The 57,671-nt window shown below is 29.8% G+C and carries 46 protein-coding genes (1 of these 46 running past the window's edge); 34 read left to right on the top strand and 12 right to left on the bottom strand.

Annotated features, from left to right (window positions below; translation table 11 throughout):
• The 22 genes from QMG30_RS19945 to QMG30_RS19840 all read left to right on the top strand — a co-directional run.
• Positions 1–322, top strand: partial view of an AraC family transcriptional regulator gene (locus tag QMG30_RS19945; RefSeq protein ID WP_281818544.1) — the 3' portion only. Its footprint begins 572 nt before the window's first position; only the last 322 of its 894 coding nucleotides appear in the window; its start codon lies off the left edge, out of view; it ends in the stop codon at positions 320–322.
• A 407-nt stretch (positions 323–729) separates the two neighbouring features.
• Positions 730–2,433: an extracellular solute-binding protein gene (locus tag QMG30_RS19940; RefSeq protein ID WP_281818542.1), complete on the top strand. Its 1,704-nt coding sequence runs from the start codon at positions 730–732 to the stop codon at positions 2,431–2,433.
• A gap of 106 nt (positions 2,434–2,539) precedes the next feature.
• Complete coding sequence (locus QMG30_RS19935; RefSeq protein ID WP_281818539.1) at positions 2,540–4,249, top strand: extracellular solute-binding protein; 1,710 nt, start codon at positions 2,540–2,542, stop codon at positions 4,247–4,249.
• A 387-nt stretch (positions 4,250–4,636) separates the two neighbouring features.
• The gene (locus QMG30_RS19930) at positions 4,637–6,340 is read left to right on the top strand and encodes an extracellular solute-binding protein (RefSeq protein ID WP_281818538.1); all 1,704 of its coding nucleotides are present in this window, start codon (positions 4,637–4,639) and stop codon (positions 6,338–6,340) included.
• A 387-nt stretch (positions 6,341–6,727) separates the two neighbouring features.
• The gene (locus QMG30_RS19925) at positions 6,728–8,428 is read left to right on the top strand and encodes an extracellular solute-binding protein (protein ID WP_281818536.1); all 1,701 of its coding nucleotides are present in this window, start codon (positions 6,728–6,730) and stop codon (positions 8,426–8,428) included.
• 17 nt (positions 8,429–8,445) lie between these two features.
• Positions 8,446–10,608 (top strand): helix-turn-helix domain-containing protein, encoded by a 2,163-nt coding sequence (locus QMG30_RS19920; protein WP_281818533.1) that lies wholly within the window; start codon positions 8,446–8,448, stop codon positions 10,606–10,608.
• A 76-nt stretch (positions 10,609–10,684) separates the two neighbouring features.
• Positions 10,685–11,632: an ABC transporter permease gene (locus QMG30_RS19915; RefSeq protein WP_281818531.1), complete on the top strand. Its 948-nt coding sequence runs from the start codon at positions 10,685–10,687 to the stop codon at positions 11,630–11,632.
• A 70-nt stretch (positions 11,633–11,702) separates the two neighbouring features.
• A complete protein-coding gene (locus QMG30_RS19910; RefSeq protein ID WP_281818529.1) occupies positions 11,703–12,644 on the top strand; it encodes a carbohydrate ABC transporter permease in 942 nt (313 codons plus the stop codon).
• Positions 12,645–12,647: 3 nt separating this feature from the next.
• A complete protein-coding gene (locus QMG30_RS19905; RefSeq protein ID WP_281818527.1) occupies positions 12,648–14,963 on the top strand; it encodes a glycoside hydrolase family 3 N-terminal domain-containing protein in 2,316 nt (771 codons plus the stop codon).
• 98 nt (positions 14,964–15,061) lie between these two features.
• Positions 15,062–16,180, top strand: a complete 1,119-nt coding sequence (locus tag QMG30_RS19900) for a glycoside hydrolase family 88 protein (RefSeq protein ID WP_281818525.1) — start codon at positions 15,062–15,064, stop codon at positions 16,178–16,180.
• A gap of 55 nt (positions 16,181–16,235) precedes the next feature.
• Positions 16,236–17,087: a sugar phosphate isomerase/epimerase family protein gene (locus tag QMG30_RS19895; protein ID WP_281818524.1), complete on the top strand. Its 852-nt coding sequence runs from the start codon at positions 16,236–16,238 to the stop codon at positions 17,085–17,087.
• Positions 17,088–17,089: 2 nt separating this feature from the next.
• The gene (locus QMG30_RS19890; protein WP_281818522.1) at positions 17,090–18,247 is read left to right on the top strand and encodes a Gfo/Idh/MocA family protein; all 1,158 of its coding nucleotides are present in this window, start codon (positions 17,090–17,092) and stop codon (positions 18,245–18,247) included.
• A 39-nt stretch (positions 18,248–18,286) separates the two neighbouring features.
• Positions 18,287–19,264: a Gfo/Idh/MocA family protein gene (locus tag QMG30_RS19885; RefSeq protein ID WP_281818521.1), complete on the top strand. Its 978-nt coding sequence runs from the start codon at positions 18,287–18,289 to the stop codon at positions 19,262–19,264.
• A 36-nt stretch (positions 19,265–19,300) separates the two neighbouring features.
• Positions 19,301–20,071 carry a sugar phosphate isomerase/epimerase family protein gene (locus QMG30_RS19880; RefSeq protein ID WP_281818519.1) on the top strand — a complete coding sequence of 257 codons (771 nt, stop codon included), beginning with the start codon at positions 19,301–19,303 and terminating at the stop codon, positions 20,069–20,071.
• A gap of 22 nt (positions 20,072–20,093) precedes the next feature.
• Positions 20,094–22,262 (top strand): family 78 glycoside hydrolase catalytic domain, encoded by a 2,169-nt coding sequence (locus QMG30_RS19875; RefSeq protein ID WP_281818517.1) that lies wholly within the window; start codon positions 20,094–20,096, stop codon positions 22,260–22,262.
• A 66-nt stretch (positions 22,263–22,328) separates the two neighbouring features.
• A complete protein-coding gene (locus tag QMG30_RS19870) occupies positions 22,329–23,780 on the top strand; it encodes a sulfatase family protein (protein WP_281818515.1) in 1,452 nt (483 codons plus the stop codon).
• Between the two features lie 29 nt (positions 23,781–23,809).
• Positions 23,810–25,081, top strand: coding sequence for a TolB-like translocation protein (locus tag QMG30_RS19865; protein WP_281818512.1), 1,272 nt, complete (start codon positions 23,810–23,812; stop codon positions 25,079–25,081).
• A gap of 665 nt (positions 25,082–25,746) precedes the next feature.
• Positions 25,747–26,862 (top strand): LuxE/PaaK family acyltransferase, encoded by a 1,116-nt coding sequence (locus tag QMG30_RS19860; RefSeq protein ID WP_281818510.1) that lies wholly within the window; start codon positions 25,747–25,749, stop codon positions 26,860–26,862.
• Positions 26,863–26,872: 10 nt separating this feature from the next.
• The gene (locus QMG30_RS19855) at positions 26,873–29,356 is read left to right on the top strand and encodes an aldehyde dehydrogenase family protein (protein ID WP_281818507.1); all 2,484 of its coding nucleotides are present in this window, start codon (positions 26,873–26,875) and stop codon (positions 29,354–29,356) included.
• Positions 29,346–31,031: an MATE family efflux transporter gene (locus QMG30_RS19850; RefSeq protein ID WP_281818505.1), complete on the top strand. Its 1,686-nt coding sequence runs from the start codon at positions 29,346–29,348 to the stop codon at positions 31,029–31,031. The genes QMG30_RS19855 and QMG30_RS19850 overlap by 11 nt, the downstream gene beginning before the upstream one ends.
• 43 nt (positions 31,032–31,074) lie before the next feature.
• Positions 31,075–32,229 (top strand): hypothetical protein, encoded by a 1,155-nt coding sequence (locus QMG30_RS19845; protein ID WP_281818502.1) that lies wholly within the window; start codon positions 31,075–31,077, stop codon positions 32,227–32,229.
• Between the two features lie 6 nt (positions 32,230–32,235).
• Positions 32,236–33,480: a phenylacetate--CoA ligase family protein gene (locus tag QMG30_RS19840; protein WP_281818499.1), complete on the top strand. Its 1,245-nt coding sequence runs from the start codon at positions 32,236–32,238 to the stop codon at positions 33,478–33,480.
• 150 nt (positions 33,481–33,630) lie between these two features.
• On the opposite strand, the gene spoVB is transcribed toward QMG30_RS19840, so the two are convergent.
• Positions 33,631–35,172 (bottom strand): stage V sporulation protein B, encoded by a 1,542-nt coding sequence (gene spoVB / locus QMG30_RS19835; RefSeq protein ID WP_281818497.1) that lies wholly within the window; start codon positions 35,170–35,172, stop codon positions 33,631–33,633.
• 223 nt (positions 35,173–35,395) lie between these two features.
• On the opposite strand from spoVB, the gene lspA reads away from it, so the two are divergent.
• The 6 genes from lspA (at position 35,396) to QMG30_RS19805 (ending at position 41,660) form a co-directional block, all read left to right on the top strand.
• The gene (gene lspA / locus QMG30_RS19830) at positions 35,396–35,842 is read left to right on the top strand and encodes a signal peptidase II (RefSeq protein WP_281818495.1); all 447 of its coding nucleotides are present in this window, start codon (positions 35,396–35,398) and stop codon (positions 35,840–35,842) included.
• 119 nt (positions 35,843–35,961) lie between these two features.
• Entirely contained in the window at positions 35,962–37,641 is a 1,680-nt protein-coding gene (locus QMG30_RS19825; RefSeq protein WP_281818493.1) for an alpha/beta hydrolase, read from the top strand.
• A 297-nt stretch (positions 37,642–37,938) separates the two neighbouring features.
• Entirely contained in the window at positions 37,939–38,409 is a 471-nt protein-coding gene (locus QMG30_RS19820; protein WP_281818492.1) for a DUF2975 domain-containing protein, read from the top strand.
• Between the two features lie 26 nt (positions 38,410–38,435).
• Positions 38,436–38,648 (top strand): helix-turn-helix domain-containing protein, encoded by a 213-nt coding sequence (locus tag QMG30_RS19815; RefSeq protein WP_281818490.1) that lies wholly within the window; start codon positions 38,436–38,438, stop codon positions 38,646–38,648.
• Positions 38,649–38,673: 25 nt separating this feature from the next.
• A complete protein-coding gene (locus QMG30_RS19810) occupies positions 38,674–40,143 on the top strand; it encodes a DUF4153 domain-containing protein (RefSeq protein ID WP_281818487.1) in 1,470 nt (489 codons plus the stop codon).
• 77 nt (positions 40,144–40,220) lie between these two features.
• On the top strand, positions 40,221–41,660 hold the full coding sequence (locus tag QMG30_RS19805; RefSeq protein WP_281818485.1) for a hypothetical protein: 1,440 nt from the start codon (positions 40,221–40,223) through the stop codon (positions 41,658–41,660).
• A 156-nt stretch (positions 41,661–41,816) separates the two neighbouring features.
• Here QMG30_RS19805 and QMG30_RS19800 read toward each other — a convergent pair whose 3' ends face one another.
• A complete protein-coding gene (locus QMG30_RS19800; protein ID WP_281818483.1) occupies positions 41,817–42,932 on the bottom strand; it encodes a coiled-coil domain-containing protein in 1,116 nt (371 codons plus the stop codon).
• A gap of 151 nt (positions 42,933–43,083) precedes the next feature.
• Between QMG30_RS19800 and QMG30_RS19795 the strand changes: the two genes are divergently transcribed.
• Positions 43,084–43,278, top strand: coding sequence for a hypothetical protein (locus tag QMG30_RS19795; RefSeq protein WP_281818481.1), 195 nt, complete (start codon positions 43,084–43,086; stop codon positions 43,276–43,278).
• A gap of 33 nt (positions 43,279–43,311) precedes the next feature.
• Here the strand turns inward: QMG30_RS19795 and QMG30_RS19790 are convergent, their stop codons facing one another.
• From QMG30_RS19790 to QMG30_RS19760, 8 genes are all read right to left on the bottom strand, one after another.
• Entirely contained in the window at positions 43,312–44,145 is an 834-nt protein-coding gene (locus QMG30_RS19790; protein ID WP_281818479.1) for a CPBP family intramembrane glutamic endopeptidase, read from the bottom strand.
• Positions 44,146–44,174: 29 nt separating this feature from the next.
• Positions 44,175–44,600: a hypothetical protein gene (locus QMG30_RS19785; RefSeq protein ID WP_281818478.1), complete on the bottom strand. Its 426-nt coding sequence runs from the start codon at positions 44,598–44,600 to the stop codon at positions 44,175–44,177.
• 219 nt (positions 44,601–44,819) lie between these two features.
• Positions 44,820–45,482 (bottom strand): ABC-2 transporter permease, encoded by a 663-nt coding sequence (locus tag QMG30_RS25270; protein ID WP_353511684.1) that lies wholly within the window; start codon positions 45,480–45,482, stop codon positions 44,820–44,822.
• On the bottom strand, positions 45,483–46,346 hold the full coding sequence (locus QMG30_RS19780; protein ID WP_281818476.1) for an ABC transporter ATP-binding protein: 864 nt from the start codon (positions 46,344–46,346) through the stop codon (positions 45,483–45,485).
• Between the two features lie 68 nt (positions 46,347–46,414).
• Positions 46,415–46,783, bottom strand: coding sequence for a GntR family transcriptional regulator (locus QMG30_RS19775; RefSeq protein ID WP_281818475.1), 369 nt, complete (start codon positions 46,781–46,783; stop codon positions 46,415–46,417).
• A 92-nt stretch (positions 46,784–46,875) separates the two neighbouring features.
• A complete protein-coding gene (locus QMG30_RS19770) occupies positions 46,876–47,691 on the bottom strand; it encodes a metal ABC transporter permease (protein ID WP_281818474.1) in 816 nt (271 codons plus the stop codon).
• 2 nt (positions 47,692–47,693) lie between these two features.
• Entirely contained in the window at positions 47,694–48,386 is a 693-nt protein-coding gene (locus QMG30_RS19765; RefSeq protein ID WP_281818472.1) for a metal ABC transporter ATP-binding protein, read from the bottom strand.
• A gap of 13 nt (positions 48,387–48,399) precedes the next feature.
• On the bottom strand, positions 48,400–49,272 hold the full coding sequence (locus QMG30_RS19760) for a metal ABC transporter solute-binding protein, Zn/Mn family (protein ID WP_281818469.1): 873 nt from the start codon (positions 49,270–49,272) through the stop codon (positions 48,400–48,402).
• 289 nt (positions 49,273–49,561) lie between these two features.
• Between QMG30_RS19760 and QMG30_RS19755 the strand changes: the two genes are divergently transcribed.
• Positions 49,562–49,996, top strand: a complete 435-nt coding sequence (locus QMG30_RS19755; RefSeq protein ID WP_281818467.1) for a Fur family transcriptional regulator — start codon at positions 49,562–49,564, stop codon at positions 49,994–49,996.
• A gap of 56 nt (positions 49,997–50,052) precedes the next feature.
• Here the strand turns inward: QMG30_RS19755 and aroC are convergent, their stop codons facing one another.
• Complete coding sequence (aroC, locus tag QMG30_RS19750; RefSeq protein WP_281818465.1) at positions 50,053–51,156, bottom strand: chorismate synthase; 1,104 nt, start codon at positions 51,154–51,156, stop codon at positions 50,053–50,055.
• A gap of 447 nt (positions 51,157–51,603) precedes the next feature.
• Between aroC and QMG30_RS19745 the strand changes: the two genes are divergently transcribed.
• The 3 genes from QMG30_RS19745 to yajC all read left to right on the top strand — a co-directional run bounded on the left by QMG30_RS19745 (position 51,604) and on the right by yajC (position 55,796).
• Entirely contained in the window at positions 51,604–53,919 is a 2,316-nt protein-coding gene (locus tag QMG30_RS19745; protein ID WP_281818463.1) for an EAL domain-containing protein, read from the top strand.
• Positions 53,920–54,103: 184 nt separating this feature from the next.
• Entirely contained in the window at positions 54,104–55,228 is a 1,125-nt protein-coding gene (gene tgt / locus QMG30_RS19740) for a tRNA guanosine(34) transglycosylase Tgt (RefSeq protein WP_281818462.1), read from the top strand.
• Positions 55,229–55,403: 175 nt separating this feature from the next.
• Complete coding sequence (yajC, locus tag QMG30_RS19735) at positions 55,404–55,796, top strand: preprotein translocase subunit YajC (protein ID WP_281818461.1); 393 nt, start codon at positions 55,404–55,406, stop codon at positions 55,794–55,796.
• A gap of 303 nt (positions 55,797–56,099) precedes the next feature.
• Here yajC and QMG30_RS19730 read toward each other — a convergent pair whose 3' ends face one another.
• Positions 56,100–56,951 (bottom strand): PHP domain-containing protein, encoded by an 852-nt coding sequence (locus QMG30_RS19730; RefSeq protein WP_281818459.1) that lies wholly within the window; start codon positions 56,949–56,951, stop codon positions 56,100–56,102.
• 177 nt (positions 56,952–57,128) lie between these two features.
• Between QMG30_RS19730 and QMG30_RS19725 the strand changes: the two genes are divergently transcribed.
• Complete coding sequence (locus QMG30_RS19725) at positions 57,129–57,524, top strand: TIGR04086 family membrane protein (RefSeq protein WP_281818457.1); 396 nt, start codon at positions 57,129–57,131, stop codon at positions 57,522–57,524.
• Positions 57,525–57,671 lie beyond the last annotated feature (147 nt).

Here is a 57,671-nt window from a genome sequence, read left to right as displayed (position 1 = left end):
TAATATAGGAAGTAAAATTTCTGTTGAAACTATCATAAATTATCTAAAAACACACTCTGATGAAAAAATGACAAATTCATTTCTTGGACAACGGTTTAACTATCATCCAAATCATTTGAATAAATTAGTATTGAATTGTACTGGACAAACAATTCAACAGTATTTAATAACATTACGTATGAACAAGGCAGTTGACTTGTTACAGCATAGTAATAATACAATCGGAGAAATTGCAGAAGAGGTTGGGGGATATTCCATTCATTATTTTTCTAGATTATTCAAAAAAAAGATTGGTGTGTCACCTAAAGTTTTTAGAGGGTGAAAAAAATAGGACTTTTCAAAGACATAAAACATGAGGTAATATAAATGATAAATTCATTTTTATTGCCTCTTTTTATATGTAATTTTTGTGACAAAAGTTATATCAATGATTAAAAAAAGATTGATGAATTACTAAAATTTAACATAGGTTAATGTAACTATTGTATAGTTTTTAAATTAATAAAATAAAAAAAACAGTTAATTATTTAAAAAGAATATAATATTATTTTTTTTGATGGTGCATATTCTACTAAAACATATGTCTCAAATTGATTTTTATAGCAAAAACCCCATATATTTTAAGAAAAAGTACTATTTTGACTATCTATACAGTATTTATGACATGGGATAAACTTAATATTAATGTTGTCACAAAACGACAATGAAAATAGTTAAGGAGGAAAATCAATGGGAAAAGTATTTAAGCAAAGTATTATAGTTATATTAGCGGGGATATTAATGGTATCAATGGTTGGTTGTGGAAAAACGGATACTGTTAATGGTAGTTCAGATGACACCAAAAGCATGAAAGTAACTAATGAAGTAGACGAAAACATTAATTTAACAGGTTATCCTATTGCTAAAGAACCTATTATACTTACAATGACAGGAAAACAAGGTGTAACAAAGGATTGGCAAAATACAGTTCAGCTTGAACAGTTTAAAGAGCAATTTGGACTTGATATCAAAGCAGAACCTTATTCTAATGATTCATGGAAGACACAATTTACATTAATGTTATCTACTGACGAGCTAACAGACATTGTAGTTAATAGCGCAACATCATTAACTGAAATAAATAAATATGGAGAGCAAGGATATTTCTTACCATTAAATGAATACTTAGAATATATGCCTAACTTTAAGGCTAGATTAGAAGAGTATCCTGAATGGAAAGCTGCGATAACAGCACCTGATGGTAATATCTATTCAATAGCAAAATTTGATATGGATCCAACTAGAGTAACTCCTAGAATCTTCTTAAATCAAGTTTGGCTTGATAATGTAGGAATGGAAGAACCTACTAATCTTGAAAAACTTTATGAAGTTCTAAAAGCATTTAAAGAACAAGATGCTAATGGAAATGGAGATCCAAATGATGAAATTCCTATGGCGTATGATCGTAACTTCTATTGGCGTACTGATATTCCTTTTTTATCAGCATTTGGTATAAATGGATTTACACCTGATTACTTGTCAATTGAAAATGATGGAATTATTACGTCAGGAAATATTACTGATAATTATAAAGAATTTTTAAAATATATGAGGAAACTATATTCAGAAGGATTAATAGATCAAGAGGCATATGTTCAAACTAGACAAGAACTTGAATCTAAAGCAAATGAAGATCGTATTGGACTTGTAGGTTGTCCTTCAGCACCATATGTAGTAGCTAAAAAAGATGGCTCGTGGGATAGAAATTGGACAGCTATTGGAGGGTTGACAGAAAAAGAGGGGCAACAAGGAGTAATACCAATGAATAGTAAGGTTACAGATAGTGCAGTATTTATTGTAAATGCAAATACTAAGCATCCCATAGCAATTGCACGTTTAATTGATTATCTTTGTACAGATAAAGGAATTTTAACTGGAGAATATGGATTCGAAGGACATTCTTATGAATTTAAAGAAGTAGAAGGTATTAATGTTGTTGAACTTCCAGTACCAGAGGGTTATAAATCAAAAGAGGAATATAGACAGCAAAAAGCAATTATTCAAGGGGCATTTTTGTTGATGACAGGTACAAAAGGTCGTCCTGAGGAAGTAGTAATGAGTATGACTGATGAACGCCTTGAAGAAGTTATGGCTGATTCAGACAATAATGAATTTAGTTATTGGCTGTTATTAATTGAGAGATTAAGACGTAAAGAAAATATTAAACATGAAGAAGTTCTTCCAAAACTTGTTTATACAGAAAAGGAAGGAGAAAGAGTAGCTACTTTGAAAACAGATATTACAACGTATATTGATACAGCTATTGCTCAGTTTGTAACTGGTGAAGTTGATATTGATGAAGATTGGGATAATTATATCGCAACACTAAAGCAAATGGGACTTGATGAATTAAATAAAATTGAACAAACAGCATATGATCGTATGTTTAAGTAAAATAAAGGTTAACAGGATAATGAATATGCAATTTAATATTAAGCTATTGAGGACTTTTTACTAGCTAAGTATTGATGACAATAAAAATAGTTAAGGAGGAAAATCAATGGGAATAATATTTAAGAAAAGTATTATAGTTGTATTAACGGGGATATTAATGGTATCAATGGTTGGTTGTGGAAAAACTGATACTGTTAATGGTAGTTCAGATGACACCAAAAGCACGAAAGTAACTAATGAAGTAGACGAAAACATTAATTTAACAGGTTATCCTATTGCTAAAGAACCTATTACACTTACAATGACAGGAAGACAAGGTGCAACAAAGGATTGGCAAAACACAATTCAACTTGAACAGATTAAAGAGCAATTTGGACTTGATATACAAGCAGAACCTTATTCCAACGATTCATGGAAAACACAATTTACATTAATGTTATCTACCAATGAGTTAACAGATATTGTAGTAAATAGTGCAACATCATTAGCTATAATAAACCAATATGGTGCACAAGGATATTTCTTACCATTAAATGAATACTTAGAATATATGCCTAATCTTAAGGCTAGATTTGAAGAATATCCTGAATGGAAAGCAGCTCTTACAGCACCTGATGGTAATATCTATTCAATAGCTCCCTTTAATATGGATCCCACTAGAGAAATTCCCAGAATCTTTTTGAATCAAGTTTGGCTTGATAATGTAGGAATGGAAGAACCTACTAATCTTAATGAACTTTATGAAGTGCTAAAAGCTTTTAAAGAAAAAGATGCTAATGGAAATGGAGATTCAGATGATGAAATTCCTATGGCTTATGATCGTAATTTCTATTGGTATACAGACATCCCTCTTTTATCAGCTTTTGGTTTACAAGGATATACACGAGATTATTTGTTAATTGAAGATAATGGAACGATTGCATCAGGAAATGTTACTGATAATTATAAAAAATTCTTAAAATATATGAGAAAATTATATTCAGAAGGTTTAATAGATCAAGAGGCATATATTCAAACTAGACAAGAAGTTGAATCTAAAGCAAATGAAGATCGTGTTGGACTTGTAGGTTGTCCTTCAGCACCATACGTAGTAGCTAAAAAAGATCAAACTTGGGATAAAAATTGGACAGCTATTGGAGGCTTGACTGAAAAAGCTGGACAACAAGGAGTAATTCCATTAAAGAATAAGGTTACAGATAGTGGAGTGTTTATTGTAAATGCAGAAACAAAACATCCTATAGAAATTGCACGCTTAATTGATTACCTTTGTACAGATGAAGGAATTTTAACTGGAACTCATGGATTTAAAGGACATTCTTATGAATTAATAGAAATGGAAGGGGTTAAAGTTGCTGATCTTCCTTTGCCAGAGGGTTATAAATCACAGGGTGAATATAGACAGCAAAGAGCAGTTATTCAAGGTGCATTTATGATGATGACAGGAACAGTAGGTTATCCAGAGGAAGCAGTATTAAACATGACAGATGAACGTCTTGAAAAAGTTATTGCTAATCCAGATAGTCTCAATATTGAATTAGAATATTGGAGATTGTTAATTGAGCGTTTAAGACGTAAAGAAAATCTTGAATATAAACAAGTAGTACCTAATCTTGTTTATAAAGAAAAAGAAGAGAAAAGGGTAGCCACGCTAAAAACAGATATTATGACATATATTGATACAGCTGTTGCTCAGTTTGTAACGGGTGAAGTTGATATTGATGAAGGTTGGGATGCTTATGTTACAACACTAAAGCAAATGGGACTCGATGAATTGATTGAAATTGAACAAACAGCATACGATCGTATGTTTAAGTAAAAAGAAATATTAACTCAGCTTTTTTATTTTTAAGGGTAAATTAATATTTATTTTTTGCAGAGTTAAATGAACGATTTAACTATGTAAAGCATTGAAGTAAAAAAGCTGAGTGGAATTTTAGAGTAGATGTTACTATTGTACAATTTTATAATAGATACAATTAATAAATAGCCTAAATAAATAAAAAATTAATTATATATTTATAAGGGTTAAAATAATAAACTAAAATATATGTGCTAAATTGATTTTTATTGCTTAAATTGTACATAATTATATAAAATAGGGTTATTTTGACTATCTATACAGTGTTAAAGACATAGGGTAAGCTTAATATTGTCATAATTAATGACGATAAAATAACTAAAAAATAACTAAGGAGGAAAGGTCATGAAAAAAATGTTTAAGCAAAGCATTATGATTCTATTAGTTGTAATACTTGTGATATCAATGGTTGGTTGTGGAAAAACTGATACTGTTGAGGGTGGTTCAGATGATATCAAAGTAGCTAAAAAAATAGATGAAAACATTAATTTAACAGGTTATCCCATTGTTAAAGAACCTATTACACTTACAATGACAGGTAAACAAGGTGTAACAAAGGATTGGCAAAATACAATTCAACTTGAACAGATTAAAGAGCAATTTGGACTTGATATCAAAGCAGAACCTTATTCTAACGATTCATGGAAAACTCAATTTACATTAATGTTATCTACTAACGAGCTAACAGATATTGTAGTAAATAGTGCTACACCAATGTCTGAAATAAACCAATATGGTGAGCAAGGGTATTTCTTAGCATTAAATGAATATTTAGAGTATATGCCTAATTTAAAAGCTAAATTAGAAGAATATCCTGAATGGAAAGCAGCTAGTACAGCACCTGATGGTAATATTTATTCAATAGGTAGATTAAGTATAAGTTTGATTGGAGAAATTCCTAGAATTTTCTTAAATAAAACTTGGCTTGATAATGTTGGAATGGAAGAACCTACTAATCTTGATGAACTTTATGAAGTGCTGAAAACTTTTAAAGAAAAGGATGCTAATGGAAATGGAGATGTCAATGATGAGATTCCTCTATCGTATGATCGTGATTCGTATTGGTATACAGATATCCCTCTTTTATCAGCATTTGGCTTATATGGATTCACACGAGACTATTTGTTAATTGAAGAAGATGGAACTGTAGCGTCAGGAAACATAACTGACAACTATAAAGCATACTTGAAATATATGAAAAAATTATATTCAGAAGGTTTAATAGATCAAGAGGCATATATTCAAACTAAACAAGAATTTGAATCTAAAGCTAGCGAAGATCGTATTGGACTTATAGGTTGTCCTTCTGCACCATATGTGGTAGCTAAAAAAGATAACTCATGGGATAGAAATTGGACAGCTATTGGAGGGTTGACTGAAAAAGCTGGACAACAAGGAGTAATTCCATTGAAAAATAAGGTTACAGATAGTGGAGTTATTATTGTAAATGCAGATACAAAGCATCCTATAGCAATTGCACGTTTGATTGATTACCTTTGCACAGATGAAGGGATTTTTACTGGAACTCATGGCTTTGAAGGATATTCATATGAGTATAAAGATTTAGAAGGAGTTCAAGTTATTGATCATCCTTTACCTGTGCCAGAGGGTTATAAAACAATGGGTGAGTATGGACAGCAAAAAGCAACTATTCAAGGTGCATTTTCATTGATAAAGAGAGCAACAGTAGGTTATCCAGAAGAAGCGGTATTAAAATTGACAGATGAACGTCTTGAAGAGGTCATGGAGGCTCCAGATAATTGTGGATTTAGCTATTGGATGTTAATAATAGAGCGATTAAGGCGTAAAGAAAATATTGTACATAAAGAGGTTGTACCTAGTCTTGTTTATACAGAAGAAGAAGGTAAAAGAGTAGCTACTTTAAAAACAGATATTACAACTTATATTAATACAGCTGTAGCTCAGTTTGTAACTGGTGAAGTTGATATTGATGAGGGTTGGGATAATTATGTTACATCACTAAAACAAATGGGACTTGACGAATTGATTAAAATTGAACAAACAGCATACGATCGTATGTTTAAGTAAAAAGAAATAATAACTCAGCTTTTTTATTTTTAAGGTAAACTAATATTTATTTTTTGCAGAGTTATATGAGCGATTTAACTATATAATGCATTGAAGTAAAAAAGCTGAGTGAAATTTTTAGAGTAGATGTAACTATTGTACAATTTTCAAGTAGATAAAATTAATAAACAGTCTAATTAAATAAAAAGAAATTGATATGTTTATGTGAGCTGACATAATGAACTAATATATATGTGTGAAATTGATATTTATTGCTTGAATTGTACATAATTATATAAAATAGGGTTATTTTGACTATCTATACAGTGTTGATGACATAGGGTAAACTTAATATTGTTACAAATAATGACAATAAAATAACTGAAAAATAACTGAGGAGGAAAGACCATGAAAAAAATGTTGAAGCAAAGCACTATGATTTTATTAATTGTGATACTAGTTATATCAATGGTTGGTTGTGGAAAAACTGATACTGTTAATGGTAATTCAGATGACACCAAAAGTACAAAAGTAACTAAGAAAGTAGATGAAAATATTAATTTAACAGGTTATCCCATTGCTAATAAGCCCATAACACTTACAATGACAGGTAGACAAGGTGCAACAAAGGATTGGCAGAACACGATTCAACTTGAACAGTTTAAAGAGCAATTTGGACTTGATATCAAAGCAGAACCTTATTCTAACGATTCATGGAAGACACAATTTACATTAATGTTGTCTACTGACGAGCTAACAGACATTGTAGTAAATAGTGCAACATCATTAACTGAAATAAACAAATATGGAGAGCAAGGATATTTCTTACCATTGAATGAATACTTAGAATATATGCCAAATTTTAAGGCTAGATTAGAAGAATATCCTGAATGGAGAGCAGCTATAACAGCACCTGATGGGAACATTTATTCAATAGCTAAATTTGATATGGATCCAACTAGGATAACTCCTAGAATCTTTTTGAATCAAGTTTGGCTTGATAATGTAGGAATGGAAGAACCTACTAATCTTGATGAACTTTATAAAGTACTTAAAGCTTTTAAAGATAAAGATGCTAATGGAAATGGAGATCCAGATGATGAAATTCCTATGGTGTATGGTAATAACTATTGGTATACAGACATTACTCTTTTATCAGCATTTGGTTTACAAGGATACACACGAGACTATTTATTAATTGAAGATAAGGGAACTATTGCGTCAGGAAATGTTACTGATAATTATAAAAAGTACTTGAAATATATGAGAAAACTATATTCAGAAGGTTTAATAGATCAAGAGGCATATATACAAACAAGACAAGAAATTGAATCTAAAGCAAGTGAAGATCGTGTTGGACTTGTAGGTTGTCCTTCTGCACCCTATGTAGTAGCTAAAAAAGATAACTCATGGGATAGAAATTGGACAGCTATTGGAGGGCTTACTGAAAAAGAGGGACAACAAGGAGTAATTCCATTGAAAAGTAAGGTTACAGATAGTGCAGCATTTATTGTAAATGCAGATACAAAGTATCCCATAGCAATTGCACGCTTAATTGATTACCTTTGTACAGATGAAGGAATTTTAACTGGAGAATATGGATTTGAAGGACATTCTTATGAGTATAAAGATTTGGAAGGTGTTAAAGTTGTTGATATTCCAGTGTCAGAGGGTTATAAATCAAAAGAGGAATATAGACAGCAAAGAGCAATTATTCAAAGTGCATTTTTGATGATGACAGGAACAATAGGTCGCCCTGAGGGAGCTGTAATAAATATGACCAATGAACGTCTTAATGAAGTTATAGCTGATCCAGACAATAATGAATTTAGCTATTGGTTGTTATTAGTTGAGCGATTAAGACGTAAAGAAAATATTGAATATGAAGAAGTTGTACCAAAGCTTGTTTATACAGAAAAAGAGGGACAAAGAGTAGCTACTTTGAAAACAGATATTATATCTTATATTAATACTGCTGTTGCTCAGTTTGTAACTGGGGAAGTTGATATTGATGAAGGTTGGGATAATTATGTTACAACATTAAAGCAAATGGGACTTAATGAATTAATTAAAATTGAACAAACAGCATATGATCGTATGTTTAAGTAATTATGGTTATTAAAAAAATGAATAAAAAAACTATGATAATTAAATTTTTCATTACTTATTTTTTTATTGTGTTGCCTTTATTGTTTTTTACAATTATTATAACAATGAATACAACAACTCGAATGAAAAAAGATGTTAATGAAGTATTGGCTAATCAGTTAAATAAGATTTGTGCTCAACTAATAAACGAGTATCAAAATTATGAAGAAAATAGTATACGTTTATATTCTAGACCTGAATTAGCAGAAAATAAGATGAAATCTAATTACATAAGAGCAAGAAAAGGCATAGAAGTGTTAGAAGATATTAATTGTAATGACCCATATACGGTTGACGTGTTTTTATCTTATGGAAATCATTACATTTATTCAGCTATGGGTTATTCAAAATGTAAAGTCCATTTTGAAAATGTTCTTAGCTGTACTAAAGATTCTACCCTTAAAGCCTTAGAGTTAATGGATACAAAAGAGAATAGAGTAGAGGTATTATATACGGATAAATCCGGTTATCTGGTTTATCATTATATGAATAGAAATTGGGCTAGTAGTGTTGGAAGCTCTGTCAATTATTGCATTGATTTTGATCAATTTAAACTAAAACTAGAGCAGTTAACAGATCGTTTCCCGGCCTATATAATAGTCACTATTAATAATCAAGAAGAAATTCATTTTGGATATAATGAAGTTCATGGATTATCACTTCTTACTACTGAAGAAAATCTTACAACTGAGCTAAAAGGTTATACAGTAGTTTCAGATGCTATTAAAGATATGGGGATAAAGATAGAAGTTATATATGACTCAGATCAATTATATAAAAATGTTACATATAATCAGAGATTTAATTATGTCTTTATTACTTTGAGTGTTTTGATTACAATGATTGTTTCTTTTTATGTAAGTAAGAAACGATATAAAGATATTGAAATGCTTGAAATAGATTTAAAGGAGAGGAGAATTTCAAAAAAGAATTACGAATTTAGTTTTGTAGAGTCCATTGTTAATACAATAATATTTGAAAGCGATAATTGGCAAAAAATTGCTGTTGAATCTCAAAAACAGTTAAAGAGACAAGTGGCAATGCAATTGTTCTATGGATTAATAAAAGAACCGAATGAGATTAATAGAATATTGGAAAGTTCTCAAATAGAATTATATGAAGATTATTATTTTATAGGTGGTATTATTATTAAAGACAAAGATATTCTTATTGAAGAGTTTGAGAATTTTCTTGAAACAGAGTTGTTTTGTAAAGTACCAATTAATGGTCAGACTGCTATGCTATTCTTGGTTGAAAGCCCTAACGAAGATTACTTATATCAGAAAAGAAACAGTGTTGTGCAACGTTTGATTAAAGCAGGTAAGTTGGAGAATACAGGGGGTATTCGAATAGGATTTAGTCAAATGTATCAGAACATATCTATGGCTAGTTATGCTTATATAGAGGCTGTTAGTACATTGCGTAAGATGAGTAACTGTCAGGGCTTTAGGAAGATTGAATTTTGGGAGAATGTAATTAAAGCAAGAGAAGAGGTCTTGCAACTGCCAGAAAAAGATGTAGAGGGTTATGTTAAGGCTTTGAAGGAAGAGAACCAATCAGATATTGAATATTGGATACAACGAATGAACCAGTACATATTTTATCAAATAGATTCCGAAGAAAATAGATGTTATCTACGATTTTGTATGCTTCAACCGTTGATTATGATGGTGAAAAATCAAGATGAATCTCATGTGAAAGGAAAACTGGTATCCGATGCCATTAAATATGCTTCATCTAGTGGTGAAGAATTTAATGAAACAATAAATAAAATTGTTTTTCAGTACTGCAAAAAGACAAAGAAACAGGATGATTTTGTTCGTATAATTAAATATATAGACGAAAATTTTAGTCGCTATGATTTATCGTTAGATGAAGTTGCAGCTTATTCAGGGTTTACAAAAGCTTATTTAAGTCGTTTGTTTAAAAGCAAAACAGGTAAAGGCTACAGTAAATATGTTACAGAGCTTCGTATGAATAAAGCAAAGAAATTATTGGTTGAAACAGATTTACCTATAAAAGATATAGTTCCTCAATTAGGGTACATAGATGTACCTAACTTTAGAAAACGATTTAAAATAGAATGTGGTATGAATGCTTCAGCATATCGCAAAGAATATGTCGAAAATAGCAATAGTTAAGTATAAACAGAAATCAAAGTATCATTAAAAAATTTAATAATGATGGTAGCATATTTAACCAACTAAAGGAGAAATTATGGAAAAGGCTATAAATAACAGAATGTTGAAAAAAAATAAAAATAAAAAGTTAAAAAAACGAATAATTAAACATTGGCAATTATATGTTATGATATTGCCTGCGGTTATATATCTTATTATTTTTAAATATAAACCAATGTATGGTGTAATTATTGCGTTTAAAGATTTTGATATGAGAGCGGGAATTATGGGAAGCACATGGGTAGGTTTTGACAACTTTAGTCGTTTATTCAGCTCTTATTGGTTTCCCATCATTTTGAAAAACACATTGACTATTAGTTTACTGTCTCTAGTTATTGGCTTTCCTATACCAATAATTTTAGCACTAATGGTTAATGAAATTAAGAATGAAAAAATGAAGCATACATTTCAAACAGTATCTTATGCACCTCATTTCATATCCATTATTGTAGTATGTGGTATGGTTACATTATTTTTGAATCCTTCTACAGGAATTATCAATAAATTTCTTAACTTATTAGGAATGGAATCTGTTTTCTTTATGCAGAATTCAGGAATGTTTAAATGGGTATATGTGTTAAGTGGTATTTGGCAGAATGTAGGATGGGGAGCCATTATATATTTTGCAGCTCTTTCGGGTGTTGATAAATCATTAATTGAGTCAGCAGAGATTGACGGTGCAAACCGACTTCAAAAAATTAAATATATTAACTTTCCAGTTCTTATTCCAACAATGACCATACTATTCATTTTACGTTGTGGACAACTATTAGGTGTAGGATATGAAAAAGTATATTTGTTACAAAATGCAACAAACATTAGTGCTTCTGAAGTTATTTCAACTTATGTATACAAAATGGGATTAATAAATTCTGATTTCTCATTCTCTACTGCAGTTGGATTATTTAACTCTATAATTAATGCAATTATTCTAATACTTGCAAATAGAATATCAAGAAAAGTGGGTAAATCAAGTTTATGGTAAAGTAAATATAGTAATTAAACATAGTAAAAATCATATTTTAACTAATAAATGAAAAAGGTGGTAAGAAAAAATGGCTAATGTAGTAACTAGACATAAAAGAAAAAAGACAAGAATGAAGATCCATGGCTCTGATTTGGCCTTCGATATAATAAATTATACATTATTAGTACTTAGTTTTATTATAACTTTATATCCTATTCTTTTTGTATTAAGTGCTTCTATAAGTGATCCAGATGCGGTTTCGTCAGGAAAAATGTTTTTGTTTCCAATTAATCCATCACTTGAAGGTTATAAATATGTTTTTATGCAAAAAGATATATGGGTTGGTTATGCAAATACAATATTTTATACTGTATTAGGTACGTTAATAAATCTAGCAGTGACTGTACCATGTGCATATGCATTGTCAAGAAAAAATTTAGCAGGACGAAAATACATAATGCTGCTTTTTATTTTCACTATGTATTTCAATGGAGGACTTATTCCAAGTTATTTGAATGCTAATTCATTACACCTTGTAGATACAAGAACTATTATGCTTATAAGTGGGGCAGTATCTGTGTTCAATCTTATTGTAGCTCGGACTTTCTTTGAGAATACGATTCCAGAACAATTAAATGAAGCAGCTGAAATAGATGGTTGTGGTGACTTTAAAACGTTTACAAAAATAATTTTACCTTTATCAAAGCCTATTCTTGTTGTACTTATGCTTTATTATGGTGTTGGGCATTGGAATTCATATTTTAATGCTATGATTTATTTGAAAGATCATGCAAAATTCCCATTGCAATTAATATTGCGTGAGATTTTAATTTTGAGTTCGTTTAGTTCGGATATAATGACAGATTCTATGAGTCCAGAAGCAATGGCTGCGTTACTTGAGCAACAAGATACAGCAAATATGTTGAAATATTCAGTTATTGTAGTATCAACACTACCAATGATGATTATTTACCCAAGGTTACAAAAGTACTTTGCTAAAGGAGTTATGATTGGATCAGTGAAAGGATAAATAATGAAGAATACAAGTATTAATGAAAAAAAGATTTATAAGAATACTGAGTTGCCAATAAGTGAACGAGTTAAGGATCTTATGAAGAGAATGACATTAGAAGAGAAGATTGCTCAAACAATCTCTATTGATACGACAACCTTGTTAATTGATGAAAATGAGGAAACTGAGTTATTTGAGTCAGGTCAAATCCAAAATGAAAAACTTAAAGATTTGCTTGTTAACGGGATAGGAGCTTTTCAATTACCAGGTAAGCACATGTCACCTGAAAAAAGTGCAGTATATAGAAATATTTTACAAAAACATATAATAGATCATACAAGATTGCAGATTCCAGTATTGTCTCAAGAAGAATGTCTTATGGGACAGTTATCTAAAGATTCAACAATGTTCCCAAGGCCTATTGGTCTTGCAGGAACATTTGATACCGAGCTAGTTGAAGAAATCTATACTGCAATCGGAAAAGAAACAAATTCAAGAGGTGGACATCAAGCTTTTACACCGGTTTTAGATATTGGTAGAGATCCAAGATGGGGTAGGTATGAAGAGACATTTGGTGAAGATACTTATCTAGTTAGTAGAATGGCTGTATCTGTTGTAAAAGGTTTACAAGGTGGTAGCCAAGGTGTTGAAAAAGGACATATTATATCATCACCAAAACATTTTGCAGGTTATGGGCAATGTGCAGGAGGAAGGAATTTTGCACCTACAGATATACCGCTGCGTATGTTTAGAGATGAAATATTACCTCCTTTTAAAGCAGCAGTTATGGAAGCTGGGGCGAAAGGGATAATGCCATCTCACTCGGAAATAGATGGTATACCATGTCATGCTAATAAATGGTTACTAACGAATGTACTTAGAGACGAGTGGGGATTTGATGGTATCGTTATTAGTGATTATAATGATGCCTCTCGTTTGGATTTATTGCACCATGTTTCAAAAGATGTTGAAGAGGCAGCAGTTTGTGCTTTGAGTGCAGGTCTTGATATGGATATTCCTAGTGGTTCAGCATTTAATAGTCTTTTAAGTGCAGCTAAAAAATCTGAAGAAGTTGTAAAATTAATAAATCAAGCTGTGTCAAGAATTTTGAAAGTTAAATTTGAATTAGGCTTGTTTGAGAATGTGTATGCAGATCCAGATGAGGCGAAGACTTTAGTTAACAGCAAAGCTCATAAAACGTTAGCTAAAAAAGCAGCAGATAAGACAATTATCCTTTTGAAAAATGAAAATGATTTATTGCCTATAGAGCAAAAAAATATTAAATCTATTGCTGTAATTGGGCCAAATGCAGATCCAGTTGAATTTAGTTATTATAGTACACGTCCTAATATTGGTACAAGTATACTCAATGGTATAGTAGGTAAAGTAGGTAATCAATGTAAGGTATTATATGAAAAAGGTTGTCATATAACAAAAAGTGTAAAAGTTATAGAAACTGAGACTAACGTTGTTAGTAAAAATCCAACTCTTTATACTTTGGATGAAGAAATTGAAGAGATGAAAAAAGCTGTTGAGGCTGCAAAGAAATCAGATGTAGCTATTGTTTGTATTGGAGGATCACCATCATCTAGTCGTGAGGCAGTAACGCTTCAAAAGCATTATGGTGATAGTGCAACATTGGATATTGTTGGACAACAGAATAAACTTTTAGAGATGCTATTAGAAACTGGTACACCAACAATTGTTGTATTAATAAATGGAAAGCCATTATCTTGTGGATTTGTTTATGATAATGCTCCAGCTATACTTGAGGGGTGGTACTTAGGACAGGAAACAGGGAATGCGGTAGCAGATGTTCTATTTGGTGATGTTAATCCAGGAGGTAAATTACCGGTTACTTTAGCAAGATCTGCAGGACATTTACCTGCATACTACAGTCAAAAACCATCTGGATTCTTAAAAGATTATTTGTTTGAGATAGAAGGACCATATTTTTGCTTTGGACATGGATTAAGCTATACAACATTTGAGTATGAAGGATTAGCTCTTTCGAAATCAGTTATTAAAATTGGTGACAGTGTTGAAGTAAGTGTTAATGTCAGTAATACAGGCGACCGAGTGGGTGATGAGGTTGTACAGATGTATATTAGAGATAATGTAGCTTCTGTTACGAGACCGAAGATGTTGTTAAAAGGATTTAAACGAATTACATTAAGTCCGGGAGATACTAAAAAGGTTAAGTTTGAGATAACACCCGATAAGATTGAATTTACAGGTATTGACTATAAGCCAACTATTGAAGCTGGTACATTTAATATAATGGTTGGAACTAGTAGTAAAAAATTTGATACGGTAGTATTGACTGTAATAGAATAAAAAATAGGATGTTATTAAGATGGTTTCAAATTCCAATAAGATAAAAATTGGGACATGTACTCCTATATAGTAGGATAATGAAAGGATAGTATAAAACTATGTTAAGTGTCAATAAATGGGTCTATAATGCGTGGGAAGATGTTATAAATAAAATTAAGAAAACAAGTGTAAATATTGGGAATCGTTTTCCATCTATGTCTGTAAATGGCAAATATAGTTATACTGAAGATACATGGCGTTGGGTAACAGGTTTTTGGCCAGGGTTATTATGGCTTTTGTATGAAGATACAAAATATAAACCATTTAAAGAAATTGCTCTTAGTTGTGAAAAGATAATGGATCAATCATTAAAAGAATATACAAACTTGCATCATGATGTGGGTTTTATGTGGATGTTAACATCTATTAAACATTATAAGATGACTGGTAATTTAGAATCTAGAAGACGTGGTTTGATTGCAGCAAGTTACCTTTCAAGTAGATTTAATTGTGCTGGTAATTTTTTGGTTGCTTGGAATACAAAAAATATAAATAGAGCTGATAATAGAGGCTTGAGTATTATTGATAGTATGATGAATTTACCAATACTCTTCTGGGCAACAGAAGAAAGTGGAGATCCAAGATTTAGTCATTTTGCTAAAGCTCATGCAGCAACAGTACTAAAGTATTTTATACGTGATGATGGTTCGGTTAATCATATGGTTGAGTTCAATCCATATACAGGTGAGATGATACGAGTACATAGTGGTCAGGGACATTCTATTACATCTGCTTGGTCAAGAGGAACTTCATGGGCGCTTTATGGTATGGCATTAGCTTACAAATATACAAAAGATAATAAATATCTAGAAGCTTCTAAAAAAGTAGCAGATTTTTTTATTAGGGAGCTTCCAGAAGATTCTGTACCACATTGGGACTTTAAGGTACCTAGAGAAAAAGACACACCTCGAGATACATCAGCAGGTGCATGTGCCGCATGTGGCCTTTTAGAATTGTCACAGCATCTTAACGGTAAAGACAAACTTAAGTATTTCAATAAAGCTCAATCTATTGTTAAATCAATGTATGAGAATTATGGTAATTGGGATAACAAAAATGATGGATTGTTAAGAGGTGGTACATTTAATTATCCGAAAGGTTTAGGCATTGATGTATCATTAATTTATGGCGATTATTATTTTGTTGAAGCCTTAGCGAGATTAAAAGCGTATAAATAAAAAGTGGGTTAAATATATTGCAATAATGCTAGCAAATATTGAAAAGAGGTATATTATGAGTCAATTTGTATTAACAGGATTTTCAGATGAGATTAGTCCAGATTTCTCTGTGCAGTTAGAAGAAATGAAGAAGTTAGGTATTGAATATATTGAAATTAGAGGTGTTAATGGAAAAAATATTGTAGAACATTCTATAAAAGAGGTTAATAAAATAAAAAAAGAAATGGATTCAATAGGCATTAAAGTATCTGCTATTGGATCACCTATTGGGAAGATTAAGATCACTGATGACTTTGAGAATCACTTTGAAACTTTTAAGCATATCATTGAGATTGCCAAAGTTCTTGAAACAAAATATATTCGTATGTTTAGTTTTTATATTGAAACAGCAGATGTATTAAGGTATAGAGATGAAGTAATAAAAAGACTTAAGATATTAGTAAACTATGCAGAACAGCAAGATATTATACTTCTTCATGAAAATGAGAAAGACATTTATGGAGATATTCCAGAACGTTGTTTGGATTTATATAACACAATCAATTCATCACATTTTCAATTGATTTTTGATCCTGCAAATTATGTCCAATGTAATATTACAACTTATCCCAATGCATTTAATACGCTAAAAGATAAGGTGACTTATTATCACATTAAAGACGCAGTAAATGCAACAGGAGAAGTAGTTCCTTCTGGTAAAGGAGATGGACATATTTTTGAGATTATTAGTGAGTTGAAGAATTGTGGATATAAAGGGTTCTTATCTTTAGAGCCACATCTTGGTGATTTTGTAGGATTTAGCAATCTTGAAAGTGATGGCGATATTCCGAAATTTAAAGAAGCATCTGACGCAGGAAAGTTTAAACTGGCTTTCAATAGCTTAATGAAAATTATTAGAGAGGTGTAATTGTGGATAAAGTTAGATTAGGTATTGTAGGAATTGGTAATATGGGAAGTTCTCACTCCCGTAAATTAATAGATGGTGAAGTTGAAAATGGCGTACTTGTTGCTGTTTGTGATATAAAAGAAGAAAGACTTAAATGGGCGAAAGAAAACTTGGGAGATGATATTTTAACTTTTGATAGTATTGATGCTATGATTGAATCAGGAGAGTGTGATGCTTTGATTATTGCAACACCTCATTATAATCATCCAACAATGGGAATTCAAACATTAAAAGCAGGATTGCATGTGTTAGTAGAAAAGCCAATTGGTGTTTACACAAAGGCGGTAGAAGAACTTAATAAAGTTGCTGCGGTATCAGATAAAGTATTTACAGTCATGTATAACCAAAGAACAAATCCGTTATATCAAAAGGTAAAAGAGATGGTAGATGGTGGTGAACTCGGAGAGATTATGCGAGTGAACTGGGTGATTACTAATTGGTTTAGAACAGAAAGATATTATGAATCAGGAGGTTGGAGAGCAACTTGGAAAGGTGAAGGTGGCGGTGTTCTATTGAATCAATGCCCTCATCAAATTGACTTGATTCAATGGCTTTGTGGATTGCCAAAAAGAGTTAGAGCTTTTGCTAAATACGGACAGTATCATAATATTGAAGTAGAAGATGATGTTACAGCTTACTTTGAATACGAGAATGGTGCGACAGGTACGTTTATAACATCAACAGGTGAAACACCAGGTACAAATAGATTAGAGATCACTGGGGAAAACGGGAAATTAGTAGTAGAAGGTGGAAAACTGACATTTTATAAGAATGAAGTTAGCATGTATAAATATTCAAAAACAACAGATGAACTATTTAAGAAACCTGAAGTAGAAGTAAAAGAAATTGAAGTTTTTGGTAAAATGACAGCACATGTTGGAATTATGCAAAATTTTGTTAATGCAATTCTAAAAAATGAAAAGCAGTTGGCACCGGGAATAGAAGGAATCAATGGACTATCGTTATCTAATGCTATGCATATGTCCTCTTGGATTGACGATTGGGTAGATTTACCGATTGACGGTTCTCGTTATAAAGAATTATTAGACGAAAAAATAAATAATTCAGTGTATAAAAAGGTTACAAAAGAAGTTACTGCAGATCTTACTGGCAGTCATTAAATGTGACTAGAGCATAAAAGCAAAAGATTGGAGTTAATCATGAAAAAATTTGGAATCGGAATCATTGGTTGTGGGACTATTATGTCTGTCCATCTAGATAGTATTCATGAATACGATGGTGTAGAGCTTATAATGGTTTGTGATATTGACTCAGGATTAGCAAAATCTGTCGCTCAGGAAGAAAGGTGTTTATGGGTTACAGATTACAAAGAAGTATTAACAAACGAGAATGTAGATATCGTTCATATTTTAACGCCTCATTACTTACATGCTTCAATGGCTATTGAGGCTCTTAAAATGGGAAAACATGTCGTTCTTGAAAAACCTGTTGGTATCAATTTGAAAGAATTAGAAGAATTAAAGGAAATTGCCAGTGAAACTGGCTTGACAGTAGGTGTGACTTTGCAAAACCGGTTCAATCCAACGACCATAAAAATGAAAGAGCTTATCGGTTCAGGAAAACTTGGCAAGTTAATTGCTTCAAAAGGTATTTTGACATGGTGCCGTAAAGGTGAATATTATAGTGACTCAACATGGAGAGGAAAGCTGGCAACTGAAGGAGGCGGGCTCTTAATAAATCAAGGAATACATACTTTGGATTTAATGGAATACATTGGTGGTCCTATAAAAAAAATAAAAGGACATATTGCCAATTATTCTCATCCTGATATAGAAGTTGAAGATACTGCGATGATGACTATGGAATATGAAAATGGAGCAATTGGGAATTTTTACGGAACAAATAGTTATGGAGATAACAGTCCGATAGAAATGGAATTTATTTTTGAAAAGGGGCAGTTGCAGTTAAGAGATAGGCAATTAATTTTAGTTAAAAACAAGAAATCAGAATTAGTTATTGCTGACATATTAAAAGAAGGTAATAAGTCCTACTGGGGAATGAGCCATAAACTGATTATAAAAGATATATATGATAGTATTAAGAATAAGACGAATCCTAAGGTATCCTTGGAAGATGGAATTAGAGCAACACAATTAGTGTTACTTTGTTATCAATAACCTTAATAATAATAATATATACAAGAAGGAGATATTATGAATAAACCAATTATAGCAGCACAATTATTTACAGTAAGAGAGTTAATAGCGGATAAAAGTGAAGCTGAAATTCGTGAAGTATTAACTAAGATACGAAAAATTGGATATAAAGCGATTCAGATTTCAGGAGTTGGAGAAGTAACACCTGAAAAAGCTGAGATATTTAGTAAGATAGCAAAAGAACTTGAATTTGATATATGTGCAACACATTTTAATATTAAGTATATGCAAGAGAATATAGATTGGGTAATCAAGATTCATAAAATGTGGGATTGTCAATATGCAGGAGTTGGAATTATGCCAAAAGAATATCAACAATCAGATAAATTATGTGAGTTCGTTGATATAATGAATGAAGTTGGTAAGAAATTGAAAAAGGCTGGAATTCAACTTATCTATCATAATCACAAAATGGAATTTGAGTTAAAAGATGGTCAACCATGGTTACAATACTTATATGATAATTTTAATTCAGAATATGTCCAATTGGAGTTAGATGTTCATTGGGTTCAAGCAGGTGGCGCTAATCCTGTCACATGGATAAATAAAGTTGCTGGAAATATGGGTGTTATGCACCTTAAAGATTATAGAATTGTTAATAATGAAGTTCAATTTGCAGAAATTGGTAAAGGAAATCTGGAGTGGACTAAGATACTTGAAGCTGCATATAATGCAGGTGTTACTTATGCTGCTGTTGAACAAGATCGACATACAGATGATCCAGTTCAAAGCTTAAAAGAAAGTTTTGACTACCTTAGTACTTTATAAAAATAGATTGTGAGAATGAATTATGAAAAAACATTGGAATGCAAAGTGGATTATTGATCCGTCTTTTAAAGGATTAAAACCTATAGATATTTTTCGTAAAGAGATGCAATGTAAAAACATAGAAGAGCATAGAGATAATCTTAAAAATAAACATATGCTGATACGAAAAAAATTCAGAGTTTGTAATAAAGAGAAGAATGCAGTTATTAATATAACTGCTGATGATTACTATAAATTGTATATTAATGGTCAATTTGTAGGTCAAGGACCAGCTCCTGGATATTATTTTGCTTATAAATACAATTGCTATGACATTAGTAAATATCTAGTTGAGGGTGAGAATGTTATAGCTGTCCATGTATACTATCAAGGTTTACGTAATAGAGTTTGGAATAGTGGAGATTACCGACAGGGAATGATTGCAGAAGTTTATATGGATCATAATATTATTCTCTCAACGGATGAGACTTGGAAGTATCAGATATCTGAAGCTTTTAAATCTGGTGGTACAACAGGGTATGAGACCCAATATCTTGAGAATTTTGATAGTCGGTTATATGATGAAGATTGGATAACAACGGCTTATAATGATAGTAAATGGTCTCAAGTAAGTGTGAATGAGGATATTGATTATTCATTTGAAAAAGATTCTACTGTTCCTTTAGAGGTGTATGAACGAAAGGCTGTTGAAGTAAATAGGTATTATGAGAATAGTTACTTAATTGATTTCGGGCAAGAAATCACAGGTCAATTTCTAATGACAGCCCAAGGAAATGCTGGACAAGTTATTGAGATTAGATACGGTGAAGAGCTAGATGAACTTGACGAGACACATGTTCGGTATCATATGAGATGTAATTGTGACTACCAAGAGTTTTGGACATTGTCTGGAGCAGTTGATCATCTTAATATATATGATTATAAAGCTTTTAGATATGTTGAAGTTATTGTACCAAAAGGGTGTACAGTCAAAAGTGATTTCACAGCAATTGTACGCCACTATCCTTTTGAAGATAAAGGTTTTATATATCAATCTTCTAATAAAATGATAGACCATATTATTAAAATTTGTAAAAATGGAGTTAAGTATGGAACCCAAGAGGTATATGTAGATTGTCCAACAAGAGAAAAAGGTCAATATTTAGGCGATTTTACGGTAACAGGTCATTCACATATTTACTTAACAGGAAAAACCGATATGTACAAACAGACTCTAATTGATTTCGCCAATTCAACATTTATTTGTCATGGAATAATGGCAGTAGCTCCTGGTGCTCGTATGCAAGAAATTGCTGATTTTTCTATGCAGTGGCCAATGCAATTACATCAATATTATAGACAAAGCGGCGATAAATCATTTTTGAATGAGATGTATAAAAAATTGGTTGATCTTGAAGAATATTTTAAGTCATATGAAAGAAAAGATGGATTATTGGTAAAAGTTGATGAGAAATGGAACTTGGTTGATTGGCCAAATAATTTACGTGATAATTATGATTGTGAATTAAGTAAACCGATGGGTGATGAGTGTCATAATGTAATTAATGCTCATTATTATGGAATGTTAACATATATTGAGAAGATTAGATCTATCTTACATATTGAACCGATAAATGATTTAGATAGTTATAAAAAGTCATTCGTGAAGGCTTTTTATAATGAAGAATTACAGCTTTTTGTAGATAAAGAAAATTCTACACACTCAGCAATGCACTCTAATGCATTACCTTTACTTTTTGATTTGTTTCCAACAAACAATATTGAAAATGCTGTAAAATTAATTAAGAATCGTATTCACCATTGTGGAGTTCAAATGAGCTATTTTGTTTTGAAAGCGCTAGCTAAAGTAGGGGAATATGAAGCAGTTTATACGTTCATAAAAGAATTATGGAGTACGATGGTAAAAGAAGGAGCTACCACATGTTATGAAGCTTGGGGAAAAAATCAAAAATTCAATACTAGTTTATGTCACCCATGGGCAAGTGCACCTATTCCCATATTGGTGGAAGAGGTTATAGGATTAAATCCAGAAGAACCTGGATGGAGTAAGATTCGATTTGCTCCCCATATACCAGAGTCTTTAGAAACCTTTAAATTAGAGGTAAAGGTTAAGTGCGGGAGAATCAATATCAAGAAGGAGAATGGGATTCTTACCATTGAAGCACCTCATGGTGTTGAAATAATTCATTAGATTTTTGTATTCAATTAACTATATAATGTATTTCATTATATAAAGTATAAATGGAGATGAATAATTTTGAGTAAGACAAATGTAGTGGTAATTATGGCGGATCAATTGAGGGCTGATATGTTGGGAGAAGATACACCGAATATCACTCAGATTGCTAATGAAGGTGTGAAGTTTAATAGAGCATATTGTGCCTCTCCGTTATGTGTACCTGCAAGAGGCGCATTTTTCACAGGAAAATATCCTAACATTAATGGGAGTCTTATAAATCCATGGTTTAGTCTAGATGCACACCACGGCGATGTAAATAAAGATGTACCTAATTTATATAGAATGATGGAAAGAGAATGGGATAGTTGGCATGCAGGAAAACAACACCTTTATACCGAAGGGGGAAAAATGGAGAACGATCCCAATTCCAAAACCAATTGGATAGCTACAAGTGCTACATATGATAAATATTTAAAAGATCATAATAAACAAAGACCTGGTGGACCGAATTTTAGAGGTAGAGTTGCTGAAATGACTCTTGGAAAATTTACAAGAGTAAAAGATTATTCTATTCCAAAGACTGGATGTTATAAAGAGGGATTTGATACCTTTTTTGATGGATACTTTGCCAATTCGGCGGTAAAAGCAATCAGGAAAAGAGATAAAAGTAAACCTTTGTTACTTAATGCAATGTTTTTAGCACCACACCCACCATTGGATATACCGGAACCTTGGTATTCTATGTACAAGGAAGTTGATGTGCCTGAAAATGTAGGCAAATGGAATGCGGATCAGTCACCACTTCAAATGTACAATCTTACGGGTATACTGGGGAGTCGATATACAAGAGAAGATTGGAAAGATATTTGGCCAGTCTATAAAGGGTTAGTTTCGTTGCTTGACCATTGTGTTGGAATGATTATTGATGAACTTAAGGTTCAAGGTATATATGATGAAACCTTGATTATTTTTACCAGTGATCATGGTGAGATGTTAGGGTCACATTCCTTATGGCAAAAAATGTGTATGTATGAGGAATCAGTTAGAATACCACTATTAATGAAATTTCCATCAGGTGTGGATTGTAAGGGAAAAGAGATTGATGAAGTAGTTAGTGCGGTAGATGTATTACCTACATTGTGTGAATATTTGAAGATAGAACCACCTAAGGATTTATCAGGAGTTTCTTTAATGACGGCAATAGCAGAAGAGCCAATTGATAGAGAAATGATTTATATTCAGTTTGATGGTAATGGTGCTAGGGGTAATTTCCAACGTTGTGCTATTATGGAAAACTATAAGTTAATTATAGATATTTTTAAAGATGAGGTTTTCCTTGAATTATATGATTTAGGGGAAGATGTTGGGGAGCAAAATAATTTAATATTTGAAAAAAAGTATAGATCAATTATTATCAATATGGTCGATAGAATAAGAGAGCATATGAAGAATACAGAAGATATGTTGGAAGTTAGTGCAAATGTTTATGAAGATTTTTTAGAGAACTATAGCCAATTAAGAGTAAAATAAGACATTAAATAGATAAGGAGAATAGTTAAATGATAATCAGTAAAAAATTCCCAAGATATGAAAAATTCGAACCTAAAGTGCCAGTGTATTGTGTTACTCCAGGTGAAGGCCGTATTCTACATAGATTTTTTGATACTTCACCTTTTAGTCCATCAGGAAGATATATGGCATTATTTAGATTGCCTGATGAAACAGATATACCTAAACCTGGTGATAAAGGGGAAATCGTTATTGTTGATTTGCAAGAAGGTATTGAGAAAGTTGTTGCAGAGTCTCATGGATTTGAAGATCAATTAGGTGCTAATATTAACTGGGGAGAGAATGATGATTTAGTTATTTATAATGACGTTGACCCTCAAACTTGGGAATATTATGGTATTAAACTAAACTGGAAAACCGGTGAAAAAACTAGATTGGAAATAGGAGTATATCATGTATCACCTGATGGTCTTGAAGCATGTACGGGTAATCCTTCATGTAAGTGGCGTACACAGCCAGGATATGGTGTTCTTATTCCAGAAGAATTAACTAAGACAGTATCGATTATTTCAGAAGATGAGGGACTATTTATAACAGATACGAGAACTGGTAAAGCAAAATTACTTCTTTCAATGAAAGAAATTTTTGAGACTTGTTATTCAAAAGAATATATTGAAGAGAAAAAAGACGGAGAATGTTATTTATTTCATTCAAAGTATAGTCCATCAGGAAAAAAAATAATGTTCTCTACAAGGTGGATTCCAAAAGAACTTCATAATTGTAAAAGTGCTATTGGTAAACCAGAAATAAGATTTATTATTTTTACTTGTAATAGAGATGGTAGCAATCTACAAGCATCTATTCCAGAAGAGCATTGGATTAATCGTGGACATCATACTACATGGCATCCAAGTGAAGAGTTATTAACTATGAATCTTGTAAAAGATTGGGGCAAGATGTTATTCGCTACAGCTACACTTGATGGGAAGAACATAGAACCTATGTTTTGGGATGTTACTGGTTCTGGTCATCCTACAGTCCATCCAAATGGTAAATTTTTAATTACTGATGTTTATGCTCATGAGGAACTTGCTTATGGGGATGGAACAGCGCCATTAAGACTGGTATATCTTGAATCAGGAGACGAAGAAGAGCTTCTTCGTATTAATGTTAGAACTCCATATCAATCCAAGAATATGGCATTGCGTGTTGATCCTCATCCAGCATGGGATAGGACAAATAGATATGTTGCATTTAATGCCTATGAAGGTGGTACAAGAAGAGTGTATGTAATGGATATGGAAAAATATATAAATAGGTAATGTGTTAATATCAAAAAAATGAATCTTATAAAAAGTAGTAAGTAGGTTTATAGTAAATAGCTAAATGTAATGAGCCTTGAAAGTGAATTGCTTTCATAAGGCTCATTTTTTGTCTTCTAAGAACGTGTCAAGCAAAGCGGGTTTTTACATGTAGATGAAAATCCGATTTGCGTAATAATCAAGGAGGGTATTAGATATATGGATATGTATGTTGCCTTTATCATTGTACTAGCGTTTATAATAAGAATATTCAGTAGTGATTCAGAAAGTAGGTGATTTCAAAATTAGGGTAGATTAAGATACAATAGATATAATTAACAAGTATATTCTCTTTTTTAATACAACAGCTGCTCAATCTTCTTTATGTTATTAACTAAAAACATAAAGCCATACCAATATTAATTCTTAATTTATCATTTTACTATAATAAAGTAATCAAGTTATATGAAAAACTTTATTTAATTAATTATCTAATACTTTTCTATAAAATAAATGTCGATTTTTTGTATTTTCAATAATTTAAAATAATAATTAATGGATTTTTGTTTGATATTGTAGTAGTATATTCATATATTTTTAATTATTTTCACTATTGTATTTTAAGTATAAATGTAAGTTAATTGAAAGTATTATTGTATACAAAACAATTTTATATGGAGGATATTATGATTAATAGAGAAAGGTTAGAATTTTATGAAAAAGTATATGATCAAAATGGGACAAGTAAAATCTTTATTAACGCAATAATAGAGGTGTTAGAGCATCATGCACAAAACAATGTATTTTTTAAAAAGTTGTTAGATGAAAACAATTTCAAAACTTCTGATATTAAGACGGAAGAAGATCTAATAAAAATTCCATGTATTCCAGCAAATTTCTTCAAAACTTATGAATCTTTGTCAGTTGATAGAGATAAAATTTTCGTTCATGTAACAAGTTCGGGAACAGCAGGACAAAAAAGTCAAATGTTCTTCGATAAACCTAGCTGGGATTTTGGACAATCTATGATTAGAAATATGATTAAATATTATGGTTTTTTATCTAATGAAAAAACAAATTATATTCTTTATACATATGAGCCAACTAAGGGTAGTAAGTTAGGAACTGCGAAAACTGATGAGGGACTTATGCAGTACGCACCTGTCAATGATAAATTCTTTGCCCTTAAATATAATGGACATGGACATGATTTTGACGTTTTTGGAGTTATTAACAAGCTATATGAATATGAAGAACAGGGGTTACCTGTAAGAATATTCGGTTTCCCATCGTTCTTATATTTTACACTTAAACAAATGCAAGATCTTAACATGAGACCGCTTAAACTTAATACGAAATCAATAATGATGCTTGGCGGCGGCTGGAAAGGTTATGCTGATAAGCAGATAGGAAAATATGAATTATATAATTTGTGTGAAGAAATGCTTGGTGTACCACAAGAAAATTGTAGAGATGGTTATGGTTCAACTGAACATTCTGTTCCATATTTTGAATGTAAAAATCATCATTTTCACATTCCCATTTATAGCAGAATGTTTATTCGTGACTTCAAAACTCTAGAACCACTTCCCTTTGGTGAAGTAGGTTTTGCTAATTTCATTACCCCACATTTGCTAAGTGTTCCAGCGATTTCTGTACTAATGGGAGATATGGCTGTAATGCATCCAGCAGAAGATTGTGGTTGTGGTATTAATACACCTTATATGGAAATTCTAGGTAGGGCTGGTACTAGTGTTGCAAAGAGCTGTGCAATTACTGCTAGTGAATTATTAAAAAGATAGGAGTGGAATAATGGATTATATTATTAGAGGTAAATTAGAAAAAAACTGTAATATATCTGATGTTTTAAGCAAAGTAGATGATTATCTTATAGAAGATTTAGATAAATGCAATGTGAAGTACTCAACAATTATTGATGCTTTAGATAAATTAGGTGCAATGTTAATTAATGATAAACATCTATTGATGCCAGAACTTCTGGAATATGGACTTAGTGAAGAACAGGCTAAACTGACTAAAGAAGAAGCTTATTCTATCTTGAATAAAGAAGCACTTAACCGCAAAGTTTCAAGAGAATTAGGAAATAAATTCTGTATAACCAAAAGGATAAGTCCAAATGAAAATGTTTTTGAAAGATGGCAGCCTCTTGGAGTATTAGGTCATGTTACAAGCTCTAATGATGCTTTATTACCCTTTTTTAGTTCTGTTGAAGGGCTTATAACAGGTAATATCAATATTATAAAACCTGCTAGCAATACAGAAAAAATAGTTATGAAGCTAGTAGAAATCATATGTGAAATAGAGCATAAGCTAAGCCCTTATTATTATGTTTTACCATTATCATCTAAAGAAAAAGAATCTCTTAAAATGGTATTTTCATTCTGTGATGGAATTGCTGTATGGGGATCAGATAAGGCTATAGACGGTGTTAAGTCAATGGTATCTAGTAATACTAAAATTATTGAATGGGGTCATCGTATCAGTATCGCATATTTTACCAAGGATGGAGTTACCAAAAAGGCATTAGAAAATCTATGTATTGATATATGTATTAATGATCAACAAGCGTGTTCTTCCCCACAAGTAGTCTATTTTGATACTAATGATAGACAAGAACTTATATCTTATGCAGAGAAATTATATAATGCTCTTGAAATTGTATCTCCCAAATACATTATTGGTGAAATTCAAAATCTAAGTACTGCTGAAATTACATCTGTAACTTTACTTGAAAAAATGAGTGAGATTATGGGTGATAAGAAAGTATTTATTTCTCCAGACAATGATTTCAGGATTTTTGTGGATTTTGATAATAACCTAACAGCTTCACCTTTATATAGAACAGTTATCGTTAAACCTTTAGTTAGAGAAGATATTGTTAAAACTCTAAGACCATATCGCTCATATATGCAATCAGTAGCTTTAGCTTGTGACCTCAAGGAAATAGTCACATTAACTGATAAGTTATTGAAAGCTGGTATTACTCGTATTAAAAATCCAGGTTCTATGCTTGATGATTATATTGGTGAGCCTCATGATGGAGTATATGCTCTTTCACAATATGTTAAGAGAGTTAGCATTGAATCTAATGTATTACCAAAAGCAATGATGAGTTTCTCCGAGATTATTTCGCAAGATAGTAAACCTTTTTGTGATGGTACACCTATCTTGAAGAAAAAAGATTTTCACCATCCAGATTACCAAGGACAACCAGGGTATATATTGTTAAAGAGTGGTGGTAGCTCAGGTAAGTCTATCTATGCTCCTCATAAATATGAAGATGCAGAAACTACATATATAACTGGAGGAAATGCTATGCTTGCAGCTGGATTGGACCCTAAGAGTGATATATGCATTAATCTATTTTATTCAGGTCATCTATATGGAGGATTTATAAGTATATATGAATCATTAAAGTATTTAGGTGTTACACAGTTACCAATGACGGCTATAGATGATTTTGATTCTGTAGTTAATGAAATCATTAATAATAATGTAAATGTTCTTGTTGGCATGCCTACTTATCTAATGAGGTTGTTTGATGAACAGAGTGAGAGATTAATTAATTATAATAATATTAATAAAATCTTTTATGCTGGTGAACATTTTTATCCACAGCAAGTCAAACTTTTAAAAGAAAAATATGGTATTAAGATAATTAAATCATTAGTTTATGGTTGTAACGAATTAGGTACCATCGGGTATTCTTGTGAGTATTGTACTAATAATGAACATCATTTGAATTCTGATTCCAAGTATCTTGAGATTATAAAGATGGATTGCGATGAGCCAGCTGAGAATGGTGAAGTAGGAAGAGTCATAATTAGTTCAACAGATGATTCACTTAATATATATAGATATGAGATTGGAGATTTAGCTAGATTAATTACGGAACCTTGTAAATGTGGTAGATTAACCCCAAAATTTGAGTTACTAGGAAGATATGGAGATATATTAAGGTTTGCTACTAGTTACATTAATACCAAAAAAATTAAAGATATCTTATATAAAGAATTAGGTTATAATGGAGAACTTCAAATAATCTTAGATTGTATCGATGGTATACCTGAGATGACAATATGTGTTAATGATAGTCTGGATAGAACTAACATAATTCATATTTTAAGAGAAAATTATTATGAGATCGATGATGTCATTAAGTCGAAGATGGGTAATATATTTGTGAAAAATTGCACTAAAGAGGATTTTATATTAAGCGAATATGGAGGAAAAATAAGATTAGTCGTTGATAGGAGAAATACTAATGAAAAATGATGTACTGATTTCTAAGGCATATTACAAGCTACTGATACCAACAATGTTGACCAATTTGGTTTCATCAGTAGGTTCCTTTGCTGATACTATAATTTTGGGCAATATGATAGGAGAAAATGCTCTTGTTGCCATGACTTTTAATGCACCTCTTTTCACTATCATCAACACAATAGCTGCTATTTTTGCTGTTGGTGGAACTACACTCATGGGACATTATTTAGGTAGTGGTAAAAAGGAATCTTCATGTAAGGTTTTTAGTCTTGTAATATCTTATGTTGTTTTTATTGGGCTTTTGATGACTTGTCTCGGATTGTTTTTTATTGATGATATCATGTATGCGTTAGGTTCTAGAGGAGAAGTCTTCAATTATACTAAGGCATATGGAATCATAATAATAGCGGGTATATTAGTGTTTCTGATTAATGTTATTTTTGCATTTTTTATAAGGATGGATGGTAAGCCTAAGCTTGCGATGGCAGGAATGCTTACTTCTATTGCACTTAATATAATATTGGACCTTTTATTTGTAGGACCTCTAGGAATGGGAGTTGCAGGAGCTTCTCTTGCCCTTGTGTTATCTCAAGTGGTTAGCATTATAATTATGTCCACCCATTTCTTCACTGCTAGTAATACACTGAAATTCAAGTTTTACTTATCTGTTAAAGATTTGATTAAAATATTTAAAACTGGTATTGGTACATCTACAACATTCATATACCAATCAATAGCTTTATTTGTACTCAATAATGTTATTTTCAGATTGTCTGGAACTATAGGAATGGCTACATACACTGTTATTTATAATGTCTCACTACTTTCATTGACACTTTTTGAAGGTATAAGTCAGACTATACAGCCTTTAGTCAGTTTCAGTTATGGAGAACAAAATAGTACTGATATCTTAATTATAATTAAGAAGGGTTTGAAAACTGGTATTATATTTAGTTTTATCGTAATTGCATTTTTGGAGATTTTTCCACAAGCTTTAATCGTATTATTCGGTATAAAAGACAGTAGCATTATCACAAGCTCCATATATGCAATTCGTATTTATGCTATAGGGATTGTATTAATGACTATTAATGTAATCATGAGCTATTATTACCAATCTACTGGTAAAGAAAAATTTGCAGCAATAATTGTTTTGTCTAGAAATTTAGTCTCACTTTTTATTGGTGTATTACTATTCGGACTTTTATTTGAACTCAATGGTATCTGGTTCGGTTTTGTTTTTGCAGAGATTTTAACTTTTATTATGTGGATAGCAATAGCTAATTACTATAGAAATAAGAAAGCGTGTAAATCTATTTTTTTAATTGACGCTACATCTGAATTAAATTTATCAGTGGAAATGAACAATACTAACTATAATAAAGATACCAAAAATATTATAAAAAAATATATCCTAGGAGAAAACTTATCTACAAACTTAACTAATTACATCTTTAGTATTATCGACGTAAGTATTAGACAATTATCTAGGAACAATACATTAAAAATATTCATAAATAATAAAAGCGATGATTTAACTGTTGTTATAAGTAATGATGGTAAAGTACTCAATATAGATGATAAAGTGTCTGTTCCATCAACTATTAGAATAGATAAATATGAAAATAGTGTTTTCTATGGTCTTAATAGAACAGTTATTAACATAAAAGATGATATTGCTTAGAGCTGAATATTATACTTTATTTAACGGAGGATTATAATGACATATGAAAAGATCAGTTATATATGAAAAGAAAATCAATAATTATAATAATGCATACATAGAAAAATCGCCGGATAATTATAGCTTGGTGAAATCAACAAAACATATGCAGCTTTTCCAGATATATTTACCTTTGACGATAAATCAATCAAAGAATACTTCACTGAGTACTCAAATTCTAGATCGTAATTTCAAGTGTAAAATTGCTAATAGTAACTATAAGGATATCATAGAAGCTATTAAGTGTATCTATTCTGTATATGGCTATCGTTACTCTTATAGAACTTTTTATTATCCTAATAAGTTCAAGCGACTTATGGATAAAGATAGAATTAAATCTTACTTAATGATAAATGAGCATGGTCAAATAGGTGGACATGCTGCGTTAATAAAAAGTGATAGTTTCCGTTTACTTCCTGAGGTTACTATGATAGTTGTTAAACCAGCTTTTAGAGGTCTTAAGTTGTCTTGCCTATTACTTGACTGCATTCTAGAAGCATCTAATGGATTAAGAATAAATGGGCTATGTGCTCAACCTGTTGTTTTTCATTCTATTAGTCAAAAAATTTTTTATGATAGAGGTTTTGTTGCATGTGGCTTTCTATTCCATTATCTCAATGAAGAGGTAACTGAACTATTCAGCAAAGAACGAAGGCTTGACTTAGCCTTATGTGTAAAAACTATTAATAAAAAGTATGTTACGAAAATATATCCACCAGAAGAACATGTATATTTTATCAAAAACATTTATAGAAAATTAAGTATAAAATGTGAAACATCCAGATATAGGATTATAGAGTCTAGTAGCGATTTTGATTATAGCTTTGACAACAATCTGGGTATATGTACTATTATTTTTGATAGGGTGGGTAAAGACATCAGTAATCTAATAGATAGTGTAATAGATGAGTGTGAACTTAATAAAAAAGAAATGATAGTTATGTATATCAACATGAAAAATCCTAGTTGCAACTATGGTTATAAAACCGCCATTGACAAAGGTTTTATTTTTTCGGGAATTAAGCCTTTAAGTGACAATGGTGATTATATTATAGTTCAGCACATGCTTAATCACTCGATTGATTATGATGTAATAAAAGCAGAGTATGATTATAAAAACTTATTAGAATACATTAGATTATTTAATGAAAGGAACTGATAAATTATGAGAGTATATCCACTTGATTATATTGTTGATTATGCGAAGACTAATTCGCCATATTATAAAAAACTATATAGAGACCTTCCAGGCAATATGGATTTTACAGATCTGCCTATTGTTGATCAAAGTACTTTTTGGAAAGCAATGGAGGATGATAAACAAAATATTCTTACAGGTAAGCAAATAGAAGGTAGAGTTTTTAAAAGTGGTGGGACAACCGGTCACCCTAAGTATTCTCCTTATACTACTAGTGAATGGGAGACAATGTGTGAAGGATCAGCTTTTTATTTAGCTGATAGTTCAATTAGGCATGGTGATATTATAGCTAATACCTTCTATGCTGGTAATCTATATGCTAGCTATGATTATGTTACTATGATGCAGTATTTTTGTCCACAAGAATTTTTATTATTGAATATAGGTGGACATAATCCTGTTAACGATATTGTTGATTCGATAATAAGTGCTAAGGCTAATGCGTTAGCAGGCTTACCCTCAGTAATATTAAAGATTATTGATTATGTATATGATAACAAGATTGATGGTTTTAATATTGACACTATATGCTTTGCTGGGGAAAGTCTTCAGAAAGAGCAACGTTCTCTAATCTGTAATAAGCTTAATAGAGATATAGAGTTCCGTTCTTTTGGCTTAGCTGGCAATGATTATGGCATTGTAGGTTATTTTAGTGACGACTGTGGTATTAACGAACATAGGATTTCTGATAAATTCTGTATTTTTGAATTAATTGACCCTGATACTAACGAAGTGATAACTGAAGAAAACCGTCCGGGGAAAATCTGTATTACTTCTCTATATAGATTACTTATGCCACTTATTCGTTATCCCATTGGTGATATGGGTATGTATAGTGAGCCTGCTGGTAAACCCAATAGAAAATTTAAACTTGTGGGAAGAAACGAAGAGGTTGCCAGGATTAGTTTTGTTTCAATACATATTGAAGAGATTAAGCAAATTCTTAAGAAACTTAATCTTGGAGATAGTAATTTTCAAGTTCTACTTACTAAGGAAAATGGACTTGATAGATTAACTATTAAAATTGCATCTAGTGCTGATATTACAGAACAGGTTGTTAAGGAACTTCAATGTCAGTGCCCTTTCTTAACTGATACTTTAAATAAAAAAATGATACAACCTGTTAAGATTATATGGTGTACTAATAGCGATCTAGATTATAATAGACGTACTGGGAAATTAAGAAAGTTGATAGACTTACGATTTAACTAGAATAATTTTATAGTCCATATTAATGATAATAAATGTTGGGGTATTTTTTAGTACCCCAACATTATATAAGCAGACTATTAAGACTAATACATGTTGATTAATTATGAATTATCCTAGACAACAATTCAATTTCATGATTCTTATAGAAATTTATTTTTTGGTTTTCTTACGTCTGTTAAGTATGAAATTAACTTCATTCATATTGATACTTCCAGTTAATAACAAAAGAGGTGCGGTAATTATCATGAATAGGCAGATATTTATCAAAGTAGTAATCAATAGCGAAAATGGTAAGGTAATGAATTTGTCTAGTAAGTCAATTGCAGACACAGATGCTAAGCATGCAAGTATAGGTTTTATAAGCCAATTACTTACTTTAAAGTTAATTGATGTAATCCTAATTAAATGAATTATATTAAGGGTAGATACAATTACGAAACTACTTAATAATCCCCATAGATAACCTTTTAATCCATACATAGGAATTAGAATGAATATGAATGCTATCCTAATGCTAAGACCTATTATATTATTACGAAAAACGATCAATTGTTTATTAAGCCCATTTAGTATACTCCCCAGTGTTGTTTGAAGATAAATAAAAGGACACAGCCAAGCTAGAATAGTCAACAGAATACCAACATATTCTTCTTGATATACTATAACCCCTAATGTTTTACCATAAGATAAGAATAAAAATGTACTAATTATTCCTATTAAAATAGTAAATTTCATTGTCTTGGTAGTTGTGAAGTTTATCATTTTCTTATTTTTGTTAGCAGAAGCTGCGGATACTGTTGGTAATAGCATTAATGAAATAGAATTAGTAAACACTGATGGAAAAAGAATTAGGGGTAAAGCCATTCCAGTCAAAATACCATATGTACTTAGAGCTTCAGAATGAGTGAAACCAAATAATTGCAATTGAGTTGGAATAAGGATTGTTTCAATACTGGTCAATATAGTTGTTATTAATCTATTAGAAGTTATTGGAACAGCAATAGCTGATATTTTTTTTAATATTATATAGTAACTTTGAGGTTTTTTAGAGTTTTTCTTTAAAGAATTGAATTTATATGCTATTGCTACTGTTGCAAAGGATATTATTTCGCCACCTACCATGCCTATTATAGCCATAGCACATGCATAGGTTAGACCTTTTGGAATAAAAAGCGATGATAGTAGATAAATAATAGTTATTCGGGTAATTTGTTCAAGTATTTGTGATAATGCGGGTACAGTAGGATATTTTAACCCATAAAAATATCCTTTAATACAGGACATAATAGCAGTAAATGGTATTGATAGAGCCATTATTTTTATTGCCAATGCTGTTCTAGGTTCGTTAATCAACTTGCTACTGATTAAATCCGCATTAAATATTAATATCAGCATGAGAATAATAGATAAAGTAAAAGCAATTATCGAAGATGCGCGAATAATCCTTTTGAGATTAGAATTGTTGTTTTTTGCTTTTTCTTCAGCAACAAGTTTAGAAACAGCTGTAAATATACCTGAACAGCAAATAGTATAGCATATCATATATATTGGAAAAACAAGCTGGTATAATCCCATACCTTCAGCACCAATTAAATTACTCAAGTATATTCTATTTGCAAATCCTAATATTCTAGTGATGAGAGCTGCTATTGTAAGAATTATGGTACCTTTTATAACTGAACTTTTTTTCATTTTTATTATTCAATCCTTTCATTGAATGTAATAATATATATTTGCTTTTTCTATAGTTATGTACTTGATTTTTTCTTATTAAATATTTCTTTCGGTCTGAATTGATTAAAAAGCATATAGGTATGATATTATAATTAGTAATAAGCCTAAAGTAATATATTCTTTAGAGCTTTTCCATATTCATTTTATTTGCTATAATGAGAAATGTGGAAAGGAGGTTATCATGAAATATCTAATTATTACGCCATTATGTTTTTTTATTGACCAGATTTGTAAGATGAAAGCAGTTAATGAAATGGATCATACAACTAGTAAACCAATACTAAATAATAATATATTTTTGAAACTCAATTATAATGAAGGTGCTTTTTTAGGTTTTCTTAAGAATAAAAAATCTTTTTTATTAGTAGTAAATATTGTTTCAGTCATAGTATTATTAGGTCTGAGCATAACTTATGCTTTTATAAAAGGTAATAATATTTTACATATAGGATTAGCTTTTTTGACAGGTGGAGCATTAAGTAATGTTTTTGATAGAATACGGCTTAAAAAAGTTGTTGACTATTTTTCATTCAAATGGAAACCTGATTTGATATTTAATTTAGCTGATATGTTTGTTTTCATAGGTTGCATTTTGTTGATTATAAGTGAAATGAAACCTAATTCATAGAAAATATTATTTTGATAATTGGGGAATACTATAAAAATTAAATGCAGTAAATACTATTAGGTATTTAATATTACTAGATACTAGACAGAATTTTATATACATGATGAGGTGAATAATATATGAATAAGATTAAGAGGTTAATGAGTGTAATTGTGGTTATTATGCTATGTCAGAGTTTGTTACTGGCTGGCTGTAGTAAAAAGGATGAAGATAATAAAGATAAAAATCAGATTAAAAAGGAAAATAATAGTGATAAAGTTGATAATGAGATTCCAAATTCAATTCAAGATAAAGAAATTGAGATTTCAGAATATGACTTGGGTCAAAGTGAGATCAAGCAGAGTTCAGGTATAATTATGCCTTATGATATGGTAGGTACTATTGCAGCACCAAAAGAAGGAGATAATTATCCAGTTGTATTTATAATGCATGGTTCTCATATGATAGAAGACTATAATAAAGATAGATATGATTTAGGATTTAAATATTTGGTAGAAGCATTAGCAAAAAAAGGATTTGTTGCTGTTGCTTTCAATATTAACGCACAATATCATCTGGAATTTGGTGAGCCTATAGCACATGAGAGATTAATTAATATCTTCAATGAGCATTTTGATAAACTAGAATCAGCAATTAAAGGTGATAGTGATGATTTTGGTATTGAATTGAAGAATAAAGGGGATTTGTCCAATATTGCTATGATAGGTCATTCAAGAGGTGGAGGAAGTTTGGATGCAATAATTAATGACCAGAAAGATAAAGGTAACGATAATGTTTTTGGAATCATTAAAGTAGCTCCCTCAAATGTTATGGTTATAGAAAATAATAATCCGGATATTCCAACAGGTATAATATTACCTCAATATGATGGAGATGTATCTTCTCAAGATGGACAAATGACATTTGATGAATTAAAAGGAAATCCATTAAGAAAATCTTTCGCTTCTCTAGTATTCTTAAAAGGAGCAGGACATAATTTCTTTAACGATAATGTCGAACAGGATGATAGAGAAAATTATAGTAACCTGACAGTTGATGATAAAAAGATATTTTTGACAAGAGAACAACAAAAACAGTTTTTAATTGATTATTCCATAGATTTTCTTAACAAAGCATTAGGTGAAGAAGTTGATAATAATTTATTTGATGCCAGTAAATCTACTTCTAACACAGCATATGGCTTACAAGCAAAAACTTCTTTAATTACTGGGAACAGAACAGAGATATTATTGGCGGACAGTCAAGACAGTGTTGGTGAAAATGAATTTGGTGGAAATAATATATCTGAGAATGTAGAAGTTAAGTATTTAACTGAAAGTTATATACCTAATAAAGACCAGTTATTGAACTTTGACCATCCGACTAATTATGAAGAATATGGATTATTTAGGATCGATTATACTAACAAAAATGGTAAATTCATGATGGAAATACCTAAGGATAATCAAGATATGAGTAACTACCAAGCTATATCTCTATATTTAGCCTTATATCCTGGTAGTGATTTAAATAAACCAAGAGAAAACCAAGCGTTATCTATTGTTGTTAAGGATAGTAATGGTAAAGAAGCTAAAGTAATTCTAGATGATAAGACAATTGCATTAGATTATCCCCAAGGAAAATCTATTACAAATGAATATACAACTTTCTGGTCTTTAAAAACTCCTTTGTCAGAAGCTAGAATACCTTTAAGTGAATTTAAAGATATAGATATCAAAAGTGTCGCTAGCATTTCACTTTTGTTTGACCAGAAAGACAGTGGTAGTATAATACTAAGAGATATAATGTTAACGAAATAAAGGATATTTTATGAGGAACAGTGGAGCACATTCTGCTGTTCTTTTTTTAGTCTTAAATAATATCTAAAATCTATCGTCAGTATATGATGGATAAATATTTTTAGAACGTCATACATATTATATTTGCTTAATCAATCACTAAGTCTACAGAATGTAATTTTTCCATGTAATTTTTCGCCTTGTACAATAGAGACAGAATTTTATCGATAAACAATAAAAAAATATTGATAAATGTATTTGCTTATGTTAATATTATTAGTGCATGGAATATTATTTATAAATTGGAGGAAGATTGATATGAAATTAATTAGCAATAAAACGTTATCTACATTTCTTAACTTTTTCATGATAGTTCTATTAGCATTAACACTAATGACTTTAATTTTATTACCTTGGATAATCAAAGAGTATATGAAATTAATTTATCCAGCTAGTATTTATCCAGAATTTGATTATTATACAATTTTAGCTATATTGTATGTAGCAGGTATTCTAGCAGGGGTCATACTTAATACTCTCAGAAAAATCTTCACTACCTGTAAGTTGGAAAATCCATTCATTTATGAGAATGTAAAAAATCTTAAAATCATAAGTTTGGCATCTTGTATTATTGGAATAACATTTATTATAAAAATGTTCATTATTAGTTCGTTGATGACGATAGTTGTTGTTTTTGTATTTATAGTTGCATCACTATTCTCATTAATCCTGTCACAAGTATTTGAAAAAGCAGTGGCCTATAAAGAAGACAGTGATTATACCATTTGAAAGATGGTTAAGAAAGGGAAGATATTATGGGAATCATAGTTAATTTGGATGTTATGATGGCTAAGAGAAAGATTGGTTTGTCAGAACTTGCTTCAAGAGTTGGAATAACTAATGCTAATTTATCTATACTAAAAAACAATAAAGCAAGAGCTGTAAGATTCAGTACACTTGAGGCAATATGTAGAGAGTTACATTGTCAACCAGGAGATATATTGGAGTATGTGGATGAAGATGAATAAGAAATTGATGTAGGGGTGTGTTATTATGTTAAAGGTCAGTAATGATAAGATTTTAAGTTTCCTTAGTATTATATTAGGAGTGTTGTGGATTATATTTTTTTATGATTATGATATAGGAATTTCATATACTGTTTATACATTATTAATTGTAGCATTTCAATATTTTGCATTATATAAGAATGACAAGTTAAGAAATAAATCGTATATTATAGGAAGCATATATATAATACTTTTGTCTACTATTTTTTTTAGAAGTGATTTTGAAGTTTTTAGAGTTATTAATTTCATTGGAATACCATTTCTTATTTGTGCCAATATCGCACTGAATTTAAATAATAGTGTAATAGACATAAAAGAATTAATTTTTGATAGTTTTCGTGTGTTGTTTATACCAATAAGCAAGATGAATAAAATTTTCACGGTTGTTTTTAATACCAAGAGTAAAGAAACCAGAAACAAGAAACTACAAAATATAACTAAAGTACTAATAGGTATAGTAATATCCATTCCATTTGTTTTTGTTGTAATTAATTTTTTATCTGCTGCTGATATAGTTTTTGCAGACAAATTAGAACAAGTAGTGGATCAGATAAGTAATATCATTGATAGTAATATAATTATAAAGCTCATTCTTTGTATTATAATTTCCATGTACTTGTTTGGACAGATTTATTATATCATATATACTAACAGAGAGAAGACTACAATAGATAATGATGAGTCAGTTAATAAAAAAGGGTTTGATAGGATTATATCCATTACTATTACCCTTATCATAGATATGATTTATGTATTTTTCTGTATTATTCAATTCATATATCTATTTGGAAAAAGTAATAATCTACCACAAGGATATACATATGCTGAGTATGCTAGAGAAGGATTTTTTCAATTGGTATTCTTAAGTGTCGTTAACATTATTTTTGTACATATGATTAATAAATTTTATTTGGGAATTAAAGTGGTTAAAGATAATATGGTCAATAGATACAAAAAAGATTCTGTCATGAATATTTTATTATTTGTAATGGTTCTATGTACCTTCGTGTTGATTTTCTCTTCGCTATATAGAATGAATTTATATGAAAATGCTTATGGATACACAAGGCTTAGATTGTTGGTTCATATGTTTATAATATTAGAAGCAGTAATAATGATATTTACATGCATTAATATATTTAATAAGAAATTTCCTGCCATTAAGATTACTATAGTAGTTTCATTATTAGCATATCTGATTATAAATTTCGTGAATATAGATTCAATTATTGCTAAAGAGAACATTGATCGTTATATTAAGACTGGCAAAATAGATTCGGAATATCTATTTTCATTATCCACTGATGCTGTTGGAGAAATGGAGAAATTGAAAAGTATACATATGGAAATATATAATGAATATAAGTCTAACATAGCAAACAGAGTTGATGAAGATATTCATTGGCAATCTTTTAACATATCTCATTATGATGCTAGGAAAATATTACATGATTAATTTCCAATCTCTTGCAATAGATTGTACAGTCCTTTATAATTGTTTTAATGAGTAATTGTAATAGGATGGTGATTATAGTGAAACATATTATTGGTATTTTTACATTGATAATATTTCTATTAACAGGTTGTGCAGCTGAAACAGATGTAAAGACTAATGTTGAGACGGATGTTGTTACTGATATTACTGATGTAAAAGATGATATTAAAGAAATTAATGAAAAAGGTAATGAAAATAACATACCTAATAAGAAAGATGACATATCAATAGATGATGATAATATATGTGAAAAATTTATTGGCGATTGGAAGATAAAGGCTTATTCTGAAGAAGATTTTTTTGTTACTGCTGAATTGGATTCCCAAGATAATGGAATAGGTATTTATCAAGATCATATAATTGTTTATGCATGTGAAGTTAATGATTATATTTTATTTAGGTATGATATTGAAGAAATTGATGAAAATAATCTAGTTGTTAGGATTAATGAAAAAGAAACTTCGTCTGGTCGGAAGATTAACGATAATACGAAAGTATCATTGGTTATAGAAGAAAATAATGATAATATTTTAAAATGTTCTTTTACTAAAGAAACTGATGAAGGTACATATAACAATACTTATATTTATGAGAGAGACACTGAAGGTTTGTTAAACGAATTTTATGTAGATAAACAGGAAAATAATAACGATTATAAAGAAAATGATGAATTGATCAGAAAAATTCAAAATGAATGGTTTTTGGATTATGATGATATAAAGGAAACTGAATTTCTTAGATTCGATGATGAAAACGGTATTAGGTCATATGATATAATAGGAAATTCCATATGGTCTAAACATTATGATCTGGAAGGCAATCTGTTATGGAAATCAGGAGAAGAAAATTATAAGGCTTATTCTATATCGGATGATAGTGTAGTTCTAGAAATAACAAATGAACAAGGGGATTTAGATAATATTATTGGAGTATATTATCTAATACAATTTAAAGATGATGAAGTAACAATTAAGGAATTTGATTATTTTAGTGATACTTGGTTTCGATTTAATGATGAGAAAGTAGTTAATGATTCCTTAGAGTCAGTTGTTATTTTAGTTAATCACAAGAATAATCTATTTGCTTTCAACAATGAACAAAGAATATTCTTTAATGAATTGATTGGTAAATGGGGAGCACTGAAAGAGAAAGATTATGATGCATATAACTATAATCTAGTAATTAATAATTATAATATAGATTTTTATAAATATGCTACAGGGTTTATGGAAGCAATCAATTTTACTATAGAAGAGATAAATATTGATGAAAAAGAAGTGCTCTTGAAAATTAATCAATATACATGGTCGGATGAGATGGACTGTGAAACAAAATATGTTGACAAAAATATTAAAATACTTCTTAATGAGGAAGAGACAAAGTTGACATTGACCATTTTGAATGATGATGAATTTACAATATTTGATATGGATGAAGGTAATATTGGTGATATTGAGTTTGAAAAAACAGTAGATTAATTATCTTAAGTTTTTATATACATTAAATACCATCAGTTATAACTATTGATATGCTATTCTAAAGGGGATTATCTACTTTAGAAGCATATCAGAGTTATAGGATGGTTTAACATAGTGTTGATTGATATTTATAGTCTAATCATTGTAAAAATTCTATTATATTTCAGATTCACTGATATCTTTTAGCAAATCAGCCATTTCAGCTTCAAGTTGTGCTGACTGAACTTCTAGCTCAGAAACTTGAGTGTTAATGGATTCTATTCGTTTTAAATACATACTTATCAATTCTTGATTTTTAGTTTGATTTGCTTTATCAAGTTTTGCGTTTATAAGTTCTTTTTTAGCGTTTGCTTTATCTAAGCGTTTTTTAACTTTATCATATTTCTCTAACAAATCTTGATATTTTTGCATTTTACTATTCATGTCATTGAGTTTATCTGATTTGCTTTCCAATAAACCCATAAGTTCTTTTTTAACGTCAACATTAATATCTGCATCATCGATTGATTCCATCAATTCATTCAATGCTTTAATGTCCTTATTTAGGCTACTGGTATATTTATTGATTTGATTCATTAGATTTTTTGATTCAATTATTTCTTCAGGTGTGCTTGAGAGTAATAGTTCTTTTAACTTATTCATTTTATCACTGATTTTTGATGCTGAGTCAAAGATATCAGTTACTTTGGCAAAGGTTTCATAAGTTTTGAAGTCGCTTACTTTACTGAAATCTATTTTGCTTTCTATATATTTGTTGAAGTCTTGCTTGGAATCTTCCAAGAAATAATCTTTTGCTGCAAAAGCTACATTATTAAAAAGTTCAGCATAAGATTTTTTGTTTAATGAAGATTCCATATTTTCTTCTTTATATAATTTTTCTATCTTATGGAGCATTTTCGAACACTCATTATCTACTGCATCTTGGAATGCAGAATCTAATCTATCTAGATATTCTTCTTTTTTGTTATCAGGAGTTTTTTCAATAATCTTATCATATATTTCAGCATATTTTTCGCCAAACTTCTTAATGATGTCACTGCTATTGTTATCTTTAACCGATAGTCTGTTGCTATCTGTTTCAGCCTCATCAGCTATAGCCTTAAAAATATTTTCATTAAAATATTTGTCTATACCATCATCAGATATATCTACTATTACATCTTGTTTAGTATTAACACTATTATCTTGGTATTTCTTATTAGTTAAATTTATGTTTTTTAAAGGATTAGTATAAAGATTAGGATTTGTTATATTATTATAGTTGATTTTCAAAATCAATTCCCCCTTAATATTATTGTTCAATTATATATCGGAATATTTTATAAAAAATTAACTAGGAAATTATTGCAAAATTAATTATAGAATAATCTTAGGTTGTTAAGAAGAGAATATATCTATAGAAAAAAATAGGGAGGGATAATAATTGAAAAAAATTAATACAAAAGTTGATGAGAGTCTTAATAGAATTATAACAAAAAATGCTCTTGGAAATTCTTTTACTATAGAAGCCACATGTTTTTTGCCAGATTCATATTTGGATTCTGATAATGAATTAAAAGACAAGCATCAAGAAGAAAGCGATATTATCAAAAATGATTTGAATGGAAGGATACCATAATAGTAGGGGCTTTAAAAAAGCCCCTTTTAGTTATTATTCTTTTACAGGTAATATATATACCACTAAAATAATAATGAAAGCCAATAAAGTTGTTAAAATACCTCCTTCTAATCCAAAATCACCTCCAGTCAGGATATTATTATTTATAATTCTAACTGGATAGATTGAATCCCACATAGTTGTTCCGCTTACATTAAATCCAAAGAGACCACCTTGAAAGAAATTCCAGGTTATGTGGAAGCCTGTTGCCATTAATATGTTTTTGGTTTTTAGTGTCATATAAGTAAATAATACACCAATTATAACTATATTGATAAGTCCAATAACGCTAACTGAAGGATTAGATAGATGTAATACTGAAAAAATTATTGCAGGTATTATATAAATAACATATTTATTATTATACCTGCCTAATGTATGTACTACATAACCTCTTATCAATACTTCTTCGTCAATGCCCACTAGTATAAAAATAATTAATGCATATAATGCTTCAATTGTAAATTTTGGTTTATTGATGCGATAAATAAGTTCGGCATTATTAGTTGCAAATAATATCATAGCTATAATTATTATAGCTAATGCACCCAATAATAATCCAATAAGGAAATGCTTAAATGATTTTTTTGAAATTATTATGCCGTAGTTACGAGGGTATCTCTTTTCTAGAAAGTAAACTAAAACAAATGCAATTATAAGAGATAATACTGAGATGGTCTTAGCTAGTATACTGTATGTATAATAATTATGAGAGTGTTGATTCAGTAGTAATAAAAATACAAATTGAATGCTGAAATAGAAAGCAATAAAAAATGTTATTTTGATGCCTGAATAAATTTTGCCGTATTTATTCTTGAAAAGATTCATCTTACATCATCCTTTATATTTTATAAAAATCATTCGAATTTTACGAATAGCTTTTCACAAGCTTTTTTAACTGATATTTTATTAGTAATATATGCCACTATCAGCAAAATTATATCTAATACGATAATTATGTCTAACGTTAGCTTATCATAAAAGTAACAAGTTGAAAATAAAATAACAATATAGCAGGTAAATATTAGTACAATAGAGAGTACTTTCGCTACTGTAGAAAATGTTTTTATTATGCTTGGTCCTACCACATTAAAGTTGATTATAGATATCAAGTAAGCTAATAATAGTAATAATAAATTATTGATGTTATTAATATCATTTTTTTTGGCAATTATTATAAATACAATATTGGTAATATATATCAACAAGTTAATTATATATATTGTTAAATACCAGCTTCTGATTATTTCATCTACTTCTACAGGCAAAGAACGTTGCAACAAAAGGGCACTGTCTAAACGGTCTCTCTTTGGTAGAAAAGTAGAAAAATATATATAGGAATATGATAGTGTGATTGAGTAAGAAAGTATGTATATATGGGAAACATTATTGAATAATAGATATATAATGTTATTTGCGATAATAAAAAAAATTATATATATTATACTTGAATCCCTAATATTGGATAATATTAGTTTTTTCATAAAAAAGTCCTTTCAATATCAGTTAAAGTCTCTTAACTTAACCATAAATAATGATATTAAACAAGAAATAGGAATGAATGATATTCCTGCTAACAATATTATATTTATGTATTCACTGGAAAAAATCTTGTTTACATTAATTATAGTATAAATAAAGAAACAAGTAAAATAAAATACTAAACTTATTATTTTGTAATATTTTGTTATGAAGAAAATCATTATATAGAATGAACCTGTTATACCAACTGTATATAATACTATGAAAAACAATAGCAGAAAATAATTATAAGTAATTGGTATTCTACTTATAAGCATAGTAATAAGACTTACCAAAAAAATATCAATTAGGATTAATATCATATAGATCAATAATTTAATATAATGACTTATTACATATTGCTTTTTTGTAATAGGAAAACTTAAGGTGAAGATACTATAATCATTAGTACTATACTGTTTTGGTGACATAAAGGGATTACTTATAAATATAAAAGTGGATATAAATAAAAATATTATTATAGGAATATTTGGTAAATGAGAATAATCAGTATTGCTATTGTTATATTTAAATATATATATAACAGAAAATACATCAATATATACTAACATCAATACCTGAATTATTAAATATATTTTGTTTTGTAGTGTATATATGAGATTACTTTTTAATAATTTATACATCTATAATTCACCCTTTTTTATATAGTAAACCATGATATCTTCAAGGTTAGCATTTTCAATGCAAATTGAATCTTGGTATTTTTCTATTAATTTAGAAGAATTGGTTGTTAGAGCGTCAAATCCATATCTGTTTTTATTTATTCCAATAATATATTGTTTATCAATTTCGGATAATAGTTCTTTATTACCTTTTATAATTTTGTAATTGTCATTTATGACATCCGTTGATTTAGAAAAAACAATTTGACCTTTATTTATAAAAGTAATATAGTCTGCAATTTTGTCTAAATCAGAAGTTATATGTGTTGAAAAGAATATACTTTTATTTTCATCTTGAATAAGGTCATAAAGGATATCTAATAATTCTCTTCTGAAAATTGGATCAAGACCAGCAGTGGGTTCATCCATTATTAACAAATCCGCATTATGAGATAAAGCAATAGCTATGGCAAATTTTGTTTTCATCCCTTTTGATAGTCTTTTCACTCTTTTATTAGGATTAAGTTCGAATCTTTTTAAATATGAAATAAATTTCTTGTGGTCCCAATCTTTATAAAATGCTGATATCACCTTTTCGTTACTAATTATTTTGAGATTTTCGTAGAAACAGCATTCATCATATACAAAACCGATTCTAGATTTTATTTCTCTGTCATGGTTAGTATTATCAAGACCAAAGATATTAATTAGACCTGAATCTTTTCTTATTAGATTCATGATTAATTTTATAGTTGTACTTTTTCCAGCTCCATTAGGACCGATAAATCCTGTAATAAACCCTTTTTTAATATTAATGTTAATGTTATCTAATTTAAAATCGGAATAATTTTTGGTGACATTTTTAATTTCTATTACATTTTCCATATTAGTTACCTCAGTTCTTTAGAATATTATATAATATATATATTAATCACTTTAACTAAGTTTTTATTCTATTCATATAATAATCGTATAATTTCTATAAACTCATCAATTGTCAATCCAAGTAATTTACTTTCATCAATGATTTTACCAAGCTTACTTTCAATCATTTGCATTTTCTTTTCTCTAATCAGATCTTTATTTTTCAATGCTACATAAAAGCCTTTTCCTCTAACTGATTCAACAAATCCTTCTTTTTCAAGTTCTTCGTAAGCTCGCTTTGTGGTGATAACACTTATTTGAAGTTCTTTGGCTAATTTTCGTATAGATGGGAGAGGCTCTGTCTCTTTTAAATCCCCTGTAATTATATATTTTTTTAGTTGATTAGTAATTTGTAAATAAATTGGATCTGAGCTGGAATTAGATATAATTATATTCAACGTTTAACCTCCTATCCGTTAATACCGTGCATATTACATATATACACAATAAACATATATGCAGTATTTGTCAAGAATAAATTCTATATCTTTTAAGAGCGTATCCTTTTGGTTGATCTGATTATAACTGTAATAAGATATGTTATACTTGATAATATGATAATTGTAGCACCAGAAGGTATATTAAAATAAAATGAGAATACAAGTCCCAAAAAGCACAAAATCATTCCTATTACTGAAGATAGTAGTATTATAGTGTTGAATTTATATGTAATTAATTTGGATATCGCAGGTGGTACTGTAAGTAAAGTTATAACTAATATTATTCCTACAACTTTAATTAAGATTACGATACTTAGTGCAATAAGAATAAATAGAAAGTACTCTAAAAAAGTAGTGTTTACACCTTTACTACTTAGAAAAGTTTCGTCAAATAAATAACTTTTGATATAATTAAATAGGGCAAATGAACTTATTAAAATAAAAAGTGTCAAAATGATCATTAAAAATATATCTTTTGTAGTGACTGTTAATATATCTCCAAAAAGGTAGGTTGTCATGTCTGGAGGATAACCTTCAGTTAGAGAAATGAAAAGTATTCCTAGTGCCATTCCAAGAGACCAGAGCATGGCTATAATAGTATCAGATGAGGTATTGGTTTTTCTTTTGATGCTGACGATAGCAATAGCTGATAATATGGCAAATCCAAGACCCCCTACAATTGGTTCAAATCCTAGTAAAAAACCCAGTCCAATACCCCCAAAAGAGGCATGAGCTATACCGCCACTCATCATTACTAGTTTTTTTTCTACTACAATCGTTCCGATTATACCACATACGATACTTGCCAATATAATACTTATAATGGCATTTTGCATAAATTGATATCTACATATTGCTTCTAACATAATTAATTTCCTTTCTTATAAAATAAATCTTCGAAATGCCAAGGATCTATTGTCTCATCATTTTCATGGACATGCATCGTTTTATTAAGACATGCAAATGTTTTGACCTTGTGTTTTATCATACCTATATCATGACTGACCATAATTATGGTTATTTCTTTATTTAATGAAGAGAGAATATTGTATATTTCTTCTTTTGCATCAGTATCTAGACTTGCGGTTGGTTCATCCAGAAGAAGAATATCTGGATTAGTAACTAAAGCTCTAGCTAGCAGAACTTTTTGTAACTGTCCTCCAGATAACTGATTTATTTGTTTGTCAGCAAGTTTACCGATTTTTAATTTATCAATTACTAAAGTAACTTTGGTTCTATCATTCTCTCTATAATGATGGAATAATTTACAATCAGTCGGTAGAGTACCACTCAAAATAACTTCAAATACGGTTATAGGGAACTCTTTATTGAATGTGGAGAATTGAGGAACATATCCTATAATAGTATTGGGCTCGAGTATTATTTTACCGCTATCAGGAGTTATATCGCCTATGATTGATTTTAGAAGAGTTGTTTTACCACTACCATTAGGACCAATAATCCCGATATAATCGTTTTTATTGACTTCAAGATTAATATTTTGCAATGCTATATAATCATTATAATATACTGATAGGTTGTTGATTTTTAATAATGCCATAAATATCACCTTTTTAATATGAAGATACGAATGTATCAACTAATTTTTTGAAATTATTTATATAGTCTTTTGATAATATATCTAATGAAATGACTTTGCCGTTAATTTCTTCTGCAATAACATTAGCTTGTTTGCTATCGAATTCTTGCTGATAGAATACTACTTTTATATCATGTTCATTAGCAAAATTAATGACTTTGGTTATTGTTTCAATAGTTGCGTTTTTTCCATCTTCTTCAATGACAACCATTTCAAGTCCGTAGTCATTGGCGAAATATCCTAAAGAAGGATGGTATATAATGAAATTTTTGAATTTCGAGTTGTTAATTGTCTCAATTATATATTTATCAAGTTCTTCTAATTCATCTATATATTCATCTGCGTTAGTTGAATAATACTCTTTATTATCTGGATCAATATCACATAATGATTCTTTGATAGCCTTTATCATAGATATTACTCTTTTAGGTGACATCCAAATATGTGGATCTGCATGTTCATCATCTTTCTCATCATCATGTGAATGGTTATCTAAATAGAGTAAAGGGTACTTATCTATGGTGGCATCTTTAAGTGATATTACATTCGTATTATCGTTAACAATCTTAGGTAAAATATTATTTTCAGCTGCTACACCAATAGAGAAATACAAATCAGCATCACTTATTTTCGCTAACTCTTTAGGAGAAGGCTGATAGTTAGCAGGGCTAAAACCAGATGGTATAACTGTAGTAATAGTACCTTTATCTCCAACTACAGAGTTGACAAAAGCTTCTTCTGGACCTATAGAGACAGCTATATTGATTTTTTCTTCTTTTGTATCCTTATTAGAGCATCCTGTCAGTACAATTATTATGGATATCACTAATAATATATATTTTTTCATTTATATGGTTGTATACTTGATATATAACAATTATATATATGTATACTCTCCTTTCTTATAAAAATCTAATTGCAAATCTTTTGCATTTAAATTATACTATTTAATTATATTATTGACAAGTATAAATTAATTACTCAACTTGTCAATTCAGTAATTCTACGTCTGTTAAGTTAATTGACAGGATTTGAAAATAAAAATATAATAATTATATTATTGGTTTAAAATAAATTTTTCTATGTTATAATTAGTACAAAGGGTATTTAAATCTTTTACAGAATAAGGTGTAGATATGGATTTTAATAATGTCATAAATATATTAAAAAACAAAGGTTACAAGTTAACTAATCAAAGAAAAATAATAATAGAAGCATTATACTTTAGTAACAAACCGATATCTATGGAAGAGTGGTTGCAATATACCAAGAATAAGAATCCCAATATAAATCTTTCTACAATCTATAGAAATATAGATGTGCTGGAAGACCTAGGATTACTTAGTAAAATAAGGCCTAAAGATGAAAACGTTAAATATGCACTTAATCTTAGTGAAAAACATTCTCATTTTCTTATTTGTAAAGGATGTGGTAAAGCAGAAGAAATAGAGTGTTGCCTTAGTAAAGAATTCCAGAAAATTATAGATGACAAGGAATTTGATTTAATAGAACACAATCTAGAATTATACGGATACTGTAAAGAATGCCATAATAAATTAAAGAAATCATAAAAAATCTATCTTCATATAATAGTTATTCGCTATAATATAAGGATAGATTTTATTAATTAATCTAAATATAATTTTTTGATGTTATCCATTTTGCTATTCATATTTCGAAATAACATATCAACAAGAGTTATCGCTACCATTGATTCTACTACAATAACAGCTCTAGGAACAATAATTGGGTCATGTCTACCTTTTATATTGATATCTATGTTATTCTTATCTTTATTGACTGTGCGCTGAGTAGATTTTATCGATGGAGTAGGTTTAACAGCTGCTCTTAATATTACTTGTGAGCCATCACTGATACCTCCTAATATGCCACCCGCATTATTAGTTTCTTTTATTAACCTATCATCACTATAATTGTAGAAATCATTATTTTCTAATCCTGTCAAAGATGCAGCAGTGAAACCATTTCCAATTTCAACACCTTTAATGCTTCCTATAGACATAACGGATTTTGCTAATTCAGCATCTAGTCTATCAAAAACAGGTTCACCAAGACCGGATGGGATATTATTTATTTTACATTCTATGATTCCACCACAAGAGTTACCATTTTTAATTAAATCTAGTAAGTGCTTTTCAACTTTTTCTACCCTGTTTTTATCTGGCAAGCATAAATCATTATTCCATATTTCATTTTCATTAAAATTATTGTCGTCTATAGATATATTACCAATTGTTCTAGCATAAGTAGTTAATTTTATATTTATCTCTGATAAAATTTTCTTGGCAATCGCACCACCTGCTACACGTCCAATGGTTTCTCTACCTGAAGAACGTCCTCCACCTCGATAATCTCTAAAACCATATTTCATATCATAAGTCAAATCAGCGTGTCCTGGACGATAATAAGTTGCTATTTCTGAATAGTCTTTCGATTTTTGATTGTTATTATATACAATTATTGATATAGGAGTACCTGTAGTCTTTCCTTCAAAAACACCAGAAATTATATGTGCTTTATCATCTTCTTTTCTAGGTGTTGAGAAAATGGATTTACCAGGTTTTCTTTTATTAAGTTCTATTTGAACATCTTCGCTAGATAAATCAAGACCAGCTGGACATCCATCTATTACTACTCCAACTGCTTCTCCATGGGATTCTCCCCAAGTTGATATTGTAAATGATTTTCCGTAGTTTGAACCTGTTGACATGTAATCACCTTCTATTCTTTTAGCTTGTGATATATTATATACAATTTACAAGTAATAAACAAGAAAATAATGAATTTTAATTTAATAATTCAATTCTATAAGATAATTGTTGAGTAAAATTGTGAATTTATATATAATAAAGTAAAGGTTGAATTTCACAATAAAATATAAAACAGTAGCAATGTTTGGTGCTTTATGAAACTTTCAATTAGTTTATACAATAAGGAAATGAAGTATTAGGGCTTATAATCCTTTTAATGAAAAAAATTACATTTTTTGACACGAATATAAAAAAATACATAAAAATGTGATATAATAAATGAGAATGATTACAATTCATAAGTAGACTAGATGGATGAGCAAATAAATGTATCAAATAATTAATAAGTTATGTTCAATATTGAATCATATTACAAACAATAATTTTACTAAAGATGGGGTGTTTAAATGGAGATATCGGATAATTTTTATTACGCCTTAATTAACAATATGTTTAGTGGATATGCATATCATAAGATAATAACTGATTCAAATGGGAATCCTATTGATTATGAATTCATTGATATTAATGATGCTTATTGTAAATTATTGGGTTATAAAAGAGAGGATATTATTGGAAAAAGAATAACAGAAATTATTCCTGATATTACACAAGAATCATTTGATTGGATATATTTTTTTAGTAATATAGCTCTAGGTGGTAGTAATAATTCTACTATACAATATTTCAAAAAATATAATAAATGGTTTCAAGTTAATGCTTTCAGCAACAAGTATGGATATTTTGTTGAAATTTTTACTGATATAACTGAAACAAAAGAAAAGGAATTGCTTCTAAAGCAAAAAAACGAAGAGCTAATGGAATTGTATGAAGAGATTGCATCTTCTGAAGAAGAATTGAGACAACACAATGAAGAGCTGACAAAGGTTTATGAAGAAATTGCTGCCTCAGAAGAAGAACTTAAACAACAAAATGAACATATAAGTGGGTTATATGAAGAAATAGTTGCATCAGAAGAAAATTTAAATGAACAAAATCTTTTATTGCAAAAAAGCAATAACATCATAAAAGAAAAGGAACAGATATATCGATTGATTTCTGAAGCATCCAATGATGGAATATGGTATTGGAATATGAAAGATGGAAAACGGAATATAGCGTATGATTGGTATAGTGATTTGGGTATTCCGTTAGATCTGTTTTGTGATATCAATAGCTGGTATAGCATTATACACCCTGATGATGTAAATATTGCTAAAAAAAGTTTTGACAACTGTATTAAAGGCTTAACGAAAAATTATGAGTGTACTTATAGGATACGTACAATTAACGGTAATTATAAGTGGTTCATTTCTAGAGGGAAAACGTTAACTGACGTTAATGGAAAGCCTTATTTGATGGCTGGTGCTCATATTGATATAACTAATAGGAAAATTAGGGAAGATAAAATTAAGTATCTGGCATATTATGATACACTTACAGGATTACCTAATAGAGCTTACTTAATGGAGAAAGTTAGTGAATATATTGATTGCAGTAACAATAATATTGCGTTAATAGTGATGGATATAGATGATTTTAAAAGTGTTAATGACAGTGTAGGATTTTCCGTTGGAGACATGATTCTTAAACAAGTAGGGCATAGATTAAAAAAAGCTATTGTTGACCAGGATTTCATAGCTAGACTAAGTGGTGATGAATTCGCTATAATTTTAAATGGGTTCGATAATAATGAAGAAATTATCAAAAGAGCTAATTTAGTGAAAAATTGTTTTGATGAGCCTTTTATAGTTGATAAGATTATTCATCAATTAAGTATTAGTTTAGGAATTGCGGTTTCACCTTACGATGGAATTGATTCAAAAGAATTAATAAAAAATGCTGATACAGCAATGTATAAAGTTAAAAATATGAGTAAGAATAGTATATCGTTTTTTACCCAAGAAATGAAAGAAGAATTTTTAACACGAATCAATGTAGAGAAACAATTAAAAACGGCTTTACTAAATAAAGAATTCAAATTATATTATCAACCTCAATTTGATATGAAAACAGGTAAGATTAGAGGTTTTGAAGCCTTGTTAAGATGGATTAATAAAGATCTTGGTTTAGTAAGTCCTATGATATTTATTCCTATAGCTGAAGAGATTGGAATAATTAATGATATAGGTGAATGGGTATTGAAAGAAGCATGTAGACAATATAAAGAATGGAATATCAATAATTCATTTAGAGGTATCATATCTGTTAACATCTCACCTATTCAATTGAAGACTAATAATTTCTATAATACTGTTTCAGATGTTTTAGAAGAAACAGGTATAGAATCAGGTTGTTTAGAATTAGAAATTACTGAAAATTTGTTTATTGATGCTTTAGAGCCAGCAAAAATATTATTAAATAAATTAATAGAACTAGGGGTTAGAATATCTCTAGACGATTTTGGAACAGGCTATTCGTCATTAAGTTATTTGAAATCATTACCTATCGATACATTAAAGATTGATAAGTCTTTTATCAAGAATACTACATATACGGGAGTGGAAAGAGAAATAACCAGGTCTGTAATTGAATTAGTCAGAAAAATAGGTCTGGAAACTATTGCAGAAGGTGTGGAGAATGACAAACAACTTAATTTCTTATATAAATCTTTTTGTGACAATATCCAAGGATTTTTAACTGGAAAACCTATGCCTCCTGAACAAGTAGTAAAAATAATTGAACAAGGGAAAGTGGATTTGTCAAAATACATAGATGATTAAATTTTCAATAAATATAAACTATCCTTGAAATGTCAATAGATTAGTTGTATACTTGTATGACACTAAATAAACTCAACTATCGTATTTATAGTTCAATATGAAAAAGTATATTATGTATTGATTGCATGGATTTTGAAGCTAATAGGTTGAGTAATAAACTAAAAATTTAACGAATGGTGATTAAATGTATAAATTATTAAATGTAGATGGAAGAGCAAAAAGAGCTCAAGTACACACAGTACACGGTATTGTCGAGACACCAGTATTTATGAATGTAGGTACAGCAGGAGCTATTAAAGGTGCTGTTTCAAGTATGGATCTAAAGGAAATCAAGTGTCAGGTTGAATTATCTAATACTTATCATCTCCATGTTAGACCTGGAGACGAAGTAATAAAGCAATTGGGTGGACTACACAAATTTATGGTTTGGGATAGACCTATTCTTACTGATTCAGGAGGATTTCAGGTATTTTCCTTATCTGGACTTAGGAAAATTAAAGAAGAGGGTGTATATTTTTCTTCTCATGTGGATGGACGTAAAATTTTTATGGGACCTGAGGAAAGTATGCAGATTCAATCGAATATAGCTTCCACTATAGCAATGGCATTTGATGAATGCGCACCTTATCCTGCAACTAGGGAGTATATGCAAAATTCAGTTGATAGAACGACTAGGTGGTTAAAAAGATGTAAGTCTGAAATGAAAAGACTGAATTCGTTAGAAGATACTATCAATAAAAAGCAAATGCTCTTTGGAATCAATCAAGGAGGAACTTATGCAGATATCCGAATAGAACATGCTAAGGTTATATCTGAGTTAGACCTTGATGGTTATGCAGTAGGTGGACTAGCAGTAGGAGAGTCTCATGATGAGATGTATAGGATATTAGATGAAGCTGTACCATATCTTCCACAAGATAAGCCGACTTATTTGATGGGAGTTGGGACACCTATTAATATATTGGAATCAGTTGAGCGTGGGGTTGACTTTTTTGATTGCGTATATCCTGCCAGAAATGGAAGACATGGGCATGTATATACTAATTTCGGTAAACATAATCTTTGGAATGCAAAATTTAAATTAGATGATAGACCTATAGAAGAAGGGTGTCAATGCCCTACATGTAAGCACTACAGTAGGGCTTATATAAGGCATTTGTTAAAAGCTAAAGAAATGTTGGGTATGCGTTTATGTGTTCTTCATAATTTGTATTTCTATAATACACTTATGGAAGAAATAAGAGATGCAATAGACAAAAATCAATATAAAGAATATAAAAATAGTAAAATAGAAAATATGTTACAATGATATTTGGGGATTTTCAGTTAGAATCACATATATGACAATGATATAAAAATATGCAAATACTAGATAAAATAGTTGACAGGAAGATACTAACAGTGTATCTTATTATATAAGAATAATGATTCTTACTAGCATTCCATAGATAAAGTCTGTGTATAAAAATCAAGGAGGATAATTTATGTCTAATTTATTAGTTTTAGCAGCTACAACTGGTGGAGAAGCATCAGCTACAGGTAGTTTAGCGGCTATGTTAATACCAATGGTAATTCTATTTGGATTTATGTATCTAATGCTTATAAGACCACAAAAGAAGAGACAGCGAGAAGTTGATCAGATGCAATCAAGTATTAGCATTGGGGATTTCGTTATGACTAATGGTGGTTTTTATGGTAAAGTTGTAGACTCTGTTAATAATGTTCTTATTGTTGAACTTGGTACTAACAAAAGTGTTAGAGTTCCTATTGAAAGAAATGCAGTTGCTGCAATCAAAGAACCAGATTTAACAATTAATAGAGATGACTTAATTGAAACTAAATCAGAAGATAAGAAAGAAGATAAAAAAGAAGATTAATTATGAAATCAAAAGGTTGTTTCAATCATATTTAAATGATTATGAAACAGCCTTTTTATATTTGGTACATATTTTATTTTTTTTATAGGAATTTGACCTATTGAAATAATTAACTCAACTTTCCCACCTTTAATTTAATGCAAGTAAATAAAAGGTTATAGGTTTGGTTTGCAGAATAAAAAGATAGAAGAAACACCTATATTTTTATTCTGCAAAGCCTTTTAATTAGATTACCTGCATAGAATATTGAAGTGGGAAAGTTGAGTAATTAATATTTATTGATGCTTATAGAAATATAAAATCCTAATATTTATTTTTCCTTGATTTAATTATTTCAAGTATTTCATATGGAATTTTTAAATTCCCTCTTCCAACACCTAAATCGATATCAGGTTTATTACTTCCATGGAAATCAGAACCTCCAGTAATAATAAGATTATATTTATTGGCAAAATCTTTTAAGTATTTTTCTTCAGATTTAGTATATAGGGAATATAGACCTTCAATTCCCATAAGACCTATCTGTGATAATTCGTTTATTAGGACATCCAGTTGTCTTAAATCCATATTATATAATGTAGGATGAGCTAGTACCGGTATCCCTCCACATTCAAGAATTAATTTAATGGCTAATTGCGGTGTGACTTTTTCTCTAGGTACATAGCAGGAACAATCGTTTCCAATATATTTAGTGAAGGCTTCTCTCATAGATGAAACATAACCTTTTTGAAATAGTGCTTTTGCAATATGAGCTCTTGTGTATATACAGGAATCAGCTGTATTAATAACATCATCCATTGAAATATCCAATCCGTGTTTGTTTAATTTTTTTATTATTTCATAATTTCGTTCGTCTCTAGTATTAACAATATCATCTAATCCATTTAAAAATATATCGCTATTTTCATCTATATACAGACCCAATATATGAATTTCAGTATTTTTATACCGTGTAGAGAATTCTATTCCACTGATAACTTCTACATCATAGATTTGTCCGTATTTTTTAGCTTCCTTTATACCTGTAATACAATCATGATCTGTTATAGCAACTGCCGATAGATGTTTTTCAGAGGCATACTCAATTAATTCTTTTGATGAGTAAGTACCATCAGAAGCAGTGGTGTGAACATGTAAATCTATATATTTAATCAAGTTTTTCTCAGTCCTTTCATATGTGGTGCTTAGTATTCGAAGTTTTGTTGGGGTATTAATAAATATTGTAAAATATTGAATAATTACTTACCGTAAAGTATAAATTAAAATAAAAGCATGGCATATTTTAAATTATAGCACAGTATAATATTATATGGAACGATAAGGGGGAGGATTATGGGAAGAACATCTAGAATATCTAAAAAACCAGACATGAACACACAAAAAATAATAGTAAATATGCTTAAAGCTATTTTGATCGGGTACATATTAACTATTTTATGTGTATTGCTTCTTTCATTCATCGTATATAAGTTTGACCTAAGTAATAGTCAGATCAATATCGCAAGAATATTGATTATAATATTAGCAACTATAGTAATGGGATTATTAATAGGTAAAAGTATACGTAAAACAAAATGGATGTATGGTGCTGTGGCTGGAGTAATATATTTTATAATATTTGTTGTTGCATCTATTATAATTAATAAAAATAGTGGGATTTCAAGTGATATAGTAAGTTTATTCTTCATGTGTGTCGGAGGTAGTACCCTTGGAGGAATGTTGGGATAGTATCTAAGTTACTAAAAACTACGCAAAGTTGTATAATGAAATGTCCGAATAAACAAAATAAAAAAGAAATGATTCATTTGAAGATTTCTGTTATAGTGTAATCACCACAAAAACAACTATAGGAGAAAATCATTCAAATGAATCAAA

The sequence above is a fragment of the Vallitalea longa genome (genome assembly GCF_027923465.1).
GTDB lineage: Bacteria > Bacillota > Clostridia > Lachnospirales > Vallitaleaceae > Vallitalea > Vallitalea longa.
Note: the sequence above shows the minus strand (reverse complement) of the source record. Positions and strands in the feature narration are given on the sequence as shown.

What these genes read in the sequence shown, in the direction of transcription:
- QMG30_RS19895 (WP_281818524.1), top strand. Translation starts at nt 16,236, where the DNA reads ATGAGTCAATTTGTATTAACAGGATTTTCAGATGAGATTAGTCCAGAT.
- QMG30_RS19865 (WP_281818512.1), top strand. Translation starts at nt 23,810, where the DNA reads ATGATAATCAGTAAAAAATTCCCAAGATATGAAAAATTCGAACCTAAA.
- QMG30_RS19885 (WP_281818521.1), top strand. Translation starts at nt 18,287, where the DNA reads ATGAAAAAATTTGGAATCGGAATCATTGGTTGTGGGACTATTATGTCT.
- QMG30_RS19815 (WP_281818490.1), top strand. Translation starts at nt 38,436, where the DNA reads ATGGGAATCATAGTTAATTTGGATGTTATGATGGCTAAGAGAAAGATT.
- QMG30_RS19790 (WP_281818479.1), bottom strand. Translation starts at nt 44,145, where the DNA reads ATGAATCTTTTCAAGAATAAATACGGCAAAATTTATTCAGGCATCAAA.
- QMG30_RS19840 (WP_281818499.1), top strand. Translation starts at nt 32,236, where the DNA reads ATGAGAGTATATCCACTTGATTATATTGTTGATTATGCGAAGACTAAT.
- QMG30_RS19925 (WP_281818536.1), top strand. Translation starts at nt 6,728, where the DNA reads ATGAAAAAAATGTTGAAGCAAAGCACTATGATTTTATTAATTGTGATA.
- QMG30_RS19760 (WP_281818469.1), bottom strand. Translation starts at nt 49,272, where the DNA reads ATGAAAAAATATATATTATTAGTGATATCCATAATAATTGTACTGACA.
- QMG30_RS19770 (WP_281818474.1), bottom strand. Translation starts at nt 47,691, where the DNA reads ATGTTAGAAGCAATATGTAGATATCAATTTATGCAAAATGCCATTATA.
- QMG30_RS19910 (WP_281818529.1), top strand. Translation starts at nt 11,703, where the DNA reads ATGGCTAATGTAGTAACTAGACATAAAAGAAAAAAGACAAGAATGAAG.
- QMG30_RS19755 (WP_281818467.1), top strand. Translation starts at nt 49,562, where the DNA reads ATGGATTTTAATAATGTCATAAATATATTAAAAAACAAAGGTTACAAG.
- spoVB (WP_281818497.1), bottom strand. Translation starts at nt 35,172, where the DNA reads ATGAAAAAAAGTTCAGTTATAAAAGGTACCATAATTCTTACAATAGCA.
- QMG30_RS19780 (WP_281818476.1), bottom strand. Translation starts at nt 46,346, where the DNA reads ATGGAAAATGTAATAGAAATTAAAAATGTCACCAAAAATTATTCCGAT.
- QMG30_RS19935 (WP_281818539.1), top strand. Translation starts at nt 2,540, where the DNA reads ATGGGAATAATATTTAAGAAAAGTATTATAGTTGTATTAACGGGGATA.
- QMG30_RS19765 (WP_281818472.1), bottom strand. Translation starts at nt 48,386, where the DNA reads ATGGCATTATTAAAAATCAACAACCTATCAGTATATTATAATGATTAT.
- QMG30_RS19845 (WP_281818502.1), top strand. Translation starts at nt 31,075, where the DNA reads ATGAAAAGATCAGTTATATATGAAAAGAAAATCAATAATTATAATAAT.
- QMG30_RS19725 (WP_281818457.1), top strand. Translation starts at nt 57,129, where the DNA reads ATGGGAAGAACATCTAGAATATCTAAAAAACCAGACATGAACACACAA.
- QMG30_RS19880 (WP_281818519.1), top strand. Translation starts at nt 19,301, where the DNA reads ATGAATAAACCAATTATAGCAGCACAATTATTTACAGTAAGAGAGTTA.
- QMG30_RS19855 (WP_281818507.1), top strand. Translation starts at nt 26,873, where the DNA reads ATGGATTATATTATTAGAGGTAAATTAGAAAAAAACTGTAATATATCT.
- QMG30_RS19810 (WP_281818487.1), top strand. Translation starts at nt 38,674, where the DNA reads ATGTTAAAGGTCAGTAATGATAAGATTTTAAGTTTCCTTAGTATTATA.
- QMG30_RS19900 (WP_281818525.1), top strand. Translation starts at nt 15,062, where the DNA reads ATGTTAAGTGTCAATAAATGGGTCTATAATGCGTGGGAAGATGTTATA.
- tgt (WP_281818462.1), top strand. Translation starts at nt 54,104, where the DNA reads ATGTATAAATTATTAAATGTAGATGGAAGAGCAAAAAGAGCTCAAGTA.
- QMG30_RS19875 (WP_281818517.1), top strand. Translation starts at nt 20,094, where the DNA reads ATGAAAAAACATTGGAATGCAAAGTGGATTATTGATCCGTCTTTTAAA.
- QMG30_RS19820 (WP_281818492.1), top strand. Translation starts at nt 37,939, where the DNA reads ATGAAATTAATTAGCAATAAAACGTTATCTACATTTCTTAACTTTTTC.
- aroC (WP_281818465.1), bottom strand. Translation starts at nt 51,156, where the DNA reads ATGTCAACAGGTTCAAACTACGGAAAATCATTTACAATATCAACTTGG.
- QMG30_RS19825 (WP_281818493.1), top strand. Translation starts at nt 35,962, where the DNA reads ATGAATAAGATTAAGAGGTTAATGAGTGTAATTGTGGTTATTATGCTA.
- QMG30_RS19920 (WP_281818533.1), top strand. Translation starts at nt 8,446, where the DNA reads ATGAATAAAAAAACTATGATAATTAAATTTTTCATTACTTATTTTTTT.
- yajC (WP_281818461.1), top strand. Translation starts at nt 55,404, where the DNA reads ATGTCTAATTTATTAGTTTTAGCAGCTACAACTGGTGGAGAAGCATCA.
- QMG30_RS19915 (WP_281818531.1), top strand. Translation starts at nt 10,685, where the DNA reads ATGGAAAAGGCTATAAATAACAGAATGTTGAAAAAAAATAAAAATAAA.
- QMG30_RS19860 (WP_281818510.1), top strand. Translation starts at nt 25,747, where the DNA reads ATGATTAATAGAGAAAGGTTAGAATTTTATGAAAAAGTATATGATCAA.
- QMG30_RS19850 (WP_281818505.1), top strand. Translation starts at nt 29,346, where the DNA reads ATGAAAAATGATGTACTGATTTCTAAGGCATATTACAAGCTACTGATA.
- lspA (WP_281818495.1), top strand. Translation starts at nt 35,396, where the DNA reads ATGAAATATCTAATTATTACGCCATTATGTTTTTTTATTGACCAGATT.
- QMG30_RS19905 (WP_281818527.1), top strand. Translation starts at nt 12,648, where the DNA reads ATGAAGAATACAAGTATTAATGAAAAAAAGATTTATAAGAATACTGAG.
- QMG30_RS19930 (WP_281818538.1), top strand. Translation starts at nt 4,637, where the DNA reads ATGAAAAAAATGTTTAAGCAAAGCATTATGATTCTATTAGTTGTAATA.
- QMG30_RS19940 (WP_281818542.1), top strand. Translation starts at nt 730, where the DNA reads ATGGGAAAAGTATTTAAGCAAAGTATTATAGTTATATTAGCGGGGATA.
- QMG30_RS25270 (WP_353511684.1), bottom strand. Translation starts at nt 45,482, where the DNA reads ATGTATAAATTATTAAAAAGTAATCTCATATATACACTACAAAACAAA.
- QMG30_RS19745 (WP_281818463.1), top strand. Translation starts at nt 51,604, where the DNA reads ATGGAGATATCGGATAATTTTTATTACGCCTTAATTAACAATATGTTT.